Here is a 55,589-nt window from a genome sequence, read left to right as displayed (position 1 = left end):
CCGCACCGTGTCGGCCAGTTCGTTGAGCGAGAACGGCTTCTGCAGGAACACCGCGTCGCCGATCTCGCCGGCCGCCCCTTCCAGCGCGTCCTCGGCATAGCCCGACATGAAGACCACCGGCACGTCCGGGCGCGCCGCGCGCGCCGCGCGCACCCAGCTCGGCCCGTCCTGCCCCGGCATCACCACGTCCGAGACGAAGACATCGACCTGCACCAGGGGGTCGGCGAGCATCTCCAGCGCCGCCTCGCCGCTCTCCGCCTCGAGCACCGTGAAGCCACGCAATTGCAGCGCCCGGGCGGCGAAGGCGCGCACCGGGGCCTCGTCCTCGACCAGCAGCGCCACGCCGCCCTCGCCGGACAGGCCGGAGGCGCCGCGGGCCTCCTCGGGCGGCGCCTCGGCGGCCTCGGCGGCGTCCGGACGGGCCGGGAACATGAGCTGGAAGCAGGTGCCCTCGCCCGGGGTGCTGTCGAGGAAGACAAAGCCGCCGGTCTGCTTGACGATGCCGTAGACCGTCGACAGGCCGAGCCCGGTGCCGTCGCCGGTGCGCTTGGTCGTGTAGAACGGCTCGAACACCTTGGCGACCTTGTCGGGCGGGATGCCGCATCCGGTATCGCTGACCCGGACGGTGACGTAATGGCCCGGCTCGACCACGGCGCGATCACGCCGCAGCGCCGTCTCGAGCGTCATCTGCCCGGTCTCGATGAGGATGCGCCCGCCCTCCGGCATGGCGTCGCGGGCATTCACCACGAGGTTCATCATCACCTGTTCGAGCTGCCGGCGGTCGCCGCGGATCGCCGGCAGGGCCGGGTCGTGGCGCAGCTCCAGCGCCACCTTCTCGCCCACCAGCCGGTTCAGCAGGTGGGTCAGGTCGGACAGCGTCTCGCGCAGGTCGAGCGGCTCGGTGCGCAGCGTCTGCTTGCGCGAAAACGCCAGCAGCTGGCCCACCAGTGAAGCCGCGCGGTTGGCGTTCTGGGCGATCTGGATCAGGTCCGCGTAATCACCGTCGCCGCGGTTGTGGCGCAGCAGGAGCAGGTCGCAATGGCCCGAGATGGCGGTGAGCAGGTTGTTGAAATCGTGCGCGATGCCGCCGGCGAGCTGGCCGATCGCCTGCATCTTCTGGCTCTGCACGAACTGCGCCTCGAGGGTCTTCAACTCGGTCGCGTCGCTGATCGCGGCGATCAGCGCGGCGCCGTCCGGCCCGTCGCCGCTGCGGCTCAGCGCGACCTGCACATAGGCTTCGCTGCCGGCGCGCCGCAGGCGCAGGAATTCCGGCCGCCCGAGGCCGCGGCCCGCCACCGCATCGGCCAGCCAGTCGGCGATCGGGCGCCCCAGCCCCTCCATCAGGTCCGCCAGGCGCCCGGCGGCGGCGGCGTCGATGTCGAGCAGGCGCCGGGCCTCGGGGTTGGCGGCGATCACGCCGCCCTCGGCATCGAGACGCAGCAGCGCGATCGGCAATGCGTCGAAGGCCGCATCGCCCGGCCGGACCGGGTCGGGCGGCGGGCGGAGCACCAGTTCGCGGCGCCCCGGCCCGGCCTGGGAGAGCCGCAGCTCCACCCGCTGCGGCCCCTCCGGGCCGGCGATCTCGCGAACGTCGCCATCCTCGACCGCGGCCGGTCCGAACAATTCCTCGACATGGCGCATGCGCTTGCCCACCAGCGCGCGGGCGGCGTCGTTCATGGCCAGGATGGCCCCGCTGCGCCCGAGGGTCAGCCGCGGACCGCCGGCGCACGGCCCGGTCCCGGCCTCGAGCCGCTCGATGCGCCACAGGATGCGGTTGGGTCCGGCGCGCCGCGCCTCGAGATGCAGCGCGCCATCGCCGATCAGGACGTCGCGGCCCACCCGGCCAAGCGCCAGAGCCTCCGATTGCAGGCTGCGCAGCAGCGTGTCGGGCTCCGCCAGATCGGCGCCCAGAAGGTCGGCGAGGCGGAGGCCGGGACGGGCCTGGAACTGGCGCAGCGCCGCCGCATTGGCGATGCAGACGCGCATTTCGGCATCGCAGAAGAAGCAGGGCTGCGGTTCGGCGCGGATCAGGTCGGCCACCACCCGCGGCGTCCAGGCCCCGGCCAGCAGCGCCGCGCCGAGCACCAGGAAGGCGGCACTGGCGGCGACGAATCCGACCTTGAGCACTGAATCGGGCAGGATCGCCACCGCCGCGAGGCACAGACCGCAAAGCGCGACCGGAACCGGCCAAAGCCGCATCCGCGTGCCGCCGGGTCCTGCCAGACCCTCCTGCATCGAACTCAAATCACTCACACATACGGCCCCGGCACTTCGCGCCAAAATAATGCCAGCCGGTCCATAAGAAGCGGTAAACGGACCCGCGACCCCTGCGAGGTTAGGGGCGCGGGCCTTCACCCGTCAAGATTGCGGCGCGGCCAGCACCGCCGCGAAGAAGCCGTCGCCCTCGGCATCGGGAAGGAATTGCCGGCGCTCGGCCAGCCGCCATCCCGGTCGCGCCGCGAGGAAGGCGGAAACCGCGTCCTCGTTCTCCGCGGCGAGCACCGAGCAGGTGGCGTAGGCCAGATGCCCGCCCGGCGCCACCAGGCCCGCGGCGCGCTCGAGGATGCCGCGCTGCACGGCGGTGAGCTCGGCCAGCCGCTCCGCAGTGAGGCGCCACTTGCCCTCGGGCGCGCGGCGCCAGGCGCCGCTGCCGGAACAGGGCGCGTCGGCGAGCACCAGGTCGAACCGCCCGGCGGGCCGGGCGACGGTCTCGATCCGCGCCCCGGCCCGGGCGGCGCGGTCCGGCAGGTCGCGCATGCGGCGCGGATCGGCATCATGCGCCTGGACCGGGCCGCCGCCGAGCCGCGCCGCCAGCGCCAGCGCCTTGCCGCCGCCGCCGGCGCAGTAATCCAGCACCCGGTCGCCTTGCCTCAGCGGCAGCAGGTCGACCACCGCCTGGCTGGCCGCATCCTGCAACTCCACCAGGCCGTCGCGATAGGGCGCGCTGGCCGCCAGGCCGCGGCCCGGCCCGGTCACCGTCAGCGCGGTGGCGGAGAGCGGGTTCGGCCGGGTCGCGATGCCCGCCGCGGCGAGCGCCGCCTGCGCCACAGCCGCATCGCCCTTCAGGAGATTGACCCGCAGGGTGATCGGCGCGCGGTGGCGCAGCGCCTCGGCCACCTCCTCCGCCGCGGGGCCGAGCCCGGCGCGCAGCGGCTCCAGCAGCCAGTCGGGCAGATCCAGCGCCTCGGCCCCGGCCGGATCGCGGCCGGCCTGGCGTTCGGCCTCGGTCAGCGCGGCGGGGGCGTGCCGGGCGCTGGTGAACAGCGCCTCGGGATCCGCGCCGGTCTGCCGCAGCAGGCCGAGGATGCGGGCCCGGCCGGTGTCCGCCCCGCCCATCGCGGCGGTGGAGCGCCAGCGCCGGAGCACGTCGAAGACCAGGTCGCGCACCGCGGCGCGGTCCTTGGAACCGGCGAACCGGGCGCCGCGGGCCCAGTTGGTCAGCGCCTGTTCGGCCGGCATGCCGGCGGCGATGCGGTCGAGGATCTCGGCGGCGCTCTGGCAGCGCGCGGCCGGAATCATGCCGCCGCCCCGCAGCGGACCGGCACAGGCCGCGCCCGCATCCGCGTCCGGGAGGGATAGGGGATCAACTCGTCGCACCGCATGGCCTGTCCTCGCGCCGTTCCGGCCCGCCCTCTACGCCCCGGCGGCCGGGGATGGAAGGCCGCAGCCCCGGCGGAGGCCCGGCCGGGCCTAGCGGCGGGCCAGGTGCGGCGGCGGGCAGCCCGGCATCCGCGGGCGGCCGAGGAGCAGGCGCAGAACCGCCCCGAGCGCCGCCAGGAGGCCCCAGCCGAGGGCGAACCCGGCGCCGGCGAAGACCGCCCCCTCGGCCCCCAGCGGCAGCGCCGGGCGGAAGGCCTCGAGGGTGCGGGCGGCGATCTCGGGATCGCGCAGGCGGGCCGCCTGCACCGCCCGGCCATAGGGGCCGGCCCCGGTCAGCGCCTGCAGATCCGCCGACAGCGCGGCGTGGCGCGCCACCAGCGCGCGCAGGCTGTGCGCCCGCGCCGCGCCGAACTCGCCGCCGGTGGCCAGCTGCGCCAGCGCCGTGCCGCGGTCGAGCCCGGCCGCGGCGGCATCGGCGTCGAGCCCGGCCACGACGCGGCCCAGCTCGTCCACCGCGCCGCCCAGGCGCTGCACGTATTGCTGGGAGAATTCCGGAAACTGCGACAGCGTGCCGGCGCCCGCCAGCCCCGCCGCGACTGCCAGCACCCGCAGGATCATCGCTTTCGCCTCCGCTCGCCGCGGCCCTCTTCGGGGGCCGTCGGCGCCCAGTCTAGCCGGCGCGCGGCACCCGCGCCACGGCGCCCTCAGCGGTGCGCGTAAATCTGCGCGATGCGGTCCACCGCGGCCTCGGGCGACATCTCCTCGCTCTCGCCGGTGCGGCGCGAGGTCAGCTCGACCACGCCCTTGGCGAGCCCGCGCGGCCCGACGGTGATCCGCCATGGCAGGCCGATCAGGTCCATAGTGGCGAACTTCGCCCCGGCGCGGTCCTCGGTGTCGTTGTAGAGCGGCTCGAGCCCGCGCTTCGAAAGCTCGGCATAGAGGCTGTCGCAGGCCGCATCGGCGGCGGCGTCGCCCTGCTTGAGGTTGACGATGCCCACCGGGAAGGGCGTCACGCCCTCGGGCCAGACGATGCCGCGCTCGTCGTGGCTGGCCTCGATGATGGCGCCCAGAAGCCGGCTCACGCCGATGCCGTGGCTGCCCATATGCACCGGCACGCGGTTGCCTTCGGGGTCGACCACCACGGCGCCCATCGGCTCGGAATACTTGGTGCCGAAATAGAAGATCTGCCCGACCTCGATGCCGCGCGCCTCGCGGCGCCGGGCCTCGGGCACCTCGGCCTCGAACACCGCCGCGTCATGGGTGTCGTCGGTGCGCGCATAGCGCGAGGTGAATTCCTCGAGCACGGCGCGGCACTGGTCGCGGTCGTCGTAATCGATGGTGCGGTCGCCGAAGCGCAGGTCGGTGATGGCGCTGTCGTAGAACACGCCCGACTCGCCGGTCTCGGCCAGCACCAGGAATTCGTGCGTGTCGTCGCCGCCGATCGGCCCGCTCTCGGCGCGCATCGGGATGGCCTGCAGGCCCATGCGCTCGTAGCTGCGCAGGTAGCTCACCAGGTGGCGGTTATAGGCGTGCAGCGCATCCTCGCGCGTCAGGTCGAAATTGTAGCCGTCCTTCATCAGGAATTCGCGGCCGCGCATCACCCCGAAGCGGGGGCGGATCTCGTCGCGGAACTTCCACTGGATCTGGTAGAGCGTCAGCGGCAGGTCGCGGTAGGACGAGACGTGAGAGCGGAAGATGTCGGTGATCTGCTCCTCGTTGGTGGGCCCGAACAGCATGTCGCGGTCCTGGCGGTCGCGGATCCGCAGCATCTCGGGGCCGTAGGCGTCGTAACGCCCGCTCTCGCGCCACAGATCGGCCGATTGCATGGTCGGCATCAGCATCGGGATGTGGCCGGCGCGCGCCTGCTCCTCGTGCACGATCTGCTCGATCCGGCGCAGCACCCGGTAGCCCAGCGGCAGCCAGGAATAGATCCCCGCCGAGGCCTGCTTGATCATGCCGGCGCGCAGCATCAGCCGGTGCGAGGCGATCTGCGCCTCCGACGGCGTCTCCTTCAGGACGGGCAGGAAGTAACGGCTCAGGCGCATGATCTGTCCCCGGATCAGATAGGTCTTGGTTCGCGGCGCGGTGTAGGGGAAAGCCGGGGCGCAGGCAATGTGGCCCGGCGGGCCGTCCCGGGGGCCGGCGCCGGCTGTGGCGGCGCGGCGTCGGCGGCGGGAAGGGCGGCCCGCGCGGCCGCCCGCCTTATTGACTCCGCCGCCCGGCGGGGCGAGGGGGCAGGCCCCGCGCGGCCTTGCATCGGCAGGGTTTCGCGGGATGATGGCAGAACCGCCCCGGCCAGGGGCATTTCGGGAGACACCATGCCGCTCCGCGAGCAGTTGAAATACTGGGGCATCGCCGCGATCGTGGCGGCGGTCATCCTGTGGGCCCTGGGCGACGTGCTGCTGCCCTTCGTGCTGGGCGCGGCAGTGGCCTATTTCCTCGATCCGGTGGCGGACCGGCTGGAGGCGGCCGGCACCTCGCGGCGGCTGGCCACGGCGATCATCACCGTCTGCGCGCTCGCGGTGGTGGTGCTGCTGGCGCTGCTCGTGGTGCCCACCCTGGTGCGCCAGACCGGCCAGCTCATCGACATCGCGCCGGAGGTGTTCCGCAACCTGCAGGTCTTCCTGGCCGAACGCTTCCCGCAGGTCATGGAACAGGGCAGCCCGGCCCGCGACCAGATCCTCGCCATCGGCGAGGCCATCCGCGAACGCGGCGGGGCGCTGCTGAAGACCGCGCTGACCTCGGCGGCCTCGCTGATCAACCTGCTGCTGCTCCTGGTGATCGTGCCGGTGGTGGCGGTCTACCTGCTGATGGACTGGGACCGCATGGTGGCCAAGGTCGACCGGCTGCTGCCGCGCGAACACGCCCCGACGCTGCGGCAGCTGGCGCGCGACATCGACCGCACCCTGGCGGGCTTCATCCGCGGCATGGGCACGGTCTGCGTCATCCTCGGCACCTATTACGCGCTGGCCCTGTGGCTGGTAGGGCTGCAATTCGGGCTGGTGGTGGGGGTGCTGGCCGGTTTCCTGACCTTCATCCCCTATGTCGGCGCCATCGTCGGCGGCGCGCTGGCGATCGGCCTGGCGCTGTTCCAGTTCTGGGGCGAATGGTGGTGGATCCTCGCCGTGGCGCTGATCTTCCAGGTCGGCCAGGTGATCGAGGGCAACGTCCTCACCCCCAAATTGGTCGGCGACTCGGTCGGGCTGCACCCGGTCTGGCTGCTGCTCGCCATGGCGGTGTTCGGCACCGTCTTCGGCTTCGTGGGTCTGCTCCTCGCGGTGCCGATCGCCGCGGCGTTGGGGGTGGTGGCGCGCTTCCTCGTCGACCAGTACCTGGGCTCGCAACTCTATCTGGGCGCGACCACGGAGGGCCGCGCCGAACTGAGGGATCCGCGCACGTGACCGCCGCCCGCCAGCTCAGCCTCGACCTGCCCGCCCGGCCCGCGCTGGGACGCGGCGACTTCTACGTCGCCCCGGCCAACGCCGTGGCGGTGGCGCAGATCGATGCCTGGCGGGCCTGGCCGGCGCGCAAGCTGGCGCTGGTCGGCCCGCCGGGGTCGGGCAAGACCCACCTCGCCCAGGTCTGGCGCACCGAGAGCGGCGGCAATCTGGTGGCGGCCGAGGACCTTGCCGAGGCCGATATCCCGGGCCTCGCCACCGGGCCGGTCTGCGTCGAGGATGCCGACCGCCTGGCCGGGGCCCGCCGGGCCGAGGACGCGCTCTTTCACCTGCACAACCTGGTCCTGGCCGAGGGCCATTCGCTGCTGCTGACCGGGGCGCTGCCGCCGGCGCGCTGGCCGCTTGCCCTGCCCGACCTCGCCTCGCGGCTGCACTCCACCCCGGTGGCCAAGCTCGCCCCGCCCGACGACACGCTGCTCTCGGCGGTGCTGGCCAAGCTCTTCGCCGACCGCCAGATCGTCCCCGATCCCGGCGTCATCCCCTATCTCGTGCGGCGCATGCCGCGGGCCTTCGCCGACGCCCAGCGCCTGGTCGCCGAGATCGACCGCACGGCGCTGGCGCGGCGCCGCCGGGTGACCCTGGCGATCGCCCGCGAGGCCTTCGCCGAGAGCGATCCCGAGGAGGGGGCATGAAACGTCACGACACCGTCACCGTGTCCCGCCATAGCGGCGCCATGGCCAATACCGACTTTCTCAACTCGGCGTTTCCCGATCCGGTGACGCTGAAGGACTTCGACGCCTCCGGCCCCGACCGCTTCGTCAACCGCGAACTGAGCTGGCTGGGCTTCAACTGGCGCGTGCTCGAGGAGGCGGAGAACCCGCGCGTGCCGCTGCTCGAGCGGCTGCGCTTCCTGTCGATCTCGGCCTCCAACCTCGACGAGTTCTACACCGTCCGCGTGGCCGGCCTGCGCGAGCTCGCCCAGGCCGGCAACACCACGCCGGCGGCGGACGGTCTGACCCCGGCGCAGCAGCTGGTGCAGATCGACGCCGATGCCCGCCGCCTGATGGCCGCCCAGCAGCGCGTCCTGGCCGAGCTCAAGGCGCTGATGGAGGAGGCCGGAATCTGCATCCTCGGCCGCGACCGGCTGAGCGAGGAGGATTGCGCCTATCTCAAGCAGGCCTTCCTCGACGGCGTCTTCCCGGTGCTGTCGCCGCTGGCCATCGACCCGGCCCATCCCTTCCCGTTCATCGCCAACATGGGCTATTGCCTGGCGCTGCAGCTCGAGCGGACGCGCAAGGACCGCGGCACCCTGCAGGCGCTGCTGCCGATCCCGGCGCAGATCGACCGCTTCATCGCCCTGCCCGCCGACAACGGCACCCAGCGTTTCATCCTGCTCGAGGACCTGCTGCTCCTGCACATCGATTCGCTGTTCCCGGGCTACCGGGTGAAGCAGCATTTCGGCTTCCGGGTGCTGCGCGACAGCGATCTCGAGGTCGAGGAAGAGGCCGAGGATCTGGTGCGCGAATTCGAGGTCGCGCTGAAGCGCCGGCGGCGCGGCGAGGTGGTGCGGCTGACCATCTCCACCGGCGCGCCCGACGCGCTGCGCCGCGTGGTGATGTCGGAGCTGCACGTCCGCGAGGAGGAGGTCATCGAGCTCGACGGCATGGTCGGGCTCGCCGACACCAAGGAGCTGGTCCTCGACGCCCGGCCCGACCTGCTCTGGCCGTCCTTCACGCCGCGGGTGCCGGAGCGCGTGCAGGACCACGAGGGCGACATGTTCGCGGCGATCCGCCAGAAGGACATGCTGCTGCACCACCCCTACGAGACCTTCGACATGGTGGTGCGCTTCCTGCACCAGGCGGCGCTCGACCCCGACGTGGTGGCGATCAAGCAGACGCTCTACCGCACCTCGCGCAACTCGCCCATCGTCGACGCGCTCTGCGAGGCCGCCGAGGACGGCAAGTCGGTGACCGCGCTGGTCGAGCTCAAGGCGCGCTTCGACGAGGCCGCCAACATCCGCCAGTCGCGGCGGCTGGAGCGCTCCGGCGCCCATGTGGTCTACGGATTCCTCGACTGGAAGACCCATGCCAAGCTGTCGACGGTGGTGCGCCGCGAGGGCGACCGGCTGGTCACCTACTCGCATTTCGGCACCGGCAATTACCACCCGATCACCGCCAAGTTCTACACCGATCTCAGCTTCTTCACCTGCGATCCGGCGCTCGGCCGGGACAGTTCCAAGGTCTTCAACTACCTGTCGGGCTACGCCTATCCCGAGGGCCTGGAAAACCTCGCGATCTCGCCCCACACGCTGAAATCCTCGCTGCTCGAGATGCTCGAGCGCGAGGTCGGCTTCGCCCGCGCCGGCAAGCCCGCGCATGTCTGGGCCAAGCTGAACTCGCTGATCGAGCCCGACATGATCGACGCGCTCTACCGCGCCAGCCAGGCCGGGGTGAAGATCGAGCTGGTGATCCGCGGCATCTGCGGCCTGCGCCCCGGCGTGAAGGGGCTGAGCGAGAACATCCGGGTGAAGTCGATCATCGGACGCTTCCTCGAACACAGCCGCATCGTCTGCTTCGGCAACGGCCACGGCCTGCCGCACCGCAAGGCCCGCGTCTTCATCTCCTCGGCCGACTGGATGGGGCGCAACCTCAACCGCCGGGTCGAGACCCTGGTGGAGATCCACAACGACACGGTGAAGGCGCAGATCGTCAGCCAGATCATGGCGGCCAACCTCGCCGACGTGGCGCAGTCCTGGGCGATGACCCCGGACGGCCGCTTTCGCCGGGACGAGTTCGAGGAGGGCGTCTTCGCCTTCAACTGCCACCGCTTCTTCATGGAGAACCCGTCGCTGTCGGGGCGCGGCTCGGCCGGCGCCAAGGACGTGCCGGACCTGACCCATGGCGACGACCTCTGACCGGAATTGTGCCGCCGCCCGCGCGGCGTCACCCTTGACCCGCCCGGCGGCCCTTGAAAGGGTCGCCCCGACATCAGCCCGCCCGGAGTCGCAGATGGACGCAGCCGCTGACCCGCATCCCTTCGACGGGAAGTCCGAGCGCCCCTTCTTTTCCGACGCCAAGGCGCGGGCCCTGGCCCGGGTCGGGGTGGTCGATATCGGCTCGAACTCGGTCCGCCTCGTGGTCTTCGACGGGGCCGCGCGCAGCCCGGCCTATTTCTACAACGAGAAGATCATGTGCGGCCTCGGCGCCGGCATGGCCGAGACCGGGCGGCTCAACCCCGAGGGCCGCGCCCGCGCGCTGGCGGCGCTCAAGCGCTTCGACCTGCTGAGCCACGGCATGAAGACCGGCAAGCTGCTGGTGGTCGCCACCGCGGCGGTGCGCGAGGCCGAGGACGGGCCGGATTTCTGCGCCGAGGTGGCGCGCGAGACCGATCTCGAGATCCGGGTGATCGACGGCGAAGAGGAGGCCCGGCTCTCCGCCCAGGGGGTGCTGCTGGGCTGGCCCGGCAGCTACGGGCTGGTCTGCGACATCGGCGGATCGTCGATGGAACTGGCCGAGATCTCGGGCGGCAAGGTCGGCCGCCGGGTGACCACGCCGCTCGGCCCGCTGCGGCTGCGCGACATCGAGGATGGCCGCGCCGCCCGCGAGAAGCACATCCGCAAGGTTCTCGACGAGGTCTCGGGCCGGCTCGGCACCCAGCGCGACCGGCTGTTCCTGGTCGGCGGCTCGTGGCGCGCCATCGCCCGCATCGACATGGAGCGGCGCGCCTACCCGCTGCACGTGCTGCACGAATACCGCATGGACGCCAAGGCGGTGGCCGACACGGTGAAATTCATCGAGCGCGCCGATCTCGACCAGCTGCGCAAGGCCTGTTCGCTGTCCGCCTCGCGGATGGCGCTGGTGCCCTACGCGGCCGAGGTGCTGAAGCAGCTCGTCGCCGTGGTCGATCCGGCCGACATCGCGATCTCCAGCTACGGCATCCGCGAGGGCCTGCTCTACGAGCAGATGCCCGAGGATCTGCGCTCGCGCGATCCGCTGATCGAGGCCTGCCGCTTCGCCGAGGCCAAGGATGCCCGGATGCCGGGCTACGGGCGGACGCTCTACGATTTCGTGGCGCCGCTGTTTCCCGCCGCCAGCCCGGCGCGGCTGCGCATCGTCAAGGCGGCCTGCCTGCTCCACGACGTGAGCTGGCGCGCCCATCCCGATTACCGCGCCGAGACCTGTTTCGAGAACGCGACCCGGGCCAATCTCGGCGGCCTGAAACATGCCGAGCGGGTGTTCCTCGGCCTCGCCCTGCTGCACCGCTACCGCAACAAGCGCGAGGGCACGCGGTTCGAGGATTTCTTCGCGCTGGCCGATGCCGAATGCCTGAAGGATGCCGAAACGCTCGGCAAGGCGATGCGGCTGGGCGCCATGCTCTGGATGTCCGACAAGCGCGAGGCCGCGGCGCGGCTGCGCTGGAACCCGGAGGACAAGCTGCTGCGGATCGAGCTGAGCGCGGTGGCGGCGCCGCTGTTCGGGGAGGTGGCCGAAGCGCGGTTCCGGGCGCTGGCCGGCACGCTCGACGCCCGCACCGAGGTGCGCGTGGCCTGACGCGCCCGGCCGGCCCTCCGCGGCCTAGAGCTCGATCTGGCCGTCCGGGCCGGGTTCCTCGAGCGGCGGCTCCTCGATCTCCTCGGGCGTCTTGCGGCGCAGGATGATGTCGCCGTTGGGCAGCCGTTCGGGCGGGTGATAGACCGACCAATCGTCGACCTCGGCCAGCAATTCGCGCAGCGCCGGTCCCATCTCGGTCATGAAATCGCGCAGCGCCGGCTCCACGCCCTCGGCCAGTTCGGCGAGATCGCGCAGCGCCGGTTCGAACTCGTCCATGAAGCCTTCGAAGAACAGCCGCAGGCCCTGCTCCATCAGGCTCGGCCCCGGGTCGGTCTCGGTCTCCGCCCGGGGCGGCGGATCGGGCGTCTCCTGCTGCGCCGCCACCGGCGCCGCCGCGAGCGCCGCGGCGAGACAGGTGGCACGGATCGAGGACAGGCGCGGTCTCATGCCGGCAGAGATAGCGTCGCGCCGCCCGGCGTCACCCCTCAGGCGGCGCGGGCGCCGGAAATCTCCTCCCAGGCGCGGTTGATCGCCACCAGCCGCCGCTCCGACATCTTCACCGCCTCGGGCGGCAGGCCGCGCGCCACCATGCGGTCGGGATGGCTGTCGCGCACCAGCTGCCGCCAGGCCCTGCGGATTTCGGTCAGGTCCATGTCGGGCGACACGCCGAGCACGGTATAGGGATCGGGCTCGGCGTCGGACACGTAGCGCGCCCGGATCGCCCGGAAGGCGCGGTCGTCGAGCCCGAAGATGGCCGCGACCTCGGACAGGAAGGCATCCTCGGCCGGGTGGTAGCGGCCATCCGCCATGGCGATGTGGAACAGCCCCTCCACGAGGTCGCAGAGCGTCTCGGAAGCGTCGTCGAACATCCGCGCGATGCGCCGGGCGTAATCGTCGAACCCCGCCACGTCCTGCCGCGCGAGGTTGAAGACCCGGGCCGCCCCGGCCTCGTCCTCGGGGGCGATCTGGAAGACCTCGCGGAAGGCGCTGACCTCGTCGCGGGTCACCTGCCCGTCCGCCTTGGCCATCTTGGCGGCCAGCGCGATCACCGCGATGGTGAACGCGACCGAGCGCTCCGGCGGGCTGCGCAGGCGGTCGAATACGGTGGCGAGCGATTCGCCCTGGGCGAGCGAGCGCAGCGCGTCGGTGATGCGGGTCCAGATCGACATGGCCGGAGTGTAGGGCGTCGCCGCGGCCTTGTCAGCGCGGCGGCGACAGCATTTTCTGCATGAGCACCAGATCGATATGGCGGCCGAACTTCCACCCCGCCTCGGGCAGCAGGCCGACGCGCTGGAAGCCCAGCGCCGCGTGAAAGGCGCAGCCGGCGGGATTCTCGCCGCTGATCCCGGCGACCAGGGCGTGGATGCCGTCGGCGCGCAGCACCGCCTCGAGCGCCGCCATCAGGCCGCGCCCGGCGCCCTGCCCGCGCTGCCCCGGCGCCACCACGATGGTGTGTTCGCGGATGCGCGCATAGCCCGGCCCGGCGCGGAACGGGAAGGCCGAGACGTATCCCGCCAACCCGTCGTCGCGCTCCGCCACGAGGCAGGCCGGCAGCCGGTCGGCGATCGCCGCGCGCATGCTGTCCTCGGTCTGCAGCACCGTGGTGAAGGTCACCGTCGTGTCGCTCACCAGCGGGTTGACCAGCGCGACGAGGGCGGCGGCATCGTCGGGCCGCGCGGGGCGGATGGTCATTGCAGGATGCGCCGGTGGTCTCCGGAACCGAACTCCGCCCGCAGCGCCGGCACCGGCTCGTCGACGAAGCAGACGCGGCGGGCATCGAGATGCGGGCGCAGCAGCTCCGCCATCTCCATCGCCCGGGGATGGGCGACGATCAGTTCCTTCAGGTGCCAGCCCGACGGGGTGAGCACGTTGCCCGGCGGCACCGGGCTGAGCCATTCGATCAGTGCCGGGAACAGCCCGTCCCAGGGCAAGGCGCCGTCCGGCGGCACCGCCATGCGCCAGCGCAGGGCGCCGCGCGACAGCTCCACCGGGCGGCCTGCCATCGGCAGCTCCTCGAGCGCCTCGTCGAGATCGGCGACCCGGCAGATCCACTTGTCGAGCCGGGCCGGGCCGCGGAAGGAATCGAGCCCGAACCAGCGCGCGCGCTCCGGCGGCGGGGCGGCGGGATCGCAGGCGATGGCCTCGAGAAACAGGCCGTCGCCCAGGCCCAGCAGCCGGTTGTGGGTGCCGTAATGCGGATGCTTGCCGCCCGGCAGCATGGGCAGGCCCAGCGCCGCCTCGACATGCGCCGCCGCCTCCTCGAGTGTCTCGCCAAGAACCGCAAGGTGATCGAGTGCGATCATTCCCGTCCCAATTCTGCCCTGTCGGTCCAGCATGCCCGAAGCTCCAGTAAAATCCCTGCACAAAGTAACGCCACGACCCCTCACCGGCCGCGGAACAGGCCGCCCAGGACGCCGCGCACCAGCCGCCGTCCGGTCGTGCCGCCCAGTTCCCTGACCAGCGCGCCCGCAAGGGAACGCCCGATATCGCCGATCAGGTCCGGGCTGGCCGGATCCGGGTCAGCCCGGCGCGGTGCGGGGCCCGGCGAATGCCGCCCGCCATAGCGCCGGGAGGCCGGCGCCGGGGGCGAGCGCTCCGCCTCCGCCGCCACCGCCCGGGTCCGTCCGGCCAGCATCTCGGCGGCGGAGCGGCGGTCCACCGGGGTGTCGTATTTCGCCGCCATGTCGGAAGCCTGCAGGATCGCCCGGCGCTCCGCCTCGGCGATCAGGCCGAGCTGCGAGGATGGCGGTCGGATCAGCGTGCGCTCGACCATGCCGGGAACGCCCTTGGCGCCCAGGAACGAGGTCACCGCCTCGCCCACGCCGACCTCGCGGATCGCCGTTTCGGTGTCGAAGGCCGGGTTGTCGCGGTAGGTCCGCGCCGCCTCGCGCAGGGCGGCGCGGTCGCGCGCGGTGAAGGCCCTGAGGGCGTGCTGCACCCGGTTGCCGAGCTGGCCCAGCACGTCCTCCGGAACGTCGTCCGGGGTCTGGGTGACGAAGTAGACGCCGACCCCCTTGGAGCGGATCAGCCGCGCCACCTGTTCCACCGCGTCGAGCAGCGCCCTGGGCGCATCGTCGAAAAGCAGATGCGCCTCGTCGAAGAAGAAGACCAGCTTCGGGCGCTCCGGATCGCCGACTTCGGGCAGTTCCTCGAAGAGCTCCGACAGCAGCCAGAGCAGGAAGGTGGCGTAGAGCCGCGGCGCCGCCATCAGCCGGTCGGCGGCAATGATGTTGACCTGCCCGTGGCCGTCCGGGCTGCGCCGCATCAGGTCTCCGATCTCCAGCGCGGGCTCCCCGAAGAAGGCCTCCGCGCCCTCGGCCTCGAGCATCAGCAGCCGGCGCTGGATCGCCGCCACCGAAGCCGGGGCGACATGGCCGAAGCGCAGCGACAGCGCCGCGCGGTTCTCGCCCAGCCAGACCAGCAGCGCCCGCAGATCGGCGAGGTCGAGAAGCGGCAGCCCCTGCTCGTCGGCGACCCGGAAGGCGATCGCCAGGACCCCCTCCTGCGCCGCGCTGAGATCGAGCATGCGCGCCAGCAGCATCGGACCCATCTCGGCCAGCGTGGCGCGCACCGGGTGGCCCTGTTCGCCGAAGACGTCCCAGAAGGTCACCGGGCAGGCGGCGTAGCAGTAATCCTCGAGCCCGATCTGCGCCGCCCGTTCGGCGAAGGCGCCGTGCAGGCGGAAGCGCTCCGATCCGGGCCGGGAGAGGCCCGCCAGATCGCCCTTCACGTCCGACAGCACCACCGGCACGCCGGCCCGGGAAAACCCCTCGGCGAGGATCTGCAGGGTCACGGTCTTGCCGCTGCCGGTGGCGCCGGCGATCAGGCCGTGCCGATTGGCGTAGCGCAGCGCGAGGCGCTGCGGCACGCGATTCCCGGGCCCGCCGCCGCCCACGAAGATCCCCTCCTCCATCCCGCACCTCCCTCCGGACCGGCGTAGGATACAAACTTAACCTTTTGGCTCCAGTATGAATTCGTCCGGATCGCATGTCCTCTTGGGGTCCGGGCGGACTTCCTCCCTGTCTGGACTGGCCGCGCCCCCGGGCGCGGCTTTTTTGTGCCCCGCCATCGGCGCAACATTGCCTGTTGACCGATCCGGATCCGCGTCGTAGCGTCCCACCCAGAAACAAGGTCGGCCGGTCCGACAGGGAGCAAAACGATACGAAAGGGAGCCGGTTACCGGCTCCTTTTCACGTTCCGGGCCCTGCTGGTGCCGCTCCGCCGTCCCTGTCCCGCCCACCGGCCGGACGCCGCCGGCGCCGGTCGCCATCCCTCCTGACACGCCCCCGGTGCCATGATATGCGCGCCGTGACGTATGGATCGCTCGGAGAATTGCATGAGACCCAGACTGACCCACCTGTCGCTGATCGCGCTGATGGCCGCGACCCCGGCCTTTGCCCAGGACGAGGCCGAGGGAACCGCGCAGGCACCGGCCGCCGAAGCCGGGGAGACGACCGAGACCGCGCCCGAGACCGGCAATGCGGATGCCGCCGGCGAGGCCGCCGGAACCGAAGAGGCGCCGGAAGCTCCGGCCGCCGCCGAGACCGGCGGCACCAGCCCGGTCGACGACGCGCTCGACACCGGCATCGCCGAGCCGGGCGAGGCCGTCGGGCAGCGCCAGGACAACACCTTCGTGAAATCCGAGGAAGGCGACTGGAAGGTCGAGTGCATCCGGCTCGAGGACGGATCCGAGGGCCCCTGCCAGCTTTACCAGCTGCTGCGCGCCGGTGAGGACAACCCGGTGGCCGAGGCCCGGATCTTCAAGGTCGAGGGCGGCGGCCAGGTGGTGGCGGGCGCCAATGTCATCGTGCCGCTCGAAACCCTGCTGACCCAGAAGCTGACCATCGCCGTCGATGGCGGCCAGGCCAAGCGCTACGATTTCGCCTTCTGCACGCAGATCGGCTGCATCGCGCGGATCGGCTTCACCCAGGAGGATCTGAACGGCTTCAAGCGCGGCGCCGTGGCCAATGTCTCGATCGTGCCGGCGCTCGCCCCCGATCAGCGCGTGGTCACCGAGATGTCGCTGTCGGGCTTCACCGCCGGGTTCGACCAGCTGACGCCGATCCCCTCGCCCTGACCGGGCCAGGCTGAGCCAAGACACCAGACCGGGCCGGTCCCTGCGGCGGCCGGCCCGTCTCGTTCCGGCGTCGTTTCCGGCGTCGTTCCGGCGCCGCGAAGGGCGTCTTGCGGCGATTTCGGGGAACCGCGGGGCCCGGCCGCGCATTACGGGAACAATCCGCGCAATCCGCTCCCGTTGTCGCCGCCGGCCGCACAGGTTCGCGCAGGAGGTGAGGCGAATCCGACACAACCCGTCATTTTCCACTGAATCGGGCTGGAGTCGAAGAAACTTAATGAATTTTGCCGCGTTCGGCATAAAATCGCCGGTATTGATTGCCTGCGACCAACCGACAAGGGGCGCGCCATGATTGCTACGTTCAGATCGTCTTTTCATGTGATTCAATTTCTGATGCAGCGCCTGACGGCTTTGGTTCTGGCCACCATCGCGCTGTCCCTTCTCGCCTACACCATCGCCTGTGCGCTGGGCCGTGCCGATTGGCTGGCGCTCGACCTCACCTTCGGCGCCACGGTGCTCGAAGGCGCCGGGCCGGCGGTCCAGATCGCCCTCACCGCGCTGGCCGTGGGTCTGTGCTTCTTCCTGCCCTCGAATGCCCGCGTGATGGCGCTGGAGACCTCGCATCGCCGCTTCCAGATCGGCATGCAGGACGTTGCGCGCGCCTACCAGGTCGCGCATGCCGCCGACCGCGGCGGCGCGTTCCAGCTGAAATCCGAGTTCGATTCGGTGCGCGAGCGCATGGCCTTCCTCCGCGACCACCCGGATCTGGCCGATCTCGAACCTTCGGTGCTCGAGGTCGCGTCCCAGATGAGCCACCTCTCGCGCGAGCTGGCGGCGGTCTATTCCGACCGCAACGTCGCCCGGGCGCGCGATTTCCTGATCCAGCGCCAGCAGGAGATCGAGGATTTCAACCTGCGCCTCGAGACCGCCAAGCGCGTCGCCAACGAGATCCGGCTCTGGCTGGCCCGCGTCGAGACCGACGAGGCGGTGGCGGAATCGCAGCTCGCCCGGCTCTGCGACGAACTCACCGAGGTGCTGCCGGAGCTGCACGAAGTCGAGGAGGCGCCGAGCCACGAGCGCCGCGGCCCGCGGGTGGTCGCCGATGCCGAGGCGGAAGCCGCGCGCGAAGCGGCCCCCCACCAGGACGATTCCCGCATCGTCTCGCTGCTGCACCAGCGCGCGGCGGAGTGACCTTGCAGCCGGTGGCCGGGGCGGCATAAAGCCCCGGCATGGCCAAGAACGCACCCAGTTTCGTCTGTCAATCCTGCGGCGCCGCGACCTCGAAATGGTCGGGGCGCTGCGACGCGTGCGGGGAATGGAACTCGATCCGCGAGGAGGCGCCGCTCTCCACCGGGCCGGGCAGCCGCAGCCTCGGCGCGGTGCGCGGCACGCCGGTGCCGCTGACCGATCTCTCAGCCCACGAGACGCCGCCGCCGCGCACGCCCTCGCACATGCCCGAACTCGACCGGGTGCTGGGCGGCGGGCTGGTCCCGGCGTCGGCGATCCTCGTCGGCGGCGATCCCGGCATCGGCAAGTCCACCCTCCTGCTGCAAGCCGCCGCCGCCTTCGCCGCCGCCGGGCTCAAGGTGGTCTATGTCAGCGGCGAGGAGGCGGCGGCGCAGATCCGCATGCGGGCGGCGCGGCTCGGCCTCGACCAGGCCCAGGTCAAGCTCGCCGCCGCCACCGCCCTGCGCGACATCCTGACCACGCTGGAGGCCGAGGCGCCGGATCTCGCCATCGTCGATTCGATCCAGACCATGTGGTCCGACACGGTGGAGAGCGCGCCGGGCAGCGTCAGCCAGGTGCGCGCCGCCGCCCATGAGCTGACCAGCTTCGCCAAGCGCCGCGGGCTCGCCGTGGTGATGGTCGGCCACGTCACCAAGGACGGCCAGCTGGCCGGCCCCCGGGTGGTCGAGCACATGGTCGACACGGTGCTCTATTTCGAAGGCGAGCGCGGCCACCAGTTCCGCCTTCTGCGCGCCGTCAAGAACCGCTTCGGCCCGGCCGACGAGATCGGCGTCTTCGAGATGACCGGCGCCGGGCTCGCCGAGGTTGCCAACCCCTCGGCGCTGTTCCTGTCGGAGCGCGGCACGCCGGCGGCGGGCTCGGTGGTCTTTGCCGGCATCGAGGGCACCCGCCCGGTGCTGTGCGAGATCCAGGCGCTGGTGGCGCCGACGCCGCAATCGCAGCCGCGCCGGTCCAGCGTCGGCTGGGATGGCGGGCGGCTGTCGATGATCCTCGCGGTGCTCGAAGCGCGGTGCGGCATCCCCTTCGCCGGGCTCGACGTCTATCTCAACGTCGCCGGCGGCCTGAGGATTTCCGAGCCGGCGGCGGATCTTGCGGTCGCCGCGGCGCTGCTCTCGGCGCGCGAGGACGCCGCCCTGCCGGCCGAAACGGTGATCTTCGGTGAAATCTCGCTCTCCGGGGCGCTGCGCCCGGTGGCGCAGACCGAAAACAGGTTGAAAGAGGCGCAGAAACTTGGTTTCACCGCGGCGATCATGCCCCGCGGCGGCAAGTCCGGGGATGCGTCGGGGCTGTCCCTCACCCAGATGGGCGATCTGACGGCCTTCGTTGGCGAAGTGTTCGGCGCGGGCTGACGCTCAGGCGCATAGAGGTTCGAGAGGCAGGTTCATGGAAGGTTTCACCGCAGTCGACGCCGTCGTGGCGGTCGTCATCGTGTTGTCGGCGCTGCTGGCCTATTCGCGCGGACTGGTCCGCGAGGCGATGGCCATCGCCGGCTGGATCGCCGCCGCCATCGTGGCCTTCCTGTTCGCGCCGCAGGCCCAGCCGCTGGTCAAGGAACTGCCGGTGGTGGGCGAATTCCTCTCCGACAGCTGCGAATTGTCGATCATCGCGGCCTTCGCCGCGGTCTTCGCGGTGGCGCTGATCGTGGTGTCGTTCTTCACCCCGGTCTTCTCGGGGCTGGTGCAGCGTTCGGCGCTGGGCGGGCTCGACCAGGGCCTGGGCTTCCTCTTCGGGGTGGCGCGCGGCGTGCTGCTCGTGGCGATCGGCTTCTTCGTCTACCAGACGGTGATCACCGCGCAGGACATCCCGATGATCGACGACAGCCGCTCGGCCGCGGTCTTCGCCCGCTTCACCGACCGCATCGAGGCGCAGAACCCCGACCAGGCGCTGGGCTGGGTCACCACCCAGTACGAGCAACTGGTCGGCGTCTGCGACCTGCCCGGGCCGAACGACGCCTGAGCGTCCCCCGGGCCGGGGCCGCGGGGCGGATTGACCCCGGCCGCGGCTCTACCTAAGCCCTGCGCCATGGTGGAATGGCGCATCTCCGACGGTCTGACCGACTACCCCGCGGCCCTGGCGGAGATGGAGGCGCGCGCCGCCGCCATCGCCGAGGGCCGGGCCGAGGAACTGATCTGGCTGCTCGAGCACCCGCCGCTTTACACCGCGGGGACCAGCGCGCGGCCTGCCGACCTCACCGATCCCGACCGCTTCCCGGTCTACGAGACGCGGCGCGGCGGGCAATACACCTATCACGGGCCCGGCCAGCGCGTCGCCTATGTCATGCTCGACGTCGCCCGGCGCGGCCGCGACGTGCGCCGCTTCGTCGCCGATCTCGAGGCCTGGGTGATCGCCGCGCTGGCCGAGTTCGGCCTCACCGGGCATATCCGCGAGGGCCGGGTCGGGGTCTGGATCGAACGGCCCGACAAGCCGCGCACCGCCACCGGCGCCCCGGCCGAGGACAAGATCGCCGCCATCGGCATCCGCCTGCGCCGCTGGGTGAGCTTCCACGGCCTGTCGATCAACGTCGAGCCCGACCTCACGCATTTCTCCGGCATCGTGCCCTGCGGGATCACCGAATACGGCGTCACCAGCCTCGTCGATCTCGGTCTGCCGGTGACCATGGACGATGTCGACGTGGCGCTGCGGCGGAGCTTCGACACGGTCTTCGCCGCCCCGGCCCCGGCCGCCGCCGGACGCGGCTGAAACGTCACGAAAGCTTCGTCTTGGGTCACAAAACTGCAGCAGGCCGGGCTTAGGCCTCGGGCTGCGAACACGCAGTTTTGGGGACAGCCATGACCAAAGACACCAGCCACCTCTCCTGGGACGAATGGGACGAGTTGCACTTCCCGCGCCATGAGACGCCGGACTTCGACCGCGTGGTCGAGCGGGCGATCTCGCGCCGCGGCTTCCTGTCGGGCGTGCTGGCGGTGGGCTCGGGCGCCGCGGTGATGGGCACCGGCCTCCTCGGCGCCACTTCCGCCCGCGCCAAGGCGGCCGCCGCCGCGCGCATCCCGTTCGAGCCGATCGGCATCTTCACCGACGCCACCGTGCATGTGCCCGAGGGCTACCGGTGGCAGCCGCTGGCGCGCTGGGGCGACGCGCTGTTCTCGGGCGCCGGCTTCGACCCCGAGACCGGCGTCGACCTTGCTTCCTCGGACAAGGTCTTCGGCGAGAACACCGATGGCATGGAGGCCTTCGAGGTCGCGGGCCGGCAGGTGATCGCGGTAAACCACGAATACGCCAACCCCAAGACCAACCTGCCGCACCGCGACGACGGCATGCCGCAGGACGCCGACGAGGTGCGCATCCTGCAGAACATGCAGGGCGTGACGGTGATGGAGATCGCCGAAGCCGCGGACGGCTGGCAGATCGTCGTCGACAGCCCGCTCAACCGCCGCATCCACCGCAACACCGAGATGCGCCTTGCAGGCCCCGCCGCGGGCCACGCGAAGCTCCGCACCGAGGCCGACCCCGAGGGCGTCAAGGTGCTGGGAACGCTGAACAATTGCGGCTCGGGCCGGACCCCCTGGGGCACCTACCTGACCTGCGAGGAGAACTTCAACGGCTATTTCGGCGCCGCCGATCCCGAGGCCCAAGCCACCCTGCCCGAGGATTTCGCGCGTTACGGCGTGGGCCTCGAGGGGCGCTACAATTACGAGAAGTTCGACCCGCGCTTCGACGTCACCCGGACCCCGAACGAGCCCTACCGCCACGGCTACGTGGTCGAGATCGACCCCGCCGACCCGGCCTCGGTGCCGGTCAAGCGCACCGCGCTCGGCCGCTTCAAGCACGAGAACGCCGCCTGCGCGCTGGCCCGGGACAACCGGGTGGTGGTCTATCTCGGCGATGACGAGCGCGGCGAGTTCCTCTACCGCTTCGTGTCCGACGCGGCCTATGTCGAGGGCGGCGACACCGCGACCCTGCTCGAGGAGGGCCAGCTCTACGTCGCCCGGTTCCACGACGACATGACCGGCGAGTGGATCGCCCTGACCCCCGAGGCGACCGGCCTGGCCGACGCCGCCGAGATCGCCATCCTGACCCGCCTCGCCGCCTCCGCGGTCGGCGCGACCAGCATGGACCGCCCGGAATGGGTGGCGGTGAACCCGACGAATGTTGCCGGCTACGTGGCGCTCACCAACAATTCCAAGCGCGGCGGCGAGGGCATGCCGGTGAACGCCGCGAACCCGCGCGCGGCCAACGAATACGGCCAGATCCTGCGCTGGTTCCCCGAGGGCGCGGACCACGCCGCCGACCGCTTCGACTGGGATCTCTACGTCATGGCCGGCAACCCCTTGGTGCACGACGGCGCCCATGCCGGATCCGACAACGTCACCGAGGGCAACCTCTTCAACTCGCCCGACGGCATGCAGTTCGACTCCACCGGCCTGCTCTGGATCCAGACCGACGGCGACGATTCGAACGACGGCGACTTCGCCGGCATGGGCAACAACCAGATGCTGGCCGGCGACCCCGAGACCGGCCGCATCGCGCGCTTCCTGACCGGGCCGAAGGGGTCGGAGGTGACCGGCCTGACCTGGTCGGCCGACCGCGCGACGATGTTCGTGGGCATCCAGCACCCGGACGCGCCGTTCCCCGACGGCCCCGGCGCGCTGCCCCGCTCGAGCGTGATCCAGATCCGCCGCTCCGACGGCGCGGCGGTGGGCTGACCGCGCCCGCACCCGCGCGCGCCCCGGGCGGCGGCGCCCCGAACGACGACGGCCCCGAGCGCTCCGGGGCCGTTTGCCGTGACCTGCCGCGCGCCGACGCGCGCGGCAGCCGATCCTAGGATCAGCTCGTCTTGCCGGTCAGCGCGTAGCGCAGGATGTCGGAGCGCTGGAGGCCGCGCGCCGCCAGATCCTCCTCGGACAGGGCGCGCAGTTCCGCCACCCGGCGCGAGATCTCGCGGGCGCGGCGGTCGAAGGGGGTTTCCCAGAGACGGCGCAACATCTCGCCGGACCGCGAGGGACGCAGCAGGATACGGTGCGAATCGAGAAATGCCATATTCTTGTCCTCCTTTTGTCCAGCCGCTCTCCCCCCAGAGGCGCCGGTCGGCGATTTCTTGCTCACGCTAGCACGGAGGGCCGAGTCGGGCCTAGCGGCGATTTGCGGGTGCCGCCGCGCCGCCCGGCAGGGTGTGGGATCGCCGCCGCACCCGCGGCGCGCCCCAGCGTCGGCGCCGCACCCGCGCCGCCGCCGCGCAAGCCCGCGCCGGGCTGCGACAAATAGTTCGGACTGCGGCAAAACCGATCATTGCCGCCCGCGGGGGCATTTCCTAAAACGGCGCCAGACCGGAAGGGTGCGGGCGGATTCTGCCCGGAGACGCCCCACAATCGAGGAGGCTTAGATGGCAGACGCCGCCATGCACGGCCATGACCACCACGACAATCGCGGATTCTTCACGCGGTGGTTCATGTCCACCAACCACAAGGACATCGGGATCCTCTACCTGATCACCTCCGCGGTGGCCGGGTTCATCTCGGTGGCCTTCACCGTCTACATGCGCCTGGAGCTGATGGATCCGGGCGTGCAGTACATGTGCCAGGAAGGCGCGCGCCTGATCGCCGCCGCAGCCGGCGAATGCACGCCGAACGGCCATCTGTGGAACGTGCTGATCACCGGGCACGGCATCCTGATGATGTTCTTCGTGGTCATCCCGGCGCTCTTCGGCGGCTTCGGCAACTACTTCATGCCGCTGCAGATCGGCGCGCCGGACATGGCCTTCCCGCGGATGAACAACCTGTCCTTCTGGCTCTATGCCGCCGGCACCACGCTGGCGGTCTGCTCGGTGCTGGCGCCGGGCGGCAACGGCCAGACCGGCTCCGGCGTGGGCTGGGTGCTCTACCCGCCGCTCTCGGTCCGCGAAGGCGGCTTCTCGATGGACCTGGCGATCTTCGCGGTGCACGTCTCCGGCGCCTCGTCGATCCTCGGCGCGATCAACATGATCACCACCTTCCTGAACATGCGCGCCCCGGGCATGAGCCTGTTCAAGGTGCCGCTGTTCTCCTGGTCGATCTTCGTGACCTCCTGGCTGATCCTGTTGTCGCTGCCGGTTCTGGCGGGCGCCATCACGATGCTGCTGACCGACCGCAACTTCGGCACGACCTTCTTCGACCCGGCCGGCGGCGGCGACCCGGTGCTGTACCAGCACATCCTGTGGTTCTTCGGCCATCCCGAGGTCTACATCGTGATCCTGCCGGGCTTCGGCATCATCAGCCACGTCATCGCCACCTTCTCGCGCAAGCCGATCTTCGGCTACCTGCCGATGGTCTGGGCGCTGATCGCCATCGGCGCGCTGGGCTTCGTCGTGTGGGCGCACCACATGTACACCGTCGGCATGTCGCTGACCCAGCAGAGCTACTTCATGCTGGCGACCATGGTCATCGCGGTGCCCACCGGGGTTAAGATCTTCTCGTGGATCGCGACCATGTGGGGCGGCTCGATCGAGTTCAAGACGCCGATGCTCTGGGCCTTCGGCTTCCTGTTCCTGTTCACCGTGGGCGGCGTCACCGGCATCATCCTGTCCCAGGCCGGCATCGACCGCGCCTATCACGACACCTACTACGTGGTGGCGCATTTCCACTACGTGATGAGCCTCGGCGCGGTCTTCGCCATCTTCGCGGGCATCTACTTCTACTTCCCGAAGATGACCGGCCGCATGTACCCCGAATGGGCCGGCCAGGTGCATTTCTGGGCGATGTTCATCGGCGCCAACATCACCTTCTTCCCGCAGCACTTCCTCGGCCGTCAGGGCATGCCGCGGCGCTACATCGACTATCCGGAGGGCTTCGCGCTCTGGAACGCGGTGTCGAGCTGGGGCGCCTTCCTGTCCTTTGCCTCGTTCCTGTTCTTCTTCGGGGTGGTGATCTACTCCCTGCTGAAGGGCGAGCGTCAGACCGCGGCGAACCCGTGGAACGAATACGCCGACACCCTGGAATGGACCCTGCCCTCGCCGCCGCCGGAGCACACCTTCGAGCAGCTGCCGAAGCGCGAGGACTGGGACAAGGGTCACGCGCACTGAGCGGCGCCCCCGACCCGACCTTTCCGAAAGGCCCCGCGCAACCCGCGGGGCCTTTTTCCGTCCCGGCGGCCGTTCCGCGGCGCGCCGGGCGGCGAAGCGGTTGCACGCCGGCGCGAGGCGCGTATTGCTGCGGCGAGCCACAGCGCGGGACGGCACGACATGTATGAACTGGGCAAGGGCCGCGACTTCACCCTCCTGACCGCCGCCGAAGCCGCGGCGGCGCTGGCCGGGCTTGGCCGCCGCGACCGGCGCAAGACCGCGCAGGCGCTGATCTACCACAAGCGCCACCGCCCCGCCGACCTGCGCGAGCAGGCGGCGCTGCTCGAGACGCTGAGCGCCGAGCCCGCGCTGCTGCCCAACGACCGCGACTACGCCATGATCGCCGCCGCCCACAAGGCCAGCGAACTGGTCGACCGCGACCTCACCGCCCGGCTGATCCCGGCCCTGACGACGATCCTCGAGCGCGCCATGGGCCTGCCGGCGCGCAACGCGCTGCGGCTCGACGGCGTGCACATGCGGTTCTCGGTGCTGAACGTGCTGTTGAATGGCGGCATCCTGACCGGCCACCCGGAGCGCGGCGCCTGGGCGCGGCGCACCCGCGACGCGCTCGACGGGATCGATCCGCGTCGGGTCTCGCCCTACCTGTTCAACTCGACCTCCAACATCGTCAAGACCGTGGGCCTGTCCCTGATTGTCGAGCCCGAGGAGCTCGGCCGGGCCGCCGACCAGGTCAAGGCGCTGCTCTTCTACGCCATCCGCCTGCGCTACGCCGGCAACCCGGTCTTCGCGCTGACCCGGCGCTTCGGCCCGAAGCGGCTGGGCGACCTGCGCTTCCAGTCGGCCTTCGGCAAGATGGAGGACAGCTTCGTCCGGCTCGACGCGATCCAGCGCGCCGCCGAGGCCAATGCCGATGCCGGCGACCGGGTGGCGGCGCTGGCGCGGCTGGCCGAGGCCTGCGTGGCGCAGATCCGGCCCGAGCAGAAGGCCGCGATGCTGGCCGCGGTCGAGAGCCATTGCGCGCCGCAATGGTAGGGGCGAGACAACCTGTCCCTGTCGCCCGCCGGACGGTGCGATATTCTAGGCCCATGCCCTATGCCTGGTCCCCTCCCGCAACCCCGGACGGCCCGCAGGAACTGCGCGCCTGGCCGCACAATTCGCTGCCGCCCGAGGGCTTTGCCGCGGCGATCCTGGCGGTGTTCGGGCTGGCCACGATTCCGCTCTCGACGCTGCTCGGCACGGCGCTGCTCTGGGGGCTGCTGCCCTTCATGCTGCTCGCGGTGGGCGGGCTCTGGTGGGGCCTCAGGCGCAACTTCCGCGACCGGGCCATCCTCGAGATTCTGACGCTCGATCCGACCTGCATCCGGCTGGTCCGGCGCAATCCGGACGGCGCGGCGCAGGATTGGGAATGCAATCCCTACTGGGCCAAGGTGGCGCTCCACCCCGACGGCGGGCCGGTGCCCTTCTACGTCACCCTCACCGGCTGCGGCCGCGAGGTCGAGATCGGCGCCTTCCTGTCCGAGGACGAGCGCAAGGCGCTCTATGCCGACCTCGCCGACCGGCTGCGGCGGATCGTGGCGCGCTGATGGCCCAGGCGCCCGCCACTCCGAAGCCGCGCCGGGCATTGCGCCGGCTTTTGGCCGCGCTCGGCGGGCCCGCGGCGGCGCGCCGGGCCGGGCCGCTGGCCCCGTCCGAGGAGGCTGCCCTGCGCCTGCGCGCCGCCCGGGCCGGACACCCCGCCCCGACGCCGCGCGAGGTCACCTTTTTGGTGCCGCTGGTCAGCCCCCGCGATGTCGGCGACTGGCAGGCGGTGACCGGCCGGCTGGCCGCCACGCTGGAAAGCTTCCGGGCCCAGGACGATTCCCGCTGGCGCGCCGTGATCTGCTGCCAGGAGGCGCCGCCGCTGCCCGCCGACGACCGCATCCGCCACCTGCCCTTCGACGACCCGACGCCGGGCAACGACAAGTGGCGCAAGCTCGCGGCGCTCTGCGCCGATCACGGCGCGCGGGCCGAGACCCCGGGCTACGTCATGAGCTTCGACGCCGACGACCTGTTGCGCCAGGGCACGGTGGCCGAGATGCTGGGCCGGGCCGCGCCCGGCGGCTACCTGGCCGAGACCGGCTTCGTGCGCGATGCCGGCACCGGCGCCATCGCGCTGGCCGGGCCGCCGCGCCCCGGCATGCCGCTGCGCAAGCCGTTCTGGAAGCTCTGCGGCTCCTGCGCCGCGCTGGCGCACGATCCCGGCCTGCCGGAAAGCGCGGCCTTCCTCGCCGCGATGACGCAGCACGAGCACCGGATGTTTCCCTATCTGGCGGCGCTGGCCGGCCAGAGGCTGACGCCGCTGGAACGGCCCTCGGTGCTCTACGAGCTCAATCACGGGGAGAATTTCGGCGCCCGGCGCGGCCGCGTCGGCTTCAAGGCGCGCTTCGTCGAGCGGTTCCGCATCGACGCGCCCGAGACCCTCGCGGCGATCGCCCGGGACTTTCCCTGAGACCCCTCCCGGGGCGCGACGCGCCCCGGACGGCCCGACGGCGCGCTCAGGCCGAGAGCCGTGCCTTCACCATGGGGCCTGCGGCGCCGAAATCCATCTGCCCGGCATAGCGCGCCTTCAGCACGCCCATCACCCGGCCCATGTCGCGGATCGAGTTAGCGCCGAGCTCGGCTACCGCGGCATCGACCGCCTGCTCGACCTCTTCGTCGGTCAGCCGGCGCGGCAGGAATTCCTCGATCACCGCGATCTCGGCCAGCTCCTGCTCGGCCAGGTCGAGCCGGCCGCCCTCCTCGTAGGTGCGGGCGCTCTCGCGGCGCTGCTTGACCATCTTCTCGAGGATCGCCAGCACCTCGCTGTCGGGCACGCCGGTATCGGTGCCGTCGCCGCGGGCGGCGATGTCGCGATCCTTGATCGCGGCATTGATCAGCCGCAGGGTCGACAGCCGGTCCGCCTGCCGCTCCTTCATCGCCTGTTTCGTGGCCGCCGCGATGCGCGCTCGAAGCTCCATCCCCGTCCTTTCGTCCCGCTGTTGCGTGCAAATGCCGACCCTACGCCAGCCGCCGGCGGCGCGCAACTCTGCCGCTACGTCGCCAAGTGTATGGAAACGCAAGATTTTCGCATTTCCATCGCCCCTTGACCCTGCGGGACCACTTCCTTACCTATGCCGCGATTTGCCCGCCGCATCGAGGAGTCGCCCCATGTCAGCCATCCGGCCGGACCACCCAACCGCATGCCTCGCCCTCGCGGACGGCACCGTGTTCTACGGCCAGGGCTTCGGCGCCGTGGGCGAGACCCAGGCCGAGCTCTGCTTCAACACCGCGATGACCGGCTACCAGGAGATCATGACCGATCCCTCCTATGCCGGGCAGGTGGTGACCTTCACCTTCCCGCATGTCGGCAATGTCGGGGTGAACCCCGAGGACGACGAAAGCAACGATCCCGTGGCTGCCGGCATGGTGGTGAAGTGGATGCCCACCGATCCCTCGAACTGGCGCGCCGCGCAGCGCCTCGGCGAGTGGCTGGCGAGCCGCGGCCGAATCGCCATCGGCGGCGTCGACACCCGCCGGCTGACCCGGGCGATCCGCCAGCAGGGCGCGCCGCATGTCGCGCTGGCGCACGATCCCGAGGGCCGCTTCGACATCGACCGCCTGGTGGCGCAGGCGCGCGCCTTCCCGGGCCTGACCGGGCTCGATCTGGCAAAATCGGTGACCTGCGCGCAATCCTACCGCTGGAACGAGATGCGCTGGGCCTGGCCCGAGGGCTACGCGCCGCTGAAGGAGCCGCGCCACCGCGTCGTGGCCATCGATTACGGCGCCAAGCGCAACATCCTGCGCAGCCTCGCCTCGGCCGGCTGCGAGGTGACGGTGCTGCCCGCCTCGGCCACCGCCGAGGACGTCCTGGCGCAGTCGCCCGACGGGGTCTTTTTGTCGAACGGCCCCGGCGACCCGGCGGCGACCGGCGAATACGCCGTGCCGATGATCCGCGGCGTGCTGGAGAAGGACCTGCCGGTCTTCGGCATCTGCCTCGGCCACCAGATGCTGGCCCTGGCGCTCGGCGCCAAGACGGTGAAGATGAACCACGGCCATCACGGCGCCAACCATCCGGTCAAGGAGATCGAGACCGGAAAGGTCGAGATCACCTCGATGAACCACGGGTTCGCGGTCGACAGCCAGACCCTGCCGACCGGCATTCTCGAGACCCATGTCTCGCTCTTCGACGGCTCGAATTGCGGGCTCCGGATGGCCGACAAGCCCGTCTTCTCGGTGCAGCACCACCCCGAGGCCAGCCCCGGCCCGCAGGACAGCTTCTACCTTTTCGAACGCTTCGCCCGTTCGATGGAGCGCGCCTGATCCGGCCGGCGTGTCCCGCCCGGGGCACGCCGCCGCCGCGCCGGTCCGGCGCGCCCCGGACTGCAACCGACAGGTCTTTGCGCGCTTCGGCTGGCTTGCCGAAACGCGCGCAAATTTAGCGAATCTTAAATCATTTTCGCCACGTTCCCCTGAGCCACGGGGGAACGCGGCATGCAGACGCTTCGGCCGGAATTCGCATCGCGCCGCCGCGCAGGCGCCACGGTGCCGGCGTTCGGCCGGCCGCTGGGCTGCGTATTGGTGGACCAAGGCGCGCTGACGCGGATCGACCTGGTGGCGGCGCTGTCCCGTGCCCGGCGCCAGCGCGTGCCGCTCGACCGTCTGCTGCTGGCCGAGGATCTGGTGACTCCGGCGGCGCTGCTGCGCGCGGAGGCTGCGCGGCAGGGTCTCGCCGCCTTCGACCGCCGCCGCGACCCGCCCGATCCGGGGCTCTCCGGTCTCGTCGATCCGGTCCTCTGCCTGCGCCTCGGCGCCGCGCCCTGGCAGTGGCGGGGCGCCACCCTGATCGTCGCCGCGACCAGTTCCGCCGCCTTCGAGGCGCTGCGGCCCGCCCTGGCGCCGCATTACGACCGCCTTGCCTGCGCGCTGATGCGCGAGGCCGATCTCCAGGCCGAGATCGAGGCGCGGTGCCGGGCCGACCTGGCGCTGCGCGCGGAGACCGCCCTGCCCGCCGATCTCAGCTGCCGCGACCGCAACGCGGCACCGCCGCGGCGGCGGCTGGCGGCGGCGCTCTGGATGCTCGGCTGCGGCGCCCTGCTGGTCTTCGCGCCGGCCTTCTTCTTCGCCGCCGTGGTGCTCATCGCGGTGGCGCTGCTCTGCGCCGCGGAGGCGCTTAAGCTGCTGGCGATCTGCGCCGCCTGGCGGCCGCGCCGCGCCACGCCGCCCGCACCGGCCGCGCGCCGCGCGCCGGCGCCCGAGACGCCCTGCATCAGCCTGCTGGTGCCGCTCTTCCGCGAGACCGCGATCCTGCCGGACCTGCTGCGCCGGCTCGGCCGGCTGCGCTACCCCAGGGCGGCGACCGACGTGCTGCTGATCCTCGAGGCGGACGACCGCGCCACCCGCGACGCGCTGGCGGCGCTGCCGCTGCCGGGCTGGATCCGCATTGTCACGGTGCCGGCGGGGCGGCTCAAGACCAAGCCGCGGGCGCTGAACTACGCCCTGCCCTTCGCCCGCGGCAGCCTGATCGGCATCCTCGACGCCGAGGACGCGCCGTCCGCCGACCAGCTCGACCGCATCGCCCGCGCCTTTGCCCGCGCCCCCGCCGACCTCGTCTGCCTGCAGGGCATCCTCGATTTCTACAATCCGCGCGCCAACTGGCTGTCGCGCTGCTTCACCATCGAATACGCGACCTGGTTCCGCCTCGTCCTGCCGGGGCTCTGCCGGCTCGGCCTGGTGATCCCGCTCGGCGGCACCACGGTCTATTTTCGCCGCGCGGCGCTCGAGCGGGTGGGCGGCTGGGACGCCCACAACGTCACCGAGGATGCCGATCTGGGGCTGCGGCTGGCGCGCTTCGGCTACCGCACCGAGGTGTTCCCCACCGTCACCCTGGAGGAGGCCAACAACCGCGTCTGGCCGTGGATCCGGCAGCGCTCGCGCTGGCACAAGGGCTACATGATGACCTGGCGGGTGCACAATCGCGCGCCGCGCCGGCTCTGGCGCCAGCTCGGCGCGCGCCGCTGGCTGGGCGTGCAGGTGCTGTTCCTGACCGCCTGGGCGCAGTTCCTGCTGGCGCCGCTGATCTGGGCCTTCTGGCTGATCCCGATGGGCCGCGCGCCGCCGCTGCCGCCTTGGATCGACGCGGCCGGGCTGGCGGCGCTGTTTCTCGGCGCCCACGCGATCACCCTGGCGGCGGGCCTCGCCGCGGTGGCGCGCAGCCCGCATCGCCGGCTGATGCGCTGGGTGCCGCTGCTGCTGCTCTATTTCCCGCTCGGCGTGGCCGCCGCCTACAAGGCGCTCTGGGAAGCCGTCACGGCCCCCTTCTTCTGGGACAAGACCGCCCACGGCGCCTCGCGGCCCGACCGCTCCGGCGACGGCGCCACCGGCTGAGCCGGCCGCCTTCGGGCCGGCTCAGGCCTCGCCGCGGGTCCGGCTCTCTTCCTTCAGGCGGGTCACGAAGGCCTGCGAGATGTGGTCGCACAACGCCACATAGGCGGCATCCTCGTCGCGCCGGGCGATCGCCTCGACGATCGCCCGGTGCTCGTTCAGGGCCACCGTGCCGCGGCCCTGCGCCGCCAGCGAGGTGGTCGCCATCAGCGCCATCGAGCGGTGCACGAGGTCGAGCTGCTGGACCAGGAACCGGTTGTGCGAGGCCAGGTGGATCTGCGAGTGGAAGCGCCGGTTCGCCCGCGCCAGCGCCGCCGGATCGTTGAGCAGCGCCTGGTCGGCCTCGACCATCTCCGACAGCACCAGGATCTCCTCCTCGGTGGCGTGCCGCGCCGCCAGCCGGGCCGCCAGCCCCTCGAGCTCGGTGCGCACCGCGTAGAGCTCCGCCATCTGGTTGTGATCGAGCGAGGCCACGATCAGCGAACGCCCGTCGCGGGTCAGCAGCGACTGCGTCTCGAGCCGTTGCAGGGCTTCTCGGATCGGCGTCCGGCTGACCCCGAAGCGTTCGGCCAGATCGCTCTCCACCAGCCGGTCGCCGGGCCGGTAGGCGCCGGTATCGATCGCCTCGAGGATCAGCGTGTAGGCGTCTTTCTGGGAGGGGCGGATCTGGGACATGCGTCTTCCTGAATGAGGTCGGCGCACGATAGCGGCAGCCCGGCGCCGCGATCAAGCGCGCCAAGGGGCGGTATCGTCGCACCGCCGGCCGCGATTGCCGCTGGTCAGCACGCGCCGCGCCGCCTACCTGTGCGGCCAAGCGTAGGAGCCCGGCCATGACCCTGACCCGCACCGACATCCTGATCTCCGGCGGCGGCATCGCCGGCCTCGCCGCGGCGGCGGCGCTGGGCCATGCGGGCCTCCGGGTGCTCTGCGTCGATCCCGCGCCGCCGCCGCCCGAGGACGATGCCGGTCCGGGCGCGGATCTGCGCAGCACCGCCTTCCTGCAGCCGGCGCGGGACTTCCTCGACCGCATCGGCCTGTGGGCGCGCCTCGCACCGCACGCCACCCCGCTGCAGGTCATGCGGGTGGTCGATGCCGGGGCGCGCGGCGCGCCGGTGGTGAAATCCTTCGACGCCGCCGACATCTCGGACCGGCCCTTCGGGTGGAACCTGCCCAACCGGGTGATCCGCCGCGAACTGATCGCCGCGCTGGCCGACCTGCCCGGCGTGACCCACCGCCAGGGCGTCGCCACGACCGGGCTCCTGGCGCGCAGCGCCGAGGCGCGCGTCGGGCTCGACGACGGGACCCGCGTGGCGGCGCGGCTGGTGGTGGCGGCCGACGGCCGGCACTCGCCGATGCGCCGCGCCGCCGGGATCGGCGTGCGCACCACCCGGTTCGGCCAGAAGGCGCTGGCCTTCGCGGTCACCCATGCCGAGCCGCACCACAACGTCTCCACCGAAATCCACCGCTCCGGCGGGCCATTCACGCTGGTGCCGCTGCCCGACCGCGCCGGCAAGCCCTGCTCGGCCATCGTCTGGATGGAGGACGGGCCGCGCGCCGAGGCGCTGATGGCGCTCGACGGGCCCGAGTTCGAACGCGCGATGACGGAGCGGTCCTGCGGCCTTTACGGCCCGCTCGAACTGGCCTCGCCGCGGTCGATCTGGCCGATCGTCGCGCAGGAGGCCGAGCGGCTGACCGGCGAGCGGCTGGCACTGGTGGCGGAGGCGGCGCATGTGCTGCCGCCGATCGGCGCCCAGGGTCTGAACCAGAGCCTGCACGACATCGCCGCGCTGTCCGAGGCCGTGACCGCCGCGCCCGCCGATCCCGGCGCGTCGCCGGTCCTCGACGCCTATGCGCGGGCGCGGCGCGGCGACATCCGCCTGCGGCTGGCCGGGATCGGCGCGCTGAACCGCATCAGCCGCGCCGACAGCGCCTGGCTGCACGACCTGCGCGCCGCCGGGCTGAGCCTGCTGCACGACGTGACCCCCGTGCGCCAGGCGCTGATGCGGCTGGGCCTCGGCGCCGGCAGCTGACCGGCGCGGGCGCGGCCTTCCCGCCGCGCGCTTAGTGATAGGAGAATTCGCCCACCAGGCTGCGCCATTCCCCCGGCGCGATCATCTTGCGATGGGTGAACCGGACCGAATGCAGCGGCCCCTCGATCTGCTCCTGCCAGAACGAGATGAAGCCCAGTAGCTTCGGGTGATCGGGGGCGATGTCGTAATCCTGCCAGATGAAGCTGTTCAGCACGCTCTGGTAGTCCGGCATCCGGTAGAAGAATTCCGCCGTCGTCAGGCCGTAGCCCTTGAGCATCAACTCGGTTTCGCTCATCTCCATCGCGACTCCTGTCGTTGTCCTAGACTGCCGGAATCATGATGCGCCGAAAAACTTACTTTTCAAAGAAAACAGTATGTTATCAAACTGGTCCGGTGGCTGCCAGAAAAGCCCGGCGCCAGCCATTGCCGCCAAGATCGTGGTTCTGCTATAAATCGGGCAACTAGATATAGACCAGCGATCTTGGGAAGGCCCCCGTGAACGACACCCCAGAACCCCCTGAGAACGCAGACGAAACTCCTTCCGGCCGCCCGATGCCGGCGGGTCCGACCGTCTCCATCCTCGAGGAAATGAAGTCGTCCTATCTCGATTACGCCATGAGCGTGATCGTGAGCCGCGCGATCCCCGACCTGCGCGACGGGCTGAAGCCGGTGCACCGGCGCATCCTCTACGCCATGCACGAGACCGGCAACAGCCACGACAAGCCCTACCGCAAGTCGGCGCGCCCGGTCGGCGACGTGATGGGGAAATACCACCCGCACGGCGACAGCGCGATCTACGACGCGCTGGTGCGGATGGCGCAGGACTTCTCGATGTCGTTGCCGCTGCTCGACGGCCAGGGCAATTTCGGCTCCATGGACGGCGACAACGCCGCGGCCATGCGCTACACCGAGGTCCGGATGGACAAGCCGGCCGCCTACATGCTGGCCGACATCGACAAGGACACCGTCGACTTCCAGGACAATTACGACGGCAAGGACCGCGAGCCCACGGTGCTGCCGTCGCGCTTCCCGAACATGCTGGTCAACGGCGCCGGCGGCATCGCCGTCGGCATGGCCACCAACATCCCGCCGCACAATCTGGGCGAGGTGATCGACGCCACGCTGGCGCTGATCGAGGAGCCCGACCTGAGCTCGGAGCAGCTGATCGAGTACGTCCCGGCGCCGGATTTCCCGACCGGCGGGCTGATCCTCGGCCGCTCCGGCGCGCGCAAGGCCTATCTCGAGGGCCGCGGCTCGGTGATCATCCGCGCCAAGACCCGCGTCGAGGAGCTGCGCGCTGGCCGTTACGCCATCGTCATCGACGAGATCCCCTACCAGGTGAACAAGGCGGCGATGATCGAGAAGATCGCCGAGGCGGCGCGCGACAAGCGCATCGAGGGCATCGCCCATGTGCAGGACGAAAGCGACCGCCACGGCGTCCGCGTGGTGGTCGAGCTGAAGCGCGACGCGACGCCCGACGTGGTGCTGAACCAGCTGTTCCGCTTCACGCCCATGCAGACCTCGTTCGGCTGTAACATGCTGGCGCTGAACGGCGGCAAGCCCGAGCAGCTGACCCTGCGGCGCTTCCTCACCTCCTTCGTGGATTTCCGCGAGGACGTGGTGGCGCGGCGCACCGCCTACCTGCTCCGCAAGGCGCGCGAGCGCAGCCACATCCTCTGCGGCCTGGCCGTGGCGGTGTCGAATGTCGACGAGGTGGTGGCCACCATCCGCGCCAGCGCGGACGCCGCCGAGGCCCGCGAGAAGCTGATGGAGCGGCGCTGGCCGGCCGAGGAGATCGCGCCCTATATCCGGCTGATCGACGATCCCACCCACACCATGAACGAGGACGGGACCTACAACCTGTCCGAGGCGCAGGCCCGCGCCATCCTCGAGCTGCGCCTGCAGCGCCTGACCCAGCTCGGCGTCAAGGAGGTCACCGACGAGCTCGAGGAGCTGGCCGGCAAGATCAAGGATTACCTCGAGATCCTCGGCTCGCGCGAGCGCATCATGGGGATCATCGCCGACGAGCTGCGCGAGGTGCGCGACAATTTCGCGGTGCCGCGCCGCACCGAGATCGCCGACTGGGCCGGCGACATGGACGACGAGGACCTGATCGAGCGCGAGGACATGGTGGTGACCATCACCCAGTCCGGCTACATCAAGCGCACCGCCCTGACCGAGTTCCGCAGCCAGCGCCGCGGCGGCAAGGGCCTGTCGGGCGGCGGGCTCAAGGAAGACGACGTGGTCACCACGCTCTTCGTCGCCAACACCCATACCCAGCTTCTGGTCTTCACCACGGCGGGCATGGTCTACAAGCTCAAGACCTGGCGCCTGCCGGCCGGCGGGCGGACCTCCAAGGGCAAGCCGATCGTCAACATCCTGCCGATCCCGACCGGCGTGTCGGTGGCGGCGATCATGCCGGTCGACCGCGACGAGGAGGAATGGGACGACCTGCAGATCGTCTTCGCCACCTCGGCTGGCGACGTGCGCCGCAACGCGCTGTCGGATTTCACCAACGTCATGCGCAACGGCAAGATCGCCATGGACCTGCCCGAGGGCGTCAGCCTGGTGAATGCCCGCATCGCCTCCGAGGAGGACGACGTGATGCTGGTGACCGATTCGGGCCGCGCCATCCGCTTCCCGACCACCGCGGTGCGGGTCTTCAAGGGCCGCAAGTCGACCGGCGTGCGCGGCATCAAGCTGCTCAACGGCGACCGCGTCGTGTCGATGTCGATCATCCGCCATTTCGAGGCCAGCGCCGACGAGCGCGCCGCCTACCTCAAGATGCGCCGCGCCGTGGCGGGGCTGGTCGACGATGCCGAGACCGACGCCGAGGCCGACGAGGAGGCCGATGCCAACGCCACCATCAGCCAGGAGCGCTATGCCGAGATGTCCGCGGCGGAGAACCTGATCCTGACGGTGAGCGCCAAGGGCACCGGCAAGCTCTCCTCCTCGCACGATTACCCGGTGCGCGGCCGCGGCGGCCAGGGCGTGATGGCGATGGACAGGGCGATGCGGGGCGGCCCCCTCGTGGCGTCCTTCCCGGTCGATCTCGACGACCAGATCATGCTCGCAACCTCGCGCGGGCAGTCGATCCGGGTCCCGGTCGAGGGCATCTCGTTCCGCTCCCGCAACGCCGGCGGCGTGAAGATCTTCAACACCGGCCGCGGCGAGGAGGTGGTCAGCGTGGCCTGGATCGCCGAACAGCCGGGCGAGGAGCCCGACGGCGAGACCTCCGCGGGCGACGACGCCCCCGAGGGCCCGGCCGGGGAATGACCCCGAGGCGGACCGGTGCGCAGGCCCGTCGCCGCGACGGATTGCCAGTCGGCAAAGCCGTGTTAGTGTGTTTTGAAGCGGGGGCCGCCCGAGCGCGGCCCGCCCCTGACATCGGCCGCGCCGGCATGGGCGGGCCGGATATAATACGGATCCGTTTGAGCAATGGACAATTGGGACGACCTCCGGTTTCTCGTGGCGCTGTCGAAAACCGGGACCATGACCGCCGCGGCCAAGCTGCTGGGCACCAATACGGCGACCGTGTCGCGCCGCATCGAACGCCTGTCGGAAAGCCTCGGGACGCCGGCCTTCATCAAGACCGCCGATGGCTGGAAGCCGTCGGATTCGGTGAAGCGGCTGATCGACATCGCGCAGGATTTCGACGGCACGCTGCAGACCGTGATGAACGAGCGCAGCGCTGCCACCGGGGCGGAATCCGTAACGCTGCATATCGGCTCGGTGCCGATCGTCACCAACCTGGTGCTGATGCCGGGGCTGAAGCGCCATGCCGACATGCTGGAGGGCATCTCGCTGGTCTTCGCCGACCGGGTGTTCCGCGAGGGCCTGGGCGAGAACGACCTGGTGATCATGTATGGTCAGCCCGAAAGCGGCCGCATCGTCACCCGCAAGGCCGGCGAGCTGACCTTCCGGCTCTACCATTTCCGCGACCAGGAGCTGCCCGCCGACTGGGTCGGGCTCGGCGAGGCGCATGACGCCTATCCGCCGATGCAGATGGGACTCGACCTGTTCCAGCGGCCGCCGAAGATGCGCGTCGACAACTTCACCGCGCTCTACAGCCTGATGACGGTCTCCGGATTGCCGGGCCCGCTGCCCGACCGGCTGGCGGCGCAGAATCCGGACCTGGCGCCGCTGTTCCCGGACCGGCCGCCCTTCAGCGCCGAATTCTGGCTGATCTTCCACGAGACGCGGCGCGCCGATCCGGCGATGCGCCGGGCGGTGGAATGGATCACCCGCTGTTTCGAGGATCTGTCGGAGACCGCCCTGCCCACCAGCGCCGAGGCCTGACGGCCCCGGCGCCGGTCAGAGCGCGCCCTCGGGAGCGTAGAGGTCGGCGAACTTGGCCTCGAGATAACGCAGCAGCGGCTGCTCCGAGGGTGCCGCGCCGGTCGCGCGGGCGATCAGCTCGCCGGGTTCGTAGAGCCCGCCATGGCGCTGGACGGCGTCGCGCAGCCAGCCCAGCGCGCCGCTCAGATCGCCCGCCGCCAGTTCCGCGTCGAGGCCCGGGCGGTCGCGGCGCAGCGCCTCGTGCAGGCAGCCGGCATAGACGTTGCCCAGCGTGTAGGTCGGGAAGTAGCCGAACAGCCCCACCGACCAGTGCACGTCCTGCAGCACGCCGTTCGAGGAGCGATCGACGGCAAAGCCGAAATCCGCCGCGAAACGGTCGTTCCAGGCGGCCTCCAGGTCGCCGACCTGCAGGTCGCCGGAAACCAGCGCGCGCTCCAGGTCGAAGCGCAGCAGGACGTGCAGGTTGTACTGCACCTCGTCGGCTTCGGTGCGGATATAGCCGGCATGGACGCGGTTCACCGCGCGGTAGAAGGCCCGTGCATCGGCCACGCCAAGATCGCCGAACCGGTCGCGCATGCGCCCGAAGAGCCAGCCGGTGAAGGCACGGCTGCGGCCGAGCTGGTTCTCGTAGATCCGGCTCTGGCTCTCGTGCACGCCCATCGACACGCCCTGGCCCAGCGGCGTGAACAGATGGGCCTGGTCGATGGCCTGCTCGTAGGTGGCGTGGCCGACCTCGTGGATCGTCGAATAGAGGCAGTTGAACGGGTCGACCGGGCTGGTCCGGGTGGTGATCCGCACGTCGTTGCCCGAGCCCGAGCTGAACGGGTGCACGGCGAGGTCGATGCGGCCGCGGGTGAAGTCGTAGCCGAAGCGCTCCGCGACCTCGCGCGACAGCGCCAGTTGCGAGGCGGCCTCGAACACCCCGGTCACCGGGTCGGGCACCGGCGCATCGAGCACCCGCTCGCGCAGCGCCACCAGCCCGGGGCGCAGCCGGTCGAACATCGCGGCGAGCGTGGCGGCGGTGGCGCCGGGCTCGTAATCGTCGAGCAGGGCGTCGTAGACGCTGCCTGTGCCGGCCAGCACCGCGCCCTCCTCGCGCTTCAGTTCCAGCACGCGGGCGAGCGTCGGCGCGAAGGCCGCGAAATCGTCGGCCTCGCGCGCCGCGGCCCAGACCCCCTGGGCGGTGCTGGTGGTGCGGGCGATCTCCGCGGCGAGCCGCGCCGGCACCTTGCAGGCCCGCGCATAGGCGCGGCGGATGCGGCGCAGATTGGCCGCCGCCACCGCGTCGCCGGGCGCCCCGGCGGCGTCGATCGCGGCCAGCCATTCGCCGATCCGCGGGTCGGTGCGCCGGGCATGCAGCACGCCCTCGAGCGCGCCGATCTCCTCGGCCCGCTGCGCCGCGGCGCCGCGCGGCATGACGGTTTCCTGGTCCCAGCCGAGCCGCCCGGCCACCTGGGCCAGCGCCTCGGTCTCGCGCTGATGCGCCATCAGCTCGTCATAGGCATCGCTCATTTCCGCACCCCGCGCAGCGATTGGAAGACCGGGTATTGCGCGCCGAACCGGGCGCGCAGGATCAGCACCCAGAGCGCCACCGCGCCCAGCTGGTGCAGGATCGCCGCCGGCCACGGCGCCCCGTAGAGCACGGTGACGATGCCCAGCACCATCTGCAGCACCAGCAGCGCCAGCACCGCGTTGAAGCGGAACCGGGTGTCGGCATTGGGCGAGCGGCGGCCGCGGGCCCAGACCACGATGCCGAACACGAAGAGCAGATAGCCCGCCATCCGGTGCATGAACTGCACGGTGCCGGCATTCTCGAAAAAGTTGCGCCAGACCGGGTCGATCTCGAGCGGCGTCGGCGGCAGGAACTCCCCCGCCATCAGCGGCCAGTCGGTGTAGTTGCGCCCGGCATCGATGCCGGCGACCAGCGCGCCGAGCAGGATCTGCAGGAAGGCGAAGTGCAGCAGGCCCGTCGACATCGAGAACAGCTTGGCCTCGCGGCTGCGCCGGGCCTGCATCAGCTCGCGTTCCTCGCGGCCCAGCAGGAAGACGTCCCAGGCGATGAAGCCGAGGATGACGAAGGCCAGGCCAAGATGGGTGGCGAGCCGGTAGCTCGCCACGTCGACGCGGTCGCCGGTCAGGCCCGAGGCCACCATCCACCAGCCGATGGCGCCCTGCAGGCCGCCCAAGAGGCCCAGCAACAGGAGCCGCCCGGTCCAGCCCGGCGGCACCTTGCGGGCGACCCAGAAGCCCACGAAGCCGAGCGCCCAGACCAGCCCGATCACCCGGCCGAGCTGGCGGTGGCCCCATTCCCACCAGTAGATCGTCTTGAACTCCGCCAGCGTCATGCCGAGGTTCTGGCGCTGGTATTCCGGGATCGCCTTGTACTTCTCGAACTCCGCCTCCCAGGCGGCGGCATCCATCGGCGGCAGGGCCCCGGTGACCGGCGCCCATTCGGTGATCGAGAGGCCGGAATCCGTCAGCCGGGTCAGCCCGCCCACCGCGATCATCACCACCACCAGCGCGAAGAGCAGCATCAGCCAGAGCCGGATGCCGCGCCGGGCGTAGCGGCGGCCGCGGTCGATCATGCCGCCCTGGGGCGCCGAGCGCTCCGGCTTGGCGGTGCCCACTTCCTCGAACAGCTTGCGGTTTGCGGCCATCGGCGCCTCCTTCGGATCGCCGGGACACTAGGCCCCGGCGTGCCGTGCTGCAAGTCAGCCCCCCCGGTTGGCCCAGCGCACCATTTGCCGCAGCACCCCGTGCAGGGTCTGGGCATCGGCCCGGGTCAGCGGCATCCGCGACCAGAGATTGCGCAGCGAGCGCTTCATGCTGTCGGCCTTGTCGGGCGGGAAGAAGAACCCCGCCGCCTCCAGCCGCTCCTCGTAATGTCGCGCCAGGGCCTCGACCTCGGCATGGCTGGCCCAGCTGGCGCCGGCCATCTCCATGCTCTCGGCCACCACCTCGGCCGAGGCGCGGCGCCATTCATAGCCCATCAGCAGCACGCATTGCGCAAGGTTCAGCGAGGCATAATCGGGATTGACCGGCACCGAGACGATGGCGTTGGCGCGCGCCACGTCGTCGTTTTCCAGCCCGGCGCGTTCCGGGCCGAAGAGGATCGCCACCTTCTCGCCCCGCGCGGCGCGGCGCGCCGTCTCCTGCATCGCCGCCTCCGGGCTCAGCACCGGCTTGGTCAGGCCGCGGATGCGCGCCGTGGTGGCCAGCACGTAGCTGCAATCGGCCAGCGCCCCGGCGGTGTCACCATGCAGCTCGGCGGCGTCGAGCACGCGCCCGGCGCCCGAGGCCATGGCCCGCGCCGCCGGGTTCGGCCAGCCGTCGCGCGGCGCCACGATGCGCATCCGGTCGAGGCCGAAATTCCACATCGCGCGCGCCGCGGCGCCGATATTCTCGCCCATCTGCGGGCGCACGAGCACGATGGCGGGCAGGACCGGGTCGGACGGGGCGGGCATGGGCGGATCTCCGGCTGGGCTTCGGGGCGGTCCCCCTCTAGGCCGCGGCGGCGGCAAGCTCAAGCCGGGTGCTGGCAAAGCGCCCCGGCCCGCGATATAGGCCCGCCTCAGACGTTCGCGAGGAGCTTTCCATGGCCGAGACCGACCACCCCCAGCTCTACCTCATCACGCCGCCGGATTTCGACCTCTCGGATTACCCCGAGCGGCTGGCGCGGGTGCTCGACAGCGCCGAGGTGGCCTGCCTGCGGCTGGCGCTGGCCACCCGCGACGAGGACCGGCTGCTGCGCGCCGCCGATGCCGTGCGCGAGGTCGCCCATGCCCGCGACGTGGCGCTGGTGATCGACACCCATGTGGTGCTGGCCGAGCGGCTGGGCCTCGACGGGGTGCATCTCGGCGACGGCGCGCGTTCGGTCCGGGCGGCGCGCAAGGCGCTGGGCGCCGATGCCATCGTCGGCGCCTTCGCCCATGCCTCGCGCCACGAGGGCATGAATGCCGGCGAGGCCGGGGCCGATTACGTGGCCTTCGGCCCGGCCGGGGCCACCGCCCTGGGCGACGGCACCATGGCCGAGCGCGAGCTCTTCGCCTGGTGGTCGGAGATGATCGAGGTGCCGGTGGTGGCCGAGGGCGGGCTCGATGCCGAGACCGTCCGCGCGCTGGCGCCGGTGACCGACTTCTTCGCCATCGGCGAGGAGATCTGGCGCGCCGAGGATGCCGCCGCGGCGCTCTCGGAGCTGGTCGCCGCGATGCGCTGAGGCGGCCCTCGGGTCCCCTAGGCGTCGCGCCGGCCCAGCGGATGGGCCGCGCGCACCTGCTCCTCGAGCCGCCGCGCCAGCCGCTTGCGATCGCCGCACTGGGCGACGTCGACCCGCGGGTGGTAGACCAGCTCGACCCGGCCCTGCCGCTTGGTCGCGAGGACGCGGACGAGATGCGGCGCGAAGTCCATCTCCCCCCACCAGCCGTAAAGCGCCGGGTCGGCCTCGGGCGGCGCGTGATAGATCACCGTCACCGCCTGGATCGCCGCCCGCGCGCCCAGCGGCTCGGCCAGGAAGGCCTGGAACAGCGTGGTCTTGAAGGGCAGCACCCGGCGGCCGTCGGTCGAGGTGCCCTCGGGGAAGAACAGCAGCGTGTGGCCATGCGCCAGCCGCTCTGCGAAGAGCCGCGCCTGGGCGGCGGCCTCGCGGCGGTCGCGGCGGATGAACACGGTGCCGGTGGCGCGCGCCAGCCAGCCGATGCCGGGCCAGCCCGCGACCTCGGCCTTGGAGACGAAATAGACGGCGGCCCCGGCATTCAACGCGAAGATGTCGAGCCAGGAGGCATGGTTGGCGACCATCGCCCCGGCGCGGCGATCGGGGCGGCCGCGGCGCTCCAGCCGCAGCCCGATGAGACGCAGCGCGAGCCGGCAGACGCCGCGGGTGATCCACGGCGTGACCGGGCGGTCCATGCCACAAAGCGGACGCTCGACCAGCCGGACCAGCAGCAGAAGCGCCAGCCCGCCGAACACGGTCAGCGCCAGCGGCAGCGCCCGGCGCAGCACCCGCAGCCGGTCCCGCGGGCTCAGCGGCCGGGCGGGCGGCGGCGCCGGTCCGCGCCAGGTCTCGCTCATCCCCGGCCCCCGACATAGAAGGCCCGCCGCCGGGCATCGAGGGCGGCCACCTCCATCACCATCATCACGTCGAGCGTGTTGAAGTCGCGGTCGACATAGACCCCCTCGCCCACGGCGCCGCCGAGGCGCAGATAGGCCTTGATCAGCGCCGGCGTCTCGAGCACCGCGCGGCGGCGGTCCACCGCCTCGGCGGGCAGCAGGTCCATCGCCACCGCCTCGCGGGCCCGCGGGCGCAGCGCCGCCGGGGCGCGGTGGCGGTGATGCAGGTTCGACAAGGCATGGACGTAGCGCCCCGGATCGGTGCCGTGAAAGCTCGCCGTGCCGAACAGGATCTCCACCCCCGCCTGCTGGACATGTTCGCCCAGGGCCTGCCAGAGCAGCATCATGCCCGGCCCGCCGCGATAATCGCGGTGCAGGCAGGAACGGCCGAGTTCCAGCACCCGCCGCCCGGCCCCGAGAAGCGGTGCGAGATCGTATTCCCCGGCCGAGTAGAAGCCCCCCGCGCGCTCCGCCGCCGCGCCGTCGAGCAGCCGGTAGGCGCCGATCACCGGCGCGCCCGGCGCCGCCCGGTCGATCAGCAGGAGGTGGCGCGCCACCGCGTCGTAGCGGTCGGTCTCGAGCCGCGCGGCATGGTCGACCCCGGCGCCGCCGCCGCCCAGCTCGGCCACGAAGACGTCGTAGCGCAGCCGCTGCGCGGCGCGCAGATCCTCCGCATCCGCGGCCCAGCGGGTCTCGTAGTGCGGCGCGTGGGTCATCCGGTCCTCCTCGTTCCGGGCTCGGCCAAGGCTTAGGCGCAGATTCCGGGGACGGCAACGCCGCTTGCAATCAGGGCGCGAACGCGGAAGGATTAACGCCGCGGAAACCCGTCGCGGGTCAGTCTTCGTCGAAGACCGGGAGAAGCGTTATGCGGCTGCCATCCACCACCACCTTGCCCGCGTCGCGGAAATTGACGGTGATGCGGCCGCCGATATTGGACTGCACCTGCCCGGTTCCCCAATCCGGACGGTCCGGGTGGCGCACCAGCATGCCGGGTTCCAGGATCGCGTTCAGGTCACTCATTCAGGTCCACTCCCGTGACGCCGGATCGGGCGCATGAGCGACCCTAACGGGGATCTCTCGGCGCTGGTAGGGTCACGCATCTGCCACGACCTGATCAGCCCGATCGGCGCCATCGCCAACGGCCTGGAATTGCTGGCCATGGCCGGCATGGGCGGCGGCCCGGAACTGGCGCTGATCGAGGAATCGTGTCGCAATGCCGCGGCCCGCATCCGCTTCTACCGGGTGGCCTTCGGCGCGGCCTCGGCCGACCAGCCGATGGCGCAGGGCGACATCGCCGGCATCCTCGCGGATTTCCAGCAGGGCGGCCGGCTGCAGATCGACTGGCGCCCCGACGGCGCTCTGCCGCGCGCCGAGGTGCAGCTGGCCTTCCTGCTCTATCTCTGCATGGAGGCGGCGCTGCCGCGGGGCGGCCGCGTCGGGTTCGCCCATGACGGCGTCTGGCACTGCTTCGTCGAGAATCCGGGCCTGCGCATCGATGCCGCGCTTTGGCACCGGCTCGACCCGGCCCGCTTCTCCGCCCCGGCGGAGGCCGGGGAGCTGGCCCCGGCGCAGGTGCAGTTCCGCCTGCTGCGCGACCTGGCCGACGCCGCCGGCCGCGGCATCCGGGTCGAGGCCGAGGGCGACCGGCTGGAGATCCGGCTCTGAGCGTCGCCTCCAGCGCCCCGGGCGCCTCGGGGCGTCGGACCCGGCCGGACCCTCAGCCGCGCACCGTGCCGTCGCCGGTGACCAGGTACTTGTAGCTCGTCAGCTCGGCCGCGCCGACCGGCCCGCGGGCATGCAGCTTGCCGGTGGCGATGCCGATCTCGGCGCCCATGCCGAACTCGCCGCCATCGGCGAATTGCGTGGAGGCGTTCCACATCAGGATGGCGCTGTCGACGCGCTCGAAGAACCGCGCCGCGGCCTCGGCATCCTCGGTCAGGATGCATTCGGTGTGGTTGGAGCCGTAGGTCCGGATATGGCCGATCGCCGCGTCGATGTCGTCCACCACCCGCGCGGCCATGATCATGTCGAGGTATTCGCGGCCCCAATCGTCCTCGCCGGCCGGGGTCACGCCCTCGATCTTCTGCAGCTCGGCATCGCCGCGGATCTCGACGCCGCGGTCGAGCAGCGCGCGCACCACGCCCTGGCCCACCGTGTCGAGCGCGTCGCGGTGGATCAGCAGGCATTCCGCGGCGCCGCAGATGCCGGTGCGCCGGGTCTTGGCGTTGAGCACCACGTCGAGCGCCTTGACCGGATCGGCGGCGGCGTCGAGATAGACGTGCACGATGCCCTCGAGATGGGCGAAGACCGGCACCCGTGCTTCGCGCTGGACCAGCCCGACCAGCCCCTTGCCGCCGCGCGGCACGATGACGTCGACATGCTCGGTCAGGGTCAGCAGCTCGCTGACCGCGGCGCGGTCGCGGGTCGGCACGCGCTGGATCGCGTCCGCGGGCAGGCCCGCCGCGCGCAGCCCCTCGACGAGGCAGTCATGGATCGCGCCGGAGGAATGGAAGCTTTCCGAGCCGCCGCGCAGGATCACCGCATTGCCGGCCTTGAGGCAGAGCGCGCCGGCATCGGCGGTGACGTTGGGGCGCGATTCGTAGATCACCCCGACCACCCCCAGCGGCGTGCGGACGCGGCGGATCTTCAGCCCCGAGGGCTGCTCCCACTCGGCCAGCACGGCGCCCACCGGGTCGGGCTGGGCGGCCACCGCGCGCAGCGCATCGGCGATGCCGCGGAGCCGCGGCGCGTCGAGCTTCAGGCGGTCCAGCATGGCCGCGCTCAGCCCCTTCTCGGCGCCGTAGGCCATGTCCTCCTCGTTCGCCGCGAGGATGGCGTCCTGGCGCGCCAGAAGCGCGTCGGCGGCGGCCTCGAGCGCCTGCGCCTTGGCCTCGGGCGTGGCAAAGGCCAGCTCCGCGGCGGCGGCCCGGGCGCGCCGACCCATCTCTTGCATGAGTTCGGGGATGCTGTCGAAATCCTTCATTCTTGCCTCCGGCGGCTGACCGGCGTCACAGCGCCATGTCGTCGCGATGGACTAGCACGGCGCGGCCGGGATAGCCCAGAATTTCCTCGATCTCGGCCGAGCGGCGGCCGGCGATGGCCCGCGCCTCGGCGGCGGTGTAGCGGGTCAGGCCCTGGCCCAGGGTGCGGCCCTCGGCGGCGCGGATGGTCACCGGCTCGCCGCGCCCGAAGGCGCCCTCGACCCGGGCGAGCCCCGCCGGCAGCAGCGAACTGCCCTGGCACAGCGCCGCCGCGGCGCCGGCATCGACGATGAGCGTGCCCTGCGGCTTCATCGCCGAGATCCAGCGCTTGCGCGCCGCCTTGGGGTCGAGCTGCGGCGTGAACCAAGTGGCGGCGGCGCCGGCCTCGAGCGCCGCCAGCGGGTTGCGCACCGAGCCCTCGCAGATCGCCATGGCGCAGCCCGAGAGCGTCGCCGTCTTGGCCGCCATCAGCTTGGTCTTCATGCCGCCCTTCGAAAGGCCCGACCCGGCATCGCCAGCCATCGCCTCGATCTCGGGGGTGATCTCCTCGATCACGTCGAAGCGGCGCGCGGCGGGGTCGGCGGCGGGGTTGCCGGTGTAGAACCCGTCCACGTCCGACAAGAGGATCAGCGTGTCGGCGCCCACCGTCACCGCCACCTGGGCCGCCAGCCGGTCGTTGTCGCCGTAGCGGATCTCGTCGGTGGCCACGGTGTCGTTCTCGTTGACAATGGGCACCGTGCCGAAGCCCAGCAGCGTCTCCAGCGTGGCGCGCGAATTGAGGTAGCGCCGCCGGTCGGCGCTGTCCTCGAGCGTCACCAGGACCTGCGCCGTGGTGATGCCGTGCGGCGCCAGGCTCTCCTCCCAGGCGCGGGCCAGGCGGATCTGGCCGACCGCTGCGGCGGCCTGGCTCTGCTCCAGCGGCAGCGCCTGGGCCGGCAGCTTCAGCACGCCGCGTCCCAGCGCGATGGAACCCGAGGAGACCAGGATCACGTCGGCGCCGCCGGCCTTCAGCCGGGCCACGTCCTCGGCCATGCCGGCCAGCCAGTCGTGGCGCAGCGCGCCGCTGGCCCGGTCCACCAGCAGCGCCGAGCCGATCTTGACGACGATGCGGCGGGCCCCGGTCAGGGACGCCATTCGTCGCTCTCCTCGTCGCGGGCGCGGTCGGCGCGGCGGCGCGCCTCGACCTTGGTCTTGAGCCGGCGCAGGATCTCCGTCACGCCCTCGCCCGAGACCCCGGACATCAGGAAGACCGGCTGACCCGACACGGCCTCGAGCTCGTCCTTGAGGAAGGCGCGCTCCTCGTCGTCGAGCGCGTCGACCTTGTTCAGCACGGTGATCCGCGGCTTCTGGGCCAGTCCCGCGCCATAGGCCTCGATCTCGTCGATGATGGTGCGCCAATCCTCGAGCAGCGTGCCCGAAGTGCCGTCGATCAGATGCAGCAGCGCCGCGCAGCGCTCGACATGGCCGAGGAACAGGTCGCCCAGGCCCCGGCCCTCATGCGCGCCCTCGATCAGGCCGGGGATGTCGGCGACCACGAATTCGGTGTTGTCGACGCCCACCACGCCGAGATTGGGATGCAGCGTGGTGAACGGGTAATCGGCGATCTTCGGACGGGCATTGGAGCAGGCCGCGAGAAAGGTCGACTTGCCGGCATTGGGCAGGCCGAGAAGGCCGACATCGGCGATCAGCTTCAGCCGGAGCCAGATCGTCCGCTCGACCCCGGGCTGGCCGGGATTGGCGCGCCGCGGCGCCTGGTTGGTGGCGGACTTGAAATGCACGTTGCCCCAGCCGCCATTGCCGCCCTTGGCGAGCAGCACGCGCTGGCCCAGCGTGTCGAGATCGGCCAGCACCGTCTCCTCGTCCTCGTCGAGCACCTCGGTGCCCACGGGGACGCGCAGCACGATGTCCTCGCCGTCGCGCCCAGTGCGCTGGCGGCCCATGCCGCCCTGCCCGTTCTGGGCAAAGAAACGCTGCTGGTAGCGGAAATCGATCAGGGTGTTCAGCCCCTCGACCGCCTCGACCCAGACATCGCCGCCGCGGCCGCCATCGCCGCCGTCGGGGCCGCCGAACTCGATGAACTTCTCGCGCCGGAAGCTGGCACAGCCCGACCCGCCCGATCCCGAGCGAATATAGACCTTGGCGAGGTCGAGGAATTTCATGTCTCGGGCTCCGATGCGCTGTGGCCCCGGGCGATAGAGCGGATCGCGCCCGGGCTCAAGGGGGACGCCTGCCGCGACCCTGGGCGAGTCAGTCGCGCAGGCGCCGCAGGTAGGTCCAGGTCGGCACGACCGTGCCGCGGGCGGCACAGGGCGATTCGGCGTCGCCAATGAACTGGAAGCCGGCGGTCACCAGCACCCGGACCGAGGCCGGGTTGTCCTGGAACACGCTGGCGAAGATCGTGCAATTGCCGAGCGGGTTGGCCGCCACCAGGGCCCGCACCGCCTCCGAGGCGAGGCCGGTGCCCCAGGCCTCCGGCGCCACCCAGTAGCCGATCTCGGACTGGCCGCGGCCGACCGCCTTCAGCGACACCACTCCGGCAAGGTCCGCCCCGCCCGCGGCCGAGGCGTCGATGGCCCAGACCTCTTCCTCGCGCTGCGGCGCCAGCGCCGCGGCGACGAAGGCCTCGGCGCCGTCGGCGGGAAACGGATGAGGGATCGCGACGGTCATCTCGGCCACCTCTCGCCGCCCGGCATGCCGGGCGATCAGCGGCGCATCGGAGGGCCGCAGCGGTCGCAGCGCGATGCGCTCGGCGACGATGACGGGCAAGGCCGGGGCGGTGTCGAGACTCATGTCGGTCCTCCTCGAAGCGGGGGCACCCTCCTCCGGTGTCCCCTAGCGCGCCGCTGTGTCAGCCATGTGGCGATCACCGCCCGCTGTCCTGCGGGTCGGGCGCAAACGGTAAGGGGACCGGCCTGGCGCCGATCCCCTTTCCTGTCGTCTCGGCAATGCGCGTTCGGCTTATTCCGCGGCTTCCGCCGCCGGCAGCACGGAGATGAAGGTGCGGCCCTTCAGCCCCTTGTGGAAGGTCACCGCGCCCTCGGAGGTGGCGAAGATCGTGTGATCCTTGCCCATGCCGACGCCGTTGCCCGGCCAGAACTTGGTGCCGCGCTGACGCACGATGATGTTGCCCGGGATTGCCTGCTGGCCGCCATAGAGCTTGACGCCCAAGCGACGGCCGGCGGAGTCGCGTCCGTTGCGGGAGGAACCGCCTGCTTTCTTGTGTGCCATCTCTCAGATCTCCTTACTTCGCGAGGTCGCGGGCCTGGGCGACCCAGCCCTCTTTCTCGGCCTTGTTGCGGATCGATTCGTCCAGCTTGGCGAGATCGTCCTCGGTCCAGGCCGCGATCTGGGCGAAGGTGTTGATCCCCGCCTCGTTCAGCTTCTTGGCCAGCGCCGGGCCGACGCCCGACAGCTTCTTCAGGTCGTCCGCGGCGCCGGCGCCCACCGACGCCTCTGCGGCCGGCTTGGCCTTGGCCTCGGAGCCCTTGGCGCGCGCCACCATCTCGGCCTGCTCGGCGCGGTTGGTCGCGTGGCGCTCGGCGCCCAGACCCGCGGCTCCGGCCGCGCCGGCGCCGATCGCCGCCTGCACGCCCGAGCTCTCGGCGCCCGAGGCCAGGATGTCGGTCACCCGCACGAGGGTCAGCTGCTGGCGGTGGCCCTTGGTCCGCTTGGAGCTGTGCTTGCGGCGGCGGCGCACGAAGTGGATGACCTTCTCGCCCTTGATCTGGTCGATCACCTCGGCCTGCACGGCCGCGCCCGCCACGGTCGGCGCACCGAAGGTGGTCTCGTCGCCGCCCAGCATCAGGATGTCGTTGAACTGGACCTTGTCGCCCTTCGCGGCGGCCAGCTTCTCCACCCGGAGCGTGTCGCCGGACTGGACCTTGTACTGCTTGCCGCCGGTTTTCATCACCGCGAACATCTGCGTCTTCCTTGTTTCGCCGCGTCCTGTGGCCCCCGCCCGCGGCGGGTGTTCCGGCCCTCGGGGCCGCCTGATCGGACAGCGCGCCCGCACGGGGCGTCGTTTCTCATCAAAGCATGAACGGGGCGCAGGGCCCCGTCACGAGACCGGGCTTATGGTCGCGAACGCCCCGGCTGTCAAGCGCTTCCCGGGCCATCGCGCGGCATCCGGCGCCGGCCGTTCCGCCCGGCCCCGGCGCACCGGTCGCGCCGTCGGCACCTAAGGGCGTTCGCGCCGGTCGCGCCGGTCGCGCCGGTCGCGCCGGTCGCGCCTAGAGGTCGGTCTCGCGCATCTGCTGCGCCAGGGCCAGGCCGAGCGCGTAGGAGATGTCCTCGTACATCTCGTTGAACCCGGTGAACAGCGCCCGGTTCAGCGCCTGGCCCTCGGGCGCCGAGGACAGCGCGATATAGGCGTCGAGCCGCTCCGCCGAGAGTGGCTCGTAGGCCATCAGCAGGAAGCTCTTGACCCATTCCTCGGTCTCGGCGCGGGTCTCCTCCTCCTGGGCCCAGACATCGGCGAGGATCTCGTCCTCGCTCATCTCGATGCCGCCGCCCTCGGCGAGGCCGCCGTAGAACATCAGGCTGGCATTCATCGCCCCCATGACGTTGTTCTCGACCAGGTCGTTGGCCGCGACGAAGGCGTCGAGCCGGGCCAGCCGGCCGTCCCCGGCGCCGTCCGCCGCGCCGGTCTCCTCTCCGGCCTCGGCGCCGTCCTCGGCCTCGGGCAGCCCGCCCGTCTCGGCCAGGCGCGCCCGGTAGGTCTCGCGCGCCGCCTCCTCGACCGCCGGATCGAGCATCGCCTGCCGCGCCTCGATCTCCAGCCGGGTGATCTCGCGCCCGTCGCCCTCGGCGAAGAAGTCGAGCAGCGTCGCCGCCTGCTCGGGCGCCAGATGCGCCTCGAAGGAATCGATCACCACCTCTTCCATGCGGCCGGTGTCGTAGATCCGCTCGAGGATCGCGGTCCAGGCCGGGTTGGGCCCCGAGGGCAGCATCTCCCCGGCCAGCGACTTGCCCTGCGCCAGCCCCTCCTCGCGCATCACCGACACCAGATCCGGGATGCGCAGGGCCGCCGCGAGGTCCTCGATCGGGCCGGCGGTGGCGGGCATCGCCGGCACGGCGCAGGCCGCGACGAACGGAAGGATGTGGCGCATCATGGAGGAGGGCTTTCCGGCTGCGGTCATGCCCCAGACCTAGAGTGCGCCGGCCCGCTTGCCAAGCCGCCAGCCCACCGGCCCGCCGCACCTGGTCGAAATGCCGGAGCCGCCGGAATTTCTCGCCGTTTTCCGGTTGCACGCCCCGCCCGCCCGGTTTAGATGCGCCGCAGACCCCCGCGGAGAGGTGCCGGAGTGGTCGAACGGGGCGGTCTCGAAAACCGTTGACCCTTCACGGGGTCCCAGGGTTCGAATCCCTGTCTCTCCGCCACTAACTCGCTGAAATCGGTCAATCGCAAGACCTTATCAGGAGTGGTGCGCGCTGCCGGCGGGCAGCACCACGGCATGCGTTTCCTTTCGCGGGCCAAGCCCAGCCGGATCGCCCAGGGCGTGCGAACCCGAAGCCCGCGCCATGCGACGACCTCGCCCAGGTCGGCTCGAAGGATCTCGACGACCGCCGTCCGGCGCCGAGCGCAGTTTTCCCTGCAATCCAACCCGGGTCGTTGCGGTGCTAACGCCACTCACAAGGGAGAGTGACGCTGCCCTTTTGAACTTGGAGCGCGCTAAGGCCTTGAACAGACCTGTCCCAAGGGCGACAGCGAACCCGAAGTCGCCGCCGGCGCGCTGATCGGCCCCGACACTTTCCCCGCGCCCGGGCGGCGTCTGACCCGCGTGGCATCCCGCAGCGCTTGACACCTAATGCCCGCTCTTCGAACCCACGCACTGATCCGCTCTGGAACGAGGCTCACCACGGTCACCGATTTCCGCGCGGCGCCGGTGCTCTGATACCGGTCTCCCAGCGTCCCGAGGGTGGCGGCGACCCCCCGCGCCTACCTCTGCGCGTCGCGCACCAGTGCCGCCATACGGTAGAAGCCGTGCGCCATCTCGGTGAAGGGCGTGAGCAGGAAGAAGGCCAGCACCCCGCCGAGGTGCAGCGCCAGCCGGAGCGGCAGCGCGGCGCTTTCGCGCAGGGTGCAGGGCGCAGGGCGCAGAGCGAAGAGCGCAGAGGGCGAGGCCGCTCGGCGCCACGAAGGCTAGCGGGCCGATGAACGCCATGTCGCCGCCACAGGCTGCGGGCGCGCCGAGATCGCGCTCCGCGCGGAACTTGAAGCCAGCCGAGCCAGAGCGCCCCAAGCCCGAGCAGGAGGCCGCCCGGCACGCCCAGAAGCTTCGGCAGCGACCAGACGCCGTAGGGCGCCGGCGCGTCGAAGGCGCAATGCAGGATCGTGCCCGAGGCGGTCAAGGCGCAGCACAGCAGGAAGTCCGTCAGCACCGCGGCATGGGCGTGGCGCCGGGCATGGCTGAAGCGGTCCTCGTCCTCAAAATTGCAGCCGTCGCCGTGGCCGCCGGCGAGGTTGCGCATCTTCGCCGCCGAACCGAAGGCGCTTCGCAGGTGGTCGAGCGTCACCCGCTCGCCGCCGACATGAACCCAGTAGCGTCGCAGCGCCACCGCGAGGCTCAGGAGCGGCAGCAGGAAGGCCGGCAGGAAGATCGCCACCATGAGGTTGTGCGACATCACCGCGTAGAAGCCCGCGCCGTCCGCCGGCAGGACGCGGGCCAGCCCGAACAGCGCCGCGAAGGACAGCACCGCCAGCACCGCGGATGGCGACCCCGGAGCGGTGGACGGCGCGGGCCAGCCCGCCGGGCCAGGCGAAGGCGTCCCAGCTGGCGTGGCGCGCGCGGCCAGCGCGCGGGGCAGGGTCAGCGCGCATTCGTGCGGCGCGGTAGACTGGCAGGCGTGATTGCAGATGCAGCATGTGTGGCAGAGAATGGCGGGCTGCGTCAGGTCGCCGACGGAGAAGGCGCGTTCGGCGTGAAGCACCGGGGAGACGGCGCAATGGCCCTCGCAGTAGCGGCAGGCGATGCAGATTTCCGCCTGGTGACGGGGTTCCTGGAGAAGATCAGCTTGCACGGGCGGCGGCCTCCTGTCCCGCGATGGGTCCGAAGACGGTGCCGATGGTGATGCCGAACCCGGCGAGGTCGCCCTGGCCCAGGAGCGCGCCGGCCATGGTCTCGCCCGCCGCCCAGAGGTTGCGGATCGGGCCCGATGCGGTGGCGCATTGCACGCGGCGATCGACCTTCAGCCCGAGAAAGGTGACGGTGACGCCGGCCTTCAGCAGGTAGCCGTAGAACGGCGGTTCGGTGAGCGGCCGTGCCCAGTGGGTCTTGGGCGGCGTCAGACCGGTGTTCGCCACGCCGTCGAGCTCGGTCGGGTGGACGCCGGAGGTGTCGCCGCAGGCGGCGTTGAATTCGGCCGCGGTGGCGGTGAGCGCGTCGGCCGGCCGATCCATCTTCGCGGCCAGCTCTTCGGTGCTGCCGGCCGCGATCGGCGGGAAGACCGAGGACATTAAGAGGGTGATGCTTTTCGCGTCGATGATGACCTAGCGGACCTAGTCGGGCTGCGCCGCCACCAGCCGCCCCCGGATCGTTTGGCGCTCGGACGAGACATCCTCCCCCACGTCGCAGAAGCGCCGGCCCTCCCTGTTTACCACGACGGAGCAGGGCACGCAGTCGAGCCGGGTGATGATGCCGCCGTCCTAGAGCGGCGCGCGGCCGTCGATGGCGGCCGCGTGGCGCTGCGTCGGGTCGCCGACCGAGGACACTCCCTGGTCCAGCAGGTCGGCCAGCACCACGCCGCGGCCGGCGTCGCGCGGGCGTTGCGCGAGAGGGATCATGACGGGCCGGATGACATGGAAGCCCTTGCCGTCGGCTTCGGCTAGGCCGCCCTCGAGGCCTTCCGGGCGGCCTTCGCGACCTGATCGCCGGCCGAGCGGCGCCATCGCGCCGCTCGGGCGGTGCCTCGGGAGAGTCGACACAACGCGCCGTCCCCCGGACCAATGTCCAAAAAGCTCCCGCCTCGGCTTGCGATGCATAGACGCTTATCGCCTGTCAGCTCTGAAGTCGCCGCGATTTCCGGACGGTGTCGAAAATGCCTTGATCCCATCCGCACCGAAACCACCGGCAGTCCTGTAGCTGAGCACGCCGTGGCCTCCCCCCGATGCACGCCACGGCAGTCATACCTTGCCACGCGAAGCCATTGGGCAGGGCCCTGCCGCGGCCGAACGTCCGAACGCCCCACGTCGCCGCCCGGTCCCGGGCCGGCGCCAAGCCCGCCGCGGCGCGGCCGAGCCGCGCCCCACCGGTCCCCGGCCCGTCAGCCGATCCGGTAGTTCGGGCTTTCGCGGGTGATCTGCACGTCGTGGACGTGGCTTTCGCGCAGGCCGGCATTGGTGATCCGCACGAAGGCGCAGTTCCTGCGCATCTCCTCCACGGTGGCGCAGCCGGTATAGCCCATGGCGGCGCGCAAGCCCCCCACCAGCTGGTGGATCACCGCCGAGGCCGACCCCTTGTAGGGCACCTGGCCCTCGATGCCCTCGGGCACCAGCTTGTCGGAGGCCGCGTCCTTCTGGAAGTAGCGGTCGGCCGAACCGCGCGCCATGGCGCCGAGCGAACCCATGCCGCGATAGGCCTTGAACGACCGGCCCTGGTAGAGAATGACCTCGCCCGGGCTCTCGTCGGTGCCGGCGATCATCGAGCCGACCATGGCGCAGGAGGCGCCGGCGGCGATCGCCTTGGCGAAGTCGCCGGAGAACTTGATGCCGCCATCGGCGATCACCGGCACGTCGCCGGCCGCGGCGGCACAATCCATCACCGCGGTGAGCTGCGGCATGCCGACGCCCGCGACCATCCGGGTGGTGCAGATCGATCCCGGCCCGATGCCGACCTTGACCGCATCCGCCCCGGCGCCGATCAGCGCCCGCGTGGCCTCCGCGGTGGCGACGTTGCCGGCCACCACCTGGACCTCGTTCGACAGCTTCTTGGCGCGTTCCACGGCGATCGCCACGCCCTCGGAATGGCCGTGCGCGGTGTCGATGACGATCATGTCGACGCCGGCATCGACCAGCGCCTGGCTGCGCTCGAAGCCGGCATCGCCCACCGTCGAGGCCGCCGCCACCCGCAGCCGGCCGAGATCGTCCTTGCAGGCGGTCGGGTTCAGCACCGCCTTCTCGGTGTCCTTCAGGGTCAGCAGCCCGGTGAGCTTGCCGGCCTTGTCGGTCACCAGCAGCTTCTCGATCCGGCGCGAGCGCATCAGCGAGCGCGCCTCCTCGCGGTCGGCCGGCTCCTGCAGGATCGCCAGCCGCTCCGAGGTCATCATCACCCGCACCGGCGTGTCGTCCGAGGTGGCGAAGCGCATGTCGCGGTTGGTGACGATGCCGACCACCCGGCCTTGATCGTCGACCACCGGGAAGCCGGTGAAGTTGTAGCGCTCGATCAGCGCCTTGGCGTCGGCCAGCGTCTGGTCGGGGCGCAGCGTCACCGGGTTGTAGACGATGCCGCTCTCGAAGCGCTTGACGCGGCGCACCTCGCGGGCCTGGGCCTCGATGTCGAGATTGCGGTGGATCACCCCCATGCCGCCGGCCTGCGCCATGGTGATCGCCATCCGCGCCTCGGTGACGGTGTCCATGGCCGAGGACAGAAGCGGGATGTTGAGCGCGATCGACCGGGTCACCCGGGTGCGGGTATCCGCGGTCGAGGGCAGCACGCTCGAGGCGGCGGGAACCAGTAGCACGTCGTCGAAGGTCAGCGCCTCGCGAATCTCCATGACAGAAGCCTTTCGGGTGGGAGTTCGTTTGGCACGTCGCTATCGCATGCCCGTCCCGGAAAGGAAAGGCCGGCCCGGGACAAAGCCGGCCGGGCCCCGCCCCTTCTTCTGAGCCGAAATATCCCGGGGGTCCGGGGGCCGCGCCCCCGGCGGGGGGGGGGGGGGGGGGGGGGAGGGG

At 71.3% G+C, this 55,589-nt stretch carries 51 protein-coding genes and 1 tRNA gene (1 of these 52 running past the window's edge); 22 read left to right on the top strand and 30 right to left on the bottom strand.

Features of this window, described 5'->3' with window-relative positions:
- From ACXYMW_RS01275 to proS, 4 genes are all read right to left on the bottom strand, one after another.
- A protein-coding gene (locus ACXYMW_RS01275) for a hybrid sensor histidine kinase/response regulator (RefSeq protein WP_459033466.1) crosses the window boundary here: on the bottom strand, positions 1–2,235 show its 5' portion. It extends 15 nt beyond the left edge of the window; only the first 2,235 of its 2,250 coding nucleotides appear in the window; it begins with the start codon at positions 2,233–2,235; its stop codon lies off the left edge, out of view.
- Between the two features lie 123 nt (positions 2,236–2,358).
- Positions 2,359–3,519: an RsmB/NOP family class I SAM-dependent RNA methyltransferase gene (locus tag ACXYMW_RS01270; protein WP_459033465.1), complete on the bottom strand. Its 1,161-nt coding sequence runs from the start codon at positions 3,517–3,519 to the stop codon at positions 2,359–2,361.
- 171 nt (positions 3,520–3,690) lie between these two features.
- Complete coding sequence (locus ACXYMW_RS01265; RefSeq protein WP_459033464.1) at positions 3,691–4,218, bottom strand: DUF2937 family protein; 528 nt, start codon at positions 4,216–4,218, stop codon at positions 3,691–3,693.
- Positions 4,219–4,304: 86 nt separating this feature from the next.
- Positions 4,305–5,645 carry a proline--tRNA ligase gene (gene proS / locus ACXYMW_RS01260; protein WP_459033463.1) on the bottom strand — a complete coding sequence of 447 codons (1,341 nt, stop codon included), beginning with the start codon at positions 5,643–5,645 and terminating at the stop codon, positions 4,305–4,307.
- Positions 5,646–5,918: 273 nt separating this feature from the next.
- Here proS and ACXYMW_RS01255 point away from each other — a divergent pair, with 273 nt between their 5' ends.
- From ACXYMW_RS01255 to ACXYMW_RS01240, 4 genes are all read left to right on the top strand, one after another.
- Positions 5,919–7,001: an AI-2E family transporter gene (locus ACXYMW_RS01255; protein WP_459033462.1), complete on the top strand. Its 1,083-nt coding sequence runs from the start codon at positions 5,919–5,921 to the stop codon at positions 6,999–7,001.
- Positions 6,998–7,690, top strand: a complete 693-nt coding sequence (locus ACXYMW_RS01250) for a P-loop NTPase family protein (protein ID WP_459033461.1) — start codon at positions 6,998–7,000, stop codon at positions 7,688–7,690. The genes ACXYMW_RS01255 and ACXYMW_RS01250 overlap by 4 nt, the downstream gene beginning before the upstream one ends.
- 41 nt (positions 7,691–7,731) lie before the next feature.
- A complete protein-coding gene (locus ACXYMW_RS01245; protein WP_459033552.1) occupies positions 7,732–9,912 on the top strand; it encodes an RNA degradosome polyphosphate kinase in 2,181 nt (726 codons plus the stop codon).
- Positions 9,913–10,006: 94 nt separating this feature from the next.
- Positions 10,007–11,548 carry a Ppx/GppA family phosphatase gene (locus tag ACXYMW_RS01240; RefSeq protein WP_459033460.1) on the top strand — a complete coding sequence of 514 codons (1,542 nt, stop codon included), beginning with the start codon at positions 10,007–10,009 and terminating at the stop codon, positions 11,546–11,548.
- Between the two features lie 24 nt (positions 11,549–11,572).
- Here ACXYMW_RS01240 and ACXYMW_RS01235 read toward each other — a convergent pair whose 3' ends face one another.
- From ACXYMW_RS01235 to ACXYMW_RS01215, 5 genes are all read right to left on the bottom strand, one after another.
- On the bottom strand, positions 11,573–11,995 hold the full coding sequence (locus ACXYMW_RS01235) for a hypothetical protein (protein WP_459033459.1): 423 nt from the start codon (positions 11,993–11,995) through the stop codon (positions 11,573–11,575).
- A gap of 38 nt (positions 11,996–12,033) precedes the next feature.
- Positions 12,034–12,717 (bottom strand): TerB family tellurite resistance protein, encoded by a 684-nt coding sequence (locus ACXYMW_RS01230; RefSeq protein ID WP_459033458.1) that lies wholly within the window; start codon positions 12,715–12,717, stop codon positions 12,034–12,036.
- Between the two features lie 31 nt (positions 12,718–12,748).
- Positions 12,749–13,240: a GNAT family N-acetyltransferase gene (locus tag ACXYMW_RS01225; protein ID WP_459033457.1), complete on the bottom strand. Its 492-nt coding sequence runs from the start codon at positions 13,238–13,240 to the stop codon at positions 12,749–12,751.
- Entirely contained in the window at positions 13,237–13,851 is a 615-nt protein-coding gene (locus ACXYMW_RS01220; protein ID WP_459033456.1) for a VOC family protein, read from the bottom strand. The genes ACXYMW_RS01225 and ACXYMW_RS01220 overlap by 4 nt, the downstream gene beginning before the upstream one ends.
- Positions 13,852–13,931: 80 nt before the next feature.
- A complete protein-coding gene (locus ACXYMW_RS01215; protein WP_459033455.1) occupies positions 13,932–15,461 on the bottom strand; it encodes a helicase HerA-like domain-containing protein in 1,530 nt (509 codons plus the stop codon).
- A gap of 423 nt (positions 15,462–15,884) precedes the next feature.
- On the opposite strand from ACXYMW_RS01215, the gene ACXYMW_RS01210 reads away from it, so the two are divergent.
- From ACXYMW_RS01210 to ACXYMW_RS01185, 6 genes are all read left to right on the top strand, one after another.
- Positions 15,885–16,625 carry an invasion associated locus B family protein gene (locus ACXYMW_RS01210; protein ID WP_459033454.1) on the top strand — a complete coding sequence of 247 codons (741 nt, stop codon included), beginning with the start codon at positions 15,885–15,887 and terminating at the stop codon, positions 16,623–16,625.
- 375 nt (positions 16,626–17,000) lie between these two features.
- The gene (locus ACXYMW_RS01205; RefSeq protein ID WP_459033453.1) at positions 17,001–17,813 is read left to right on the top strand and encodes a DNA repair protein; all 813 of its coding nucleotides are present in this window, start codon (positions 17,001–17,003) and stop codon (positions 17,811–17,813) included.
- A 38-nt stretch (positions 17,814–17,851) separates the two neighbouring features.
- Complete coding sequence (gene radA / locus ACXYMW_RS01200; protein WP_459033452.1) at positions 17,852–19,219, top strand: DNA repair protein RadA; 1,368 nt, start codon at positions 17,852–17,854, stop codon at positions 19,217–19,219.
- 34 nt (positions 19,220–19,253) lie between these two features.
- Positions 19,254–19,826, top strand: a complete 573-nt coding sequence (locus ACXYMW_RS01195; RefSeq protein ID WP_459033451.1) for a CvpA family protein — start codon at positions 19,254–19,256, stop codon at positions 19,824–19,826.
- A gap of 66 nt (positions 19,827–19,892) precedes the next feature.
- Positions 19,893–20,570 carry a lipoyl(octanoyl) transferase LipB gene (gene lipB / locus ACXYMW_RS01190; RefSeq protein ID WP_459033450.1) on the top strand — a complete coding sequence of 226 codons (678 nt, stop codon included), beginning with the start codon at positions 19,893–19,895 and terminating at the stop codon, positions 20,568–20,570.
- 89 nt (positions 20,571–20,659) lie between these two features.
- A complete protein-coding gene (locus ACXYMW_RS01185) occupies positions 20,660–22,534 on the top strand; it encodes a PhoX family protein (RefSeq protein WP_459033449.1) in 1,875 nt (624 codons plus the stop codon).
- Positions 22,535–22,655: 121 nt separating this feature from the next.
- On the opposite strand, the gene ACXYMW_RS01180 is transcribed toward ACXYMW_RS01185, so the two are convergent.
- Positions 22,656–22,868 (bottom strand): hypothetical protein, encoded by a 213-nt coding sequence (locus ACXYMW_RS01180; protein WP_459033448.1) that lies wholly within the window; start codon positions 22,866–22,868, stop codon positions 22,656–22,658.
- A gap of 343 nt (positions 22,869–23,211) precedes the next feature.
- Between ACXYMW_RS01180 and ctaD the strand changes: the two genes are divergently transcribed.
- The 4 genes from ctaD (at position 23,212) to ACXYMW_RS01160 (ending at position 27,373) form a co-directional block, all read left to right on the top strand.
- Positions 23,212–24,885: a cytochrome c oxidase subunit I gene (ctaD, locus tag ACXYMW_RS01175; protein WP_459033447.1), complete on the top strand. Its 1,674-nt coding sequence runs from the start codon at positions 23,212–23,214 to the stop codon at positions 24,883–24,885.
- A gap of 159 nt (positions 24,886–25,044) precedes the next feature.
- Complete coding sequence (locus tag ACXYMW_RS01170; RefSeq protein WP_459033446.1) at positions 25,045–25,917, top strand: hypothetical protein; 873 nt, start codon at positions 25,045–25,047, stop codon at positions 25,915–25,917.
- A gap of 53 nt (positions 25,918–25,970) precedes the next feature.
- On the top strand, positions 25,971–26,468 hold the full coding sequence (locus tag ACXYMW_RS01165) for a DUF2244 domain-containing protein (protein WP_459033445.1): 498 nt from the start codon (positions 25,971–25,973) through the stop codon (positions 26,466–26,468).
- Positions 26,468–27,373 (top strand): hypothetical protein, encoded by a 906-nt coding sequence (locus ACXYMW_RS01160; protein ID WP_459033444.1) that lies wholly within the window; start codon positions 26,468–26,470, stop codon positions 27,371–27,373. Before ACXYMW_RS01165 ends, ACXYMW_RS01160 begins: the two co-directional genes overlap by 1 nt.
- Positions 27,374–27,419: 46 nt before the next feature.
- Here the strand turns inward: ACXYMW_RS01160 and ACXYMW_RS01155 are convergent, their stop codons facing one another.
- Positions 27,420–27,881: a GatB/YqeY domain-containing protein gene (locus ACXYMW_RS01155; protein WP_459033443.1), complete on the bottom strand. Its 462-nt coding sequence runs from the start codon at positions 27,879–27,881 to the stop codon at positions 27,420–27,422.
- Positions 27,882–28,071: 190 nt separating this feature from the next.
- On the opposite strand from ACXYMW_RS01155, the gene carA reads away from it, so the two are divergent.
- Both carA and ACXYMW_RS01145 read left to right on the top strand, forming a co-directional pair.
- The gene (gene carA, locus ACXYMW_RS01150; RefSeq protein WP_459033442.1) at positions 28,072–29,223 is read left to right on the top strand and encodes a glutamine-hydrolyzing carbamoyl-phosphate synthase small subunit; all 1,152 of its coding nucleotides are present in this window, start codon (positions 28,072–28,074) and stop codon (positions 29,221–29,223) included.
- A gap of 171 nt (positions 29,224–29,394) precedes the next feature.
- Complete coding sequence (locus tag ACXYMW_RS01145) at positions 29,395–31,287, top strand: glycosyltransferase family 2 protein (protein WP_459033441.1); 1,893 nt, start codon at positions 29,395–29,397, stop codon at positions 31,285–31,287.
- 21 nt (positions 31,288–31,308) lie between these two features.
- On the opposite strand, the gene ACXYMW_RS01140 is transcribed toward ACXYMW_RS01145, so the two are convergent.
- Positions 31,309–31,959: a GntR family transcriptional regulator gene (locus ACXYMW_RS01140; protein ID WP_459033440.1), complete on the bottom strand. Its 651-nt coding sequence runs from the start codon at positions 31,957–31,959 to the stop codon at positions 31,309–31,311.
- A gap of 155 nt (positions 31,960–32,114) precedes the next feature.
- On the opposite strand from ACXYMW_RS01140, the gene ACXYMW_RS01135 reads away from it, so the two are divergent.
- Complete coding sequence (locus ACXYMW_RS01135) at positions 32,115–33,314, top strand: UbiH/UbiF family hydroxylase (RefSeq protein WP_459033439.1); 1,200 nt, start codon at positions 32,115–32,117, stop codon at positions 33,312–33,314.
- A 31-nt stretch (positions 33,315–33,345) separates the two neighbouring features.
- Here the strand turns inward: ACXYMW_RS01135 and ACXYMW_RS01130 are convergent, their stop codons facing one another.
- A complete protein-coding gene (locus ACXYMW_RS01130) occupies positions 33,346–33,615 on the bottom strand; it encodes an usg protein (protein ID WP_459033438.1) in 270 nt (89 codons plus the stop codon).
- Between the two features lie 194 nt (positions 33,616–33,809).
- On the opposite strand from ACXYMW_RS01130, the gene gyrA reads away from it, so the two are divergent.
- Both gyrA and ACXYMW_RS01120 read left to right on the top strand, forming a co-directional pair.
- The gene (gene gyrA, locus ACXYMW_RS01125) at positions 33,810–36,590 is read left to right on the top strand and encodes a DNA gyrase subunit A (RefSeq protein ID WP_459033437.1); all 2,781 of its coding nucleotides are present in this window, start codon (positions 33,810–33,812) and stop codon (positions 36,588–36,590) included.
- Positions 36,591–36,752: 162 nt separating this feature from the next.
- Complete coding sequence (locus tag ACXYMW_RS01120) at positions 36,753–37,613, top strand: LysR family transcriptional regulator (RefSeq protein ID WP_459033436.1); 861 nt, start codon at positions 36,753–36,755, stop codon at positions 37,611–37,613.
- 15 nt (positions 37,614–37,628) lie between these two features.
- On the opposite strand, the gene ACXYMW_RS01115 is transcribed toward ACXYMW_RS01120, so the two are convergent.
- Genes ACXYMW_RS01115 through ACXYMW_RS01105 form a run of 3 tightly spaced genes read right to left on the bottom strand, consistent with a single transcriptional unit; the run spans position 37,629 to position 41,077 of the window.
- Positions 37,629–39,125 carry a carboxypeptidase M32 gene (locus ACXYMW_RS01115; protein WP_459033435.1) on the bottom strand — a complete coding sequence of 499 codons (1,497 nt, stop codon included), beginning with the start codon at positions 39,123–39,125 and terminating at the stop codon, positions 37,629–37,631.
- Complete coding sequence (ctaA, locus tag ACXYMW_RS01110; RefSeq protein ID WP_459033434.1) at positions 39,122–40,270, bottom strand: heme A synthase; 1,149 nt, start codon at positions 40,268–40,270, stop codon at positions 39,122–39,124. Before ctaA ends, ACXYMW_RS01115 begins: the two co-directional genes overlap by 4 nt.
- Before the next feature lie 54 nt (positions 40,271–40,324).
- A complete protein-coding gene (locus tag ACXYMW_RS01105; RefSeq protein ID WP_459033433.1) occupies positions 40,325–41,077 on the bottom strand; it encodes an RNA methyltransferase in 753 nt (250 codons plus the stop codon).
- 131 nt (positions 41,078–41,208) lie between these two features.
- On the opposite strand from ACXYMW_RS01105, the gene ACXYMW_RS01100 reads away from it, so the two are divergent.
- Positions 41,209–41,829: a thiamine phosphate synthase gene (locus ACXYMW_RS01100; protein ID WP_459033432.1), complete on the top strand. Its 621-nt coding sequence runs from the start codon at positions 41,209–41,211 to the stop codon at positions 41,827–41,829.
- A gap of 17 nt (positions 41,830–41,846) precedes the next feature.
- On the opposite strand, the gene olsA is transcribed toward ACXYMW_RS01100, so the two are convergent.
- The 3 genes from olsA to ACXYMW_RS01085 form a co-directional block, all read right to left on the bottom strand.
- Entirely contained in the window at positions 41,847–42,680 is an 834-nt protein-coding gene (gene olsA / locus ACXYMW_RS01095) for a lyso-ornithine lipid O-acyltransferase (RefSeq protein WP_459033431.1), read from the bottom strand.
- On the bottom strand, positions 42,677–43,435 hold the full coding sequence (locus tag ACXYMW_RS01090) for a GNAT family N-acetyltransferase (protein WP_459033430.1): 759 nt from the start codon (positions 43,433–43,435) through the stop codon (positions 42,677–42,679). The genes olsA and ACXYMW_RS01090 overlap by 4 nt, the downstream gene beginning before the upstream one ends.
- Before the next feature lie 118 nt (positions 43,436–43,553).
- Positions 43,554–43,739 (bottom strand): DUF3553 domain-containing protein, encoded by a 186-nt coding sequence (locus tag ACXYMW_RS01085; protein WP_459033429.1) that lies wholly within the window; start codon positions 43,737–43,739, stop codon positions 43,554–43,556.
- Between the two features lie 33 nt (positions 43,740–43,772).
- On the opposite strand from ACXYMW_RS01085, the gene ACXYMW_RS01080 reads away from it, so the two are divergent.
- The gene (locus ACXYMW_RS01080) at positions 43,773–44,384 is read left to right on the top strand and encodes a histidine phosphotransferase family protein (RefSeq protein WP_459033428.1); all 612 of its coding nucleotides are present in this window, start codon (positions 43,773–43,775) and stop codon (positions 44,382–44,384) included.
- Between the two features lie 52 nt (positions 44,385–44,436).
- Here the strand turns inward: ACXYMW_RS01080 and ACXYMW_RS01075 are convergent, their stop codons facing one another.
- From ACXYMW_RS01075 to ACXYMW_RS01045, 7 genes are all read right to left on the bottom strand, one after another.
- Positions 44,437–45,702, bottom strand: coding sequence for a glutamate-5-semialdehyde dehydrogenase (locus tag ACXYMW_RS01075; RefSeq protein WP_459033427.1), 1,266 nt, complete (start codon positions 45,700–45,702; stop codon positions 44,437–44,439).
- Positions 45,703–45,727: 25 nt separating this feature from the next.
- Positions 45,728–46,834 carry a glutamate 5-kinase gene (gene proB, locus ACXYMW_RS01070; RefSeq protein ID WP_459033426.1) on the bottom strand — a complete coding sequence of 369 codons (1,107 nt, stop codon included), beginning with the start codon at positions 46,832–46,834 and terminating at the stop codon, positions 45,728–45,730.
- Positions 46,822–47,859, bottom strand: coding sequence for a GTPase ObgE (gene obgE / locus ACXYMW_RS01065; RefSeq protein WP_459033425.1), 1,038 nt, complete (start codon positions 47,857–47,859; stop codon positions 46,822–46,824). Before obgE ends, proB begins: the two co-directional genes overlap by 13 nt.
- Before the next feature lie 88 nt (positions 47,860–47,947).
- Entirely contained in the window at positions 47,948–48,490 is a 543-nt protein-coding gene (locus ACXYMW_RS01060) for a GNAT family N-acetyltransferase (protein ID WP_459033424.1), read from the bottom strand.
- Between the two features lie 168 nt (positions 48,491–48,658).
- A complete protein-coding gene (gene rpmA / locus ACXYMW_RS01055) occupies positions 48,659–48,928 on the bottom strand; it encodes a 50S ribosomal protein L27 (protein WP_459033423.1) in 270 nt (89 codons plus the stop codon).
- Between the two features lie 13 nt (positions 48,929–48,941).
- The gene (locus ACXYMW_RS01050) at positions 48,942–49,619 is read right to left on the bottom strand and encodes a 50S ribosomal protein L21 (protein ID WP_459033422.1); all 678 of its coding nucleotides are present in this window, start codon (positions 49,617–49,619) and stop codon (positions 48,942–48,944) included.
- 310 nt (positions 49,620–49,929) lie between these two features.
- Positions 49,930–50,838 carry a DUF2059 domain-containing protein gene (locus ACXYMW_RS01045; protein WP_459033421.1) on the bottom strand — a complete coding sequence of 303 codons (909 nt, stop codon included), beginning with the start codon at positions 50,836–50,838 and terminating at the stop codon, positions 49,930–49,932.
- A 151-nt stretch (positions 50,839–50,989) separates the two neighbouring features.
- On the opposite strand from ACXYMW_RS01045, the gene ACXYMW_RS01040 reads away from it, so the two are divergent.
- Positions 50,990–51,079, top strand: a tRNA-Ser gene (locus tag ACXYMW_RS01040).
- Positions 51,080–51,562: 483 nt separating this feature from the next.
- Here the strand turns inward: ACXYMW_RS01040 and ACXYMW_RS01035 are convergent.
- The 4 genes from ACXYMW_RS01035 to guaB all read right to left on the bottom strand — a co-directional run bounded on the left by ACXYMW_RS01035 (position 51,563) and on the right by guaB (position 55,411).
- Complete coding sequence (locus tag ACXYMW_RS01035) at positions 51,563–52,720, bottom strand: tricarballylate utilization 4Fe-4S protein TcuB (RefSeq protein ID WP_459033420.1); 1,158 nt, start codon at positions 52,718–52,720, stop codon at positions 51,563–51,565.
- A complete protein-coding gene (locus tag ACXYMW_RS01030) occupies positions 52,710–53,156 on the bottom strand; it encodes an FAD-binding protein (protein WP_459033419.1) in 447 nt (148 codons plus the stop codon). The genes ACXYMW_RS01035 and ACXYMW_RS01030 overlap by 11 nt, the downstream gene beginning before the upstream one ends.
- 189 nt (positions 53,157–53,345) lie before the next feature.
- Complete coding sequence (locus ACXYMW_RS01025) at positions 53,346–53,588, bottom strand: hypothetical protein (protein WP_459033418.1); 243 nt, start codon at positions 53,586–53,588, stop codon at positions 53,346–53,348.
- Positions 53,589–53,962: 374 nt separating this feature from the next.
- Entirely contained in the window at positions 53,963–55,411 is a 1,449-nt protein-coding gene (guaB, locus tag ACXYMW_RS01020) for an IMP dehydrogenase (protein WP_459033417.1), read from the bottom strand.
- Positions 55,412–55,589 lie beyond the last annotated feature (178 nt).

The organism is Roseivivax sp. CAU 1761, assembly GCF_054482755.1.
The sequence above is the reverse complement of the archived record's forward strand: the minus strand, read 5'-3'. Positions and strand labels throughout refer to the sequence as shown.

Bases quoted from the DNA above. Each gene is read 5' to 3' on its own strand.
- ACXYMW_RS01270 (WP_459033465.1), bottom strand. From the start codon at position 3,519: ATGATTCCGGCCGCGCGCTGCCAGAGCGCCGCCGAGATCCTCGACCGC.
- ACXYMW_RS01265 (WP_459033464.1), bottom strand. From the start codon at position 4,218: ATGATCCTGCGGGTGCTGGCAGTCGCGGCGGGGCTGGCGGGCGCCGGC.
- proS (WP_459033463.1), bottom strand. From the start codon at position 5,645: ATGCGCCTGAGCCGTTACTTCCTGCCCGTCCTGAAGGAGACGCCGTCG.
- ACXYMW_RS01255 (WP_459033462.1), top strand. From the start codon at position 5,919: ATGCCGCTCCGCGAGCAGTTGAAATACTGGGGCATCGCCGCGATCGTG.
- ACXYMW_RS01245 (WP_459033552.1), top strand. From the start codon at position 7,732: ATGGCCAATACCGACTTTCTCAACTCGGCGTTTCCCGATCCGGTGACG.
- ACXYMW_RS01240 (WP_459033460.1), top strand. From the start codon at position 10,007: ATGGACGCAGCCGCTGACCCGCATCCCTTCGACGGGAAGTCCGAGCGC.
- ACXYMW_RS01235 (WP_459033459.1), bottom strand. From the start codon at position 11,995: ATGAGACCGCGCCTGTCCTCGATCCGTGCCACCTGTCTCGCCGCGGCG.
- ACXYMW_RS01230 (WP_459033458.1), bottom strand. From the start codon at position 12,717: ATGTCGATCTGGACCCGCATCACCGACGCGCTGCGCTCGCTCGCCCAG.
- ACXYMW_RS01225 (WP_459033457.1), bottom strand. From the start codon at position 13,240: ATGACCATCCGCCCCGCGCGGCCCGACGATGCCGCCGCCCTCGTCGCG.
- ACXYMW_RS01220 (WP_459033456.1), bottom strand. From the start codon at position 13,851: ATGATCGCACTCGATCACCTTGCGGTTCTTGGCGAGACACTCGAGGAG.
- ACXYMW_RS01215 (WP_459033455.1), bottom strand. From the start codon at position 15,461: ATGGAGGAGGGGATCTTCGTGGGCGGCGGCGGGCCCGGGAATCGCGTG.
- ACXYMW_RS01210 (WP_459033454.1), top strand. From the start codon at position 15,885: ATGAGACCCAGACTGACCCACCTGTCGCTGATCGCGCTGATGGCCGCG.
- radA (WP_459033452.1), top strand. From the start codon at position 17,852: ATGGCCAAGAACGCACCCAGTTTCGTCTGTCAATCCTGCGGCGCCGCG.
- ACXYMW_RS01195 (WP_459033451.1), top strand. From the start codon at position 19,254: ATGGAAGGTTTCACCGCAGTCGACGCCGTCGTGGCGGTCGTCATCGTG.
- lipB (WP_459033450.1), top strand. From the start codon at position 19,893: ATGGTGGAATGGCGCATCTCCGACGGTCTGACCGACTACCCCGCGGCC.
- ACXYMW_RS01185 (WP_459033449.1), top strand. From the start codon at position 20,660: ATGACCAAAGACACCAGCCACCTCTCCTGGGACGAATGGGACGAGTTG.
- ACXYMW_RS01180 (WP_459033448.1), bottom strand. From the start codon at position 22,868: ATGGCATTTCTCGATTCGCACCGTATCCTGCTGCGTCCCTCGCGGTCC.
- ctaD (WP_459033447.1), top strand. From the start codon at position 23,212: ATGGCAGACGCCGCCATGCACGGCCATGACCACCACGACAATCGCGGA.
- ACXYMW_RS01170 (WP_459033446.1), top strand. From the start codon at position 25,045: ATGTATGAACTGGGCAAGGGCCGCGACTTCACCCTCCTGACCGCCGCC.
- ACXYMW_RS01165 (WP_459033445.1), top strand. From the start codon at position 25,971: ATGCCCTATGCCTGGTCCCCTCCCGCAACCCCGGACGGCCCGCAGGAA.
- ACXYMW_RS01160 (WP_459033444.1), top strand. From the start codon at position 26,468: ATGGCCCAGGCGCCCGCCACTCCGAAGCCGCGCCGGGCATTGCGCCGG.
- ACXYMW_RS01155 (WP_459033443.1), bottom strand. From the start codon at position 27,881: ATGGAGCTTCGAGCGCGCATCGCGGCGGCCACGAAACAGGCGATGAAG.
- carA (WP_459033442.1), top strand. From the start codon at position 28,072: ATGTCAGCCATCCGGCCGGACCACCCAACCGCATGCCTCGCCCTCGCG.
- ACXYMW_RS01145 (WP_459033441.1), top strand. From the start codon at position 29,395: ATGCAGACGCTTCGGCCGGAATTCGCATCGCGCCGCCGCGCAGGCGCC.
- ACXYMW_RS01140 (WP_459033440.1), bottom strand. From the start codon at position 31,959: ATGTCCCAGATCCGCCCCTCCCAGAAAGACGCCTACACGCTGATCCTC.
- ACXYMW_RS01135 (WP_459033439.1), top strand. From the start codon at position 32,115: ATGACCCTGACCCGCACCGACATCCTGATCTCCGGCGGCGGCATCGCC.
- ACXYMW_RS01130 (WP_459033438.1), bottom strand. From the start codon at position 33,615: ATGGAGATGAGCGAAACCGAGTTGATGCTCAAGGGCTACGGCCTGACG.
- ACXYMW_RS01120 (WP_459033436.1), top strand. From the start codon at position 36,753: ATGGACAATTGGGACGACCTCCGGTTTCTCGTGGCGCTGTCGAAAACC.
- ACXYMW_RS01115 (WP_459033435.1), bottom strand. From the start codon at position 39,125: ATGAGCGATGCCTATGACGAGCTGATGGCGCATCAGCGCGAGACCGAG.
- ctaA (WP_459033434.1), bottom strand. From the start codon at position 40,270: ATGGCCGCAAACCGCAAGCTGTTCGAGGAAGTGGGCACCGCCAAGCCG.
- ACXYMW_RS01105 (WP_459033433.1), bottom strand. From the start codon at position 41,077: ATGCCCGCCCCGTCCGACCCGGTCCTGCCCGCCATCGTGCTCGTGCGC.
- ACXYMW_RS01100 (WP_459033432.1), top strand. From the start codon at position 41,209: ATGGCCGAGACCGACCACCCCCAGCTCTACCTCATCACGCCGCCGGAT.
- olsA (WP_459033431.1), bottom strand. From the start codon at position 42,680: ATGAGCGAGACCTGGCGCGGACCGGCGCCGCCGCCCGCCCGGCCGCTG.
- ACXYMW_RS01090 (WP_459033430.1), bottom strand. From the start codon at position 43,435: ATGACCCACGCGCCGCACTACGAGACCCGCTGGGCCGCGGATGCGGAG.
- ACXYMW_RS01085 (WP_459033429.1), bottom strand. From the start codon at position 43,739: ATGAGTGACCTGAACGCGATCCTGGAACCCGGCATGCTGGTGCGCCAC.
- ACXYMW_RS01080 (WP_459033428.1), top strand. From the start codon at position 43,773: ATGAGCGACCCTAACGGGGATCTCTCGGCGCTGGTAGGGTCACGCATC.
- ACXYMW_RS01075 (WP_459033427.1), bottom strand. From the start codon at position 45,702: ATGAAGGATTTCGACAGCATCCCCGAACTCATGCAAGAGATGGGTCGG.
- proB (WP_459033426.1), bottom strand. From the start codon at position 46,834: ATGGCGTCCCTGACCGGGGCCCGCCGCATCGTCGTCAAGATCGGCTCG.
- obgE (WP_459033425.1), bottom strand. From the start codon at position 47,859: ATGAAATTCCTCGACCTCGCCAAGGTCTATATTCGCTCGGGATCGGGC.
- ACXYMW_RS01060 (WP_459033424.1), bottom strand. From the start codon at position 48,490: ATGAGTCTCGACACCGCCCCGGCCTTGCCCGTCATCGTCGCCGAGCGC.
- rpmA (WP_459033423.1), bottom strand. From the start codon at position 48,928: ATGGCACACAAGAAAGCAGGCGGTTCCTCCCGCAACGGACGCGACTCC.
- ACXYMW_RS01050 (WP_459033422.1), bottom strand. From the start codon at position 49,619: ATGTTCGCGGTGATGAAAACCGGCGGCAAGCAGTACAAGGTCCAGTCC.
- ACXYMW_RS01045 (WP_459033421.1), bottom strand. From the start codon at position 50,838: ATGACCGCAGCCGGAAAGCCCTCCTCCATGATGCGCCACATCCTTCCG.
- ACXYMW_RS01030 (WP_459033419.1), bottom strand. From the start codon at position 53,156: ATGTCCTCGGTCTTCCCGCCGATCGCGGCCGGCAGCACCGAAGAGCTG.
- ACXYMW_RS01025 (WP_459033418.1), bottom strand. From the start codon at position 53,588: ATGGCGCCGCTCGGCCGGCGATCAGGTCGCGAAGGCCGCCCGGAAGGC.
- guaB (WP_459033417.1), bottom strand. From the start codon at position 55,411: ATGGAGATTCGCGAGGCGCTGACCTTCGACGACGTGCTACTGGTTCCC.